General features: G+C 64.9%; 43 protein-coding genes (2 of these 43 cut by a window edge). 24 read left to right on the top strand and 19 right to left on the bottom strand.

All coding sequences use genetic code 11. The features are described 5' to 3' along the window. From AC1RWL_RS01310 to AC1RWL_RS01300, 3 genes are all read right to left on the bottom strand, one after another. Positions 1 to 939, bottom strand: partial view of an amidohydrolase gene (locus AC1RWL_RS01310; protein WP_493093594.1) — the 5' portion only. 210 nt of this gene lie to the left of the window's left edge; the window shows 939 of its 1,149 coding nt (coding positions 1–939); it begins with the start codon at positions 937 to 939; the stop codon falls past the left edge of the window. A 51-nt stretch (positions 940 to 990) separates the two neighbouring features. Next, on the bottom strand, positions 991 to 2,031 hold the full coding sequence (locus AC1RWL_RS01305; protein ID WP_493093595.1) for an alpha/beta hydrolase fold domain-containing protein: 1,041 nt from the start codon (positions 2,029 to 2,031) through the stop codon (positions 991 to 993). 89 nt (positions 2,032 to 2,120) lie between these two features. Beyond that, positions 2,121 to 2,909, bottom strand: coding sequence for an AraC family ligand binding domain-containing protein (locus AC1RWL_RS01300; RefSeq protein WP_493093596.1), 789 nt, complete (start codon positions 2,907 to 2,909; stop codon positions 2,121 to 2,123). Positions 2,910 to 3,142: 233 nt separating this feature from the next. On the opposite strand from AC1RWL_RS01300, the gene AC1RWL_RS01295 reads away from it, so the two are divergent. From AC1RWL_RS01295 to AC1RWL_RS01215, 17 genes are all read left to right on the top strand, one after another. Next, positions 3,143 to 3,988 carry an ABC transporter substrate-binding protein gene (locus AC1RWL_RS01295; RefSeq protein ID WP_493093597.1) on the top strand — a complete coding sequence of 282 codons (846 nt, stop codon included), beginning with the start codon at positions 3,143 to 3,145 and terminating at the stop codon, positions 3,986 to 3,988. A gap of 23 nt (positions 3,989 to 4,011) precedes the next feature. Continuing rightward, positions 4,012 to 5,142 carry an amino acid ABC transporter permease gene (locus tag AC1RWL_RS01290; protein WP_493093598.1) on the top strand — a complete coding sequence of 377 codons (1,131 nt, stop codon included), beginning with the start codon at positions 4,012 to 4,014 and terminating at the stop codon, positions 5,140 to 5,142. A gap of 11 nt (positions 5,143 to 5,153) precedes the next feature. Next, a complete protein-coding gene (locus tag AC1RWL_RS01285; RefSeq protein ID WP_493093599.1) occupies positions 5,154 to 5,897 on the top strand; it encodes an amino acid ABC transporter ATP-binding protein in 744 nt (247 codons plus the stop codon). A gap of 98 nt (positions 5,898 to 5,995) precedes the next feature. Further along, on the top strand, positions 5,996 to 6,889 hold the full coding sequence (locus AC1RWL_RS01280) for a helix-turn-helix domain-containing protein (RefSeq protein ID WP_493093600.1): 894 nt from the start codon (positions 5,996 to 5,998) through the stop codon (positions 6,887 to 6,889). Positions 6,890 to 6,999: 110 nt separating this feature from the next. Beyond that, entirely contained in the window at positions 7,000 to 9,147 is a 2,148-nt protein-coding gene (locus tag AC1RWL_RS01275) for a TonB-dependent siderophore receptor (RefSeq protein WP_493093601.1), read from the top strand. After that, positions 9,134 to 9,958: an ABC transporter ATP-binding protein gene (locus AC1RWL_RS01270; RefSeq protein ID WP_493093602.1), complete on the top strand. Its 825-nt coding sequence runs from the start codon at positions 9,134 to 9,136 to the stop codon at positions 9,956 to 9,958. Before AC1RWL_RS01275 ends, AC1RWL_RS01270 begins: the two co-directional genes overlap by 14 nt. Continuing rightward, the gene (locus tag AC1RWL_RS01265; protein ID WP_493093603.1) at positions 9,955 to 10,827 is read left to right on the top strand and encodes an ABC transporter substrate-binding protein; all 873 of its coding nucleotides are present in this window, start codon (positions 9,955 to 9,957) and stop codon (positions 10,825 to 10,827) included. The genes AC1RWL_RS01270 and AC1RWL_RS01265 overlap by 4 nt, the downstream gene beginning before the upstream one ends. Then, on the top strand, positions 10,820 to 12,799 hold the full coding sequence (gene fhuB / locus AC1RWL_RS01260) for a Fe(3+)-hydroxamate ABC transporter permease FhuB (protein ID WP_493093604.1): 1,980 nt from the start codon (positions 10,820 to 10,822) through the stop codon (positions 12,797 to 12,799). The genes AC1RWL_RS01265 and fhuB overlap by 8 nt, the downstream gene beginning before the upstream one ends. Positions 12,800 to 12,943: 144 nt before the next feature. Then, positions 12,944 to 14,134: an MHYT domain-containing protein gene (locus tag AC1RWL_RS01255; protein ID WP_493093861.1), complete on the top strand. Its 1,191-nt coding sequence runs from the start codon at positions 12,944 to 12,946 to the stop codon at positions 14,132 to 14,134. Positions 14,135 to 14,262: 128 nt separating this feature from the next. Then, on the top strand, positions 14,263 to 15,126 hold the full coding sequence (locus AC1RWL_RS01250) for an FAD binding domain-containing protein (protein ID WP_493093605.1): 864 nt from the start codon (positions 14,263 to 14,265) through the stop codon (positions 15,124 to 15,126). Positions 15,127 to 15,135: 9 nt separating this feature from the next. Continuing rightward, a complete protein-coding gene (locus AC1RWL_RS01245) occupies positions 15,136 to 15,636 on the top strand; it encodes a (2Fe-2S)-binding protein (RefSeq protein WP_439623700.1) in 501 nt (166 codons plus the stop codon). Next, on the top strand, positions 15,633 to 18,053 hold the full coding sequence (locus tag AC1RWL_RS01240; RefSeq protein ID WP_493093606.1) for an aerobic carbon-monoxide dehydrogenase large subunit: 2,421 nt from the start codon (positions 15,633 to 15,635) through the stop codon (positions 18,051 to 18,053). The genes AC1RWL_RS01245 and AC1RWL_RS01240 overlap by 4 nt, the downstream gene beginning before the upstream one ends. A 13-nt stretch (positions 18,054 to 18,066) precedes the next feature. Further along, positions 18,067 to 18,957, top strand: a complete 891-nt coding sequence (locus AC1RWL_RS01235; protein ID WP_493093607.1) for an AAA family ATPase — start codon at positions 18,067 to 18,069, stop codon at positions 18,955 to 18,957. After that, positions 18,954 to 20,138: a vWA domain-containing protein gene (locus tag AC1RWL_RS01230; protein ID WP_493093608.1), complete on the top strand. Its 1,185-nt coding sequence runs from the start codon at positions 18,954 to 18,956 to the stop codon at positions 20,136 to 20,138. Before AC1RWL_RS01235 ends, AC1RWL_RS01230 begins: the two co-directional genes overlap by 4 nt. A gap of 11 nt (positions 20,139 to 20,149) precedes the next feature. Then, the gene (locus AC1RWL_RS01225) at positions 20,150 to 20,980 is read left to right on the top strand and encodes an XdhC family protein (protein WP_493093609.1); all 831 of its coding nucleotides are present in this window, start codon (positions 20,150 to 20,152) and stop codon (positions 20,978 to 20,980) included. A gap of 12 nt (positions 20,981 to 20,992) precedes the next feature. Then, the gene (locus AC1RWL_RS01220; protein ID WP_493093610.1) at positions 20,993 to 21,457 is read left to right on the top strand and encodes an SRPBCC family protein; all 465 of its coding nucleotides are present in this window, start codon (positions 20,993 to 20,995) and stop codon (positions 21,455 to 21,457) included. A 136-nt stretch (positions 21,458 to 21,593) separates the two neighbouring features. After that, a complete protein-coding gene (locus tag AC1RWL_RS01215; RefSeq protein WP_493093611.1) occupies positions 21,594 to 23,501 on the top strand; it encodes a diguanylate cyclase in 1,908 nt (635 codons plus the stop codon). Positions 23,502 to 23,534: 33 nt separating this feature from the next. Here AC1RWL_RS01215 and AC1RWL_RS01210 read toward each other — a convergent pair whose 3' ends face one another. Further along, positions 23,535 to 24,248: a TetR/AcrR family transcriptional regulator gene (locus AC1RWL_RS01210; protein WP_493093612.1), complete on the bottom strand. Its 714-nt coding sequence runs from the start codon at positions 24,246 to 24,248 to the stop codon at positions 23,535 to 23,537. A 105-nt stretch (positions 24,249 to 24,353) separates the two neighbouring features. Here AC1RWL_RS01210 and AC1RWL_RS01205 point away from each other — a divergent pair, with 105 nt between their 5' ends. Then, positions 24,354 to 25,208 carry an SDR family oxidoreductase gene (locus AC1RWL_RS01205; protein ID WP_493093613.1) on the top strand — a complete coding sequence of 285 codons (855 nt, stop codon included), beginning with the start codon at positions 24,354 to 24,356 and terminating at the stop codon, positions 25,206 to 25,208. A gap of 138 nt (positions 25,209 to 25,346) precedes the next feature. On the opposite strand, the gene AC1RWL_RS01200 is transcribed toward AC1RWL_RS01205, so the two are convergent. Together AC1RWL_RS01200 and AC1RWL_RS01195 are read right to left on the bottom strand one after the other, a co-directional pair. Continuing rightward, positions 25,347 to 26,252, bottom strand: a complete 906-nt coding sequence (locus AC1RWL_RS01200) for an SDR family oxidoreductase (protein ID WP_493093614.1) — start codon at positions 26,250 to 26,252, stop codon at positions 25,347 to 25,349. A 46-nt stretch (positions 26,253 to 26,298) separates the two neighbouring features. Next, positions 26,299 to 27,039, bottom strand: coding sequence for an SDR family oxidoreductase (locus AC1RWL_RS01195; protein WP_493093615.1), 741 nt, complete (start codon positions 27,037 to 27,039; stop codon positions 26,299 to 26,301). Positions 27,040 to 27,155: 116 nt separating this feature from the next. Here AC1RWL_RS01195 and AC1RWL_RS01190 point away from each other — a divergent pair, with 116 nt between their 5' ends. After that, positions 27,156 to 28,052 carry a LysR family transcriptional regulator gene (locus AC1RWL_RS01190; protein WP_493093616.1) on the top strand — a complete coding sequence of 299 codons (897 nt, stop codon included), beginning with the start codon at positions 27,156 to 27,158 and terminating at the stop codon, positions 28,050 to 28,052. Between the two features lie 83 nt (positions 28,053 to 28,135). On the opposite strand, the gene AC1RWL_RS01185 is transcribed toward AC1RWL_RS01190, so the two are convergent. Genes AC1RWL_RS01185 through AC1RWL_RS01175 form a run of 3 tightly spaced genes read right to left on the bottom strand, consistent with a single transcriptional unit; the run spans position 28,136 to position 31,981 of the window. Further along, entirely contained in the window at positions 28,136 to 30,100 is a 1,965-nt protein-coding gene (locus AC1RWL_RS01185; protein ID WP_493093617.1) for a tripartite tricarboxylate transporter permease, read from the bottom strand. Then, the gene (locus AC1RWL_RS01180; protein ID WP_493093618.1) at positions 30,093 to 31,010 is read right to left on the bottom strand and encodes a BMP family protein; all 918 of its coding nucleotides are present in this window, start codon (positions 31,008 to 31,010) and stop codon (positions 30,093 to 30,095) included. The genes AC1RWL_RS01185 and AC1RWL_RS01180 overlap by 8 nt, the downstream gene beginning before the upstream one ends. Beyond that, complete coding sequence (locus AC1RWL_RS01175; RefSeq protein ID WP_493093619.1) at positions 31,007 to 31,981, bottom strand: Bug family tripartite tricarboxylate transporter substrate binding protein; 975 nt, start codon at positions 31,979 to 31,981, stop codon at positions 31,007 to 31,009. The genes AC1RWL_RS01180 and AC1RWL_RS01175 overlap by 4 nt, the downstream gene beginning before the upstream one ends. A 240-nt stretch (positions 31,982 to 32,221) precedes the next feature. Here AC1RWL_RS01175 and AC1RWL_RS01170 point away from each other — a divergent pair, with 240 nt between their 5' ends. The 3 genes from AC1RWL_RS01170 to AC1RWL_RS01160 all read left to right on the top strand — a co-directional run bounded on the left by AC1RWL_RS01170 (position 32,222) and on the right by AC1RWL_RS01160 (position 35,092). Next, complete coding sequence (locus tag AC1RWL_RS01170; protein ID WP_493093620.1) at positions 32,222 to 33,058, top strand: MurR/RpiR family transcriptional regulator; 837 nt, start codon at positions 32,222 to 32,224, stop codon at positions 33,056 to 33,058. 107 nt (positions 33,059 to 33,165) lie between these two features. Then, entirely contained in the window at positions 33,166 to 34,335 is a 1,170-nt protein-coding gene (locus tag AC1RWL_RS01165) for an ATP-grasp domain-containing protein (protein WP_493093621.1), read from the top strand. Continuing rightward, positions 34,322 to 35,092, top strand: coding sequence for an esterase family protein (locus AC1RWL_RS01160; protein ID WP_493158191.1), 771 nt, complete (start codon positions 34,322 to 34,324; stop codon positions 35,090 to 35,092). Before AC1RWL_RS01165 ends, AC1RWL_RS01160 begins: the two co-directional genes overlap by 14 nt. Before the next feature lie 168 nt (positions 35,093 to 35,260). Here the strand turns inward: AC1RWL_RS01160 and AC1RWL_RS01155 are convergent, their stop codons facing one another. The 10 genes from AC1RWL_RS01155 to AC1RWL_RS01110 form a co-directional block, all read right to left on the bottom strand. Beyond that, positions 35,261 to 37,207, bottom strand: a complete 1,947-nt coding sequence (locus tag AC1RWL_RS01155; protein ID WP_493093623.1) for a hypothetical protein — start codon at positions 37,205 to 37,207, stop codon at positions 35,261 to 35,263. Between the two features lie 52 nt (positions 37,208 to 37,259). Then, positions 37,260 to 41,009: a hypothetical protein gene (locus AC1RWL_RS01150; RefSeq protein WP_493093624.1), complete on the bottom strand. Its 3,750-nt coding sequence runs from the start codon at positions 41,007 to 41,009 to the stop codon at positions 37,260 to 37,262. After that, a complete protein-coding gene (locus AC1RWL_RS01145; RefSeq protein WP_493093625.1) occupies positions 40,996 to 43,035 on the bottom strand; it encodes a hypothetical protein in 2,040 nt (679 codons plus the stop codon). Before AC1RWL_RS01145 ends, AC1RWL_RS01150 begins: the two co-directional genes overlap by 14 nt. Beyond that, positions 43,032 to 47,591, bottom strand: coding sequence for a DUF6603 domain-containing protein (locus tag AC1RWL_RS01140; RefSeq protein ID WP_493093626.1), 4,560 nt, complete (start codon positions 47,589 to 47,591; stop codon positions 43,032 to 43,034). Before AC1RWL_RS01140 ends, AC1RWL_RS01145 begins: the two co-directional genes overlap by 4 nt. Positions 47,592 to 47,645: 54 nt before the next feature. Next, positions 47,646 to 50,519 carry a hypothetical protein gene (locus tag AC1RWL_RS01135; RefSeq protein WP_493093627.1) on the bottom strand — a complete coding sequence of 958 codons (2,874 nt, stop codon included), beginning with the start codon at positions 50,517 to 50,519 and terminating at the stop codon, positions 47,646 to 47,648. A 438-nt stretch (positions 50,520 to 50,957) separates the two neighbouring features. Next, positions 50,958 to 51,614 (bottom strand): SGNH/GDSL hydrolase family protein, encoded by a 657-nt coding sequence (locus AC1RWL_RS01130; RefSeq protein WP_493093628.1) that lies wholly within the window; start codon positions 51,612 to 51,614, stop codon positions 50,958 to 50,960. A gap of 29 nt (positions 51,615 to 51,643) precedes the next feature. After that, positions 51,644 to 52,594, bottom strand: coding sequence for an ABC transporter permease (locus AC1RWL_RS01125; protein WP_493093629.1), 951 nt, complete (start codon positions 52,592 to 52,594; stop codon positions 51,644 to 51,646). 3 nt (positions 52,595 to 52,597) lie between these two features. Further along, the gene (locus tag AC1RWL_RS01120; RefSeq protein WP_493093630.1) at positions 52,598 to 53,566 is read right to left on the bottom strand and encodes an ABC transporter permease; all 969 of its coding nucleotides are present in this window, start codon (positions 53,564 to 53,566) and stop codon (positions 52,598 to 52,600) included. Positions 53,567 to 53,577: 11 nt separating this feature from the next. After that, on the bottom strand, positions 53,578 to 55,071 hold the full coding sequence (locus AC1RWL_RS01115) for a sugar ABC transporter ATP-binding protein (RefSeq protein ID WP_493093631.1): 1,494 nt from the start codon (positions 55,069 to 55,071) through the stop codon (positions 53,578 to 53,580). A gap of 61 nt (positions 55,072 to 55,132) precedes the next feature. Continuing rightward, a complete protein-coding gene (locus AC1RWL_RS01110; RefSeq protein WP_493093632.1) occupies positions 55,133 to 56,209 on the bottom strand; it encodes an ABC transporter substrate-binding protein in 1,077 nt (358 codons plus the stop codon). 262 nt (positions 56,210 to 56,471) lie between these two features. Between AC1RWL_RS01110 and AC1RWL_RS01105 the strand changes: the two genes are divergently transcribed. After that, positions 56,472 to 57,122 (top strand): SGNH/GDSL hydrolase family protein, encoded by a 651-nt coding sequence (locus AC1RWL_RS01105; protein WP_493093633.1) that lies wholly within the window; start codon positions 56,472 to 56,474, stop codon positions 57,120 to 57,122. 53 nt (positions 57,123 to 57,175) lie between these two features. Beyond that, positions 57,176 to 57,671: the 5' end (the start) of an ROK family protein gene (locus AC1RWL_RS01100; protein ID WP_493093862.1), read on the top strand. It continues 578 nt past the right edge of the window; only the first 496 of its 1,074 coding nucleotides appear in the window; it begins with the start codon at positions 57,176 to 57,178; its stop codon lies beyond the right edge, outside the window.

The following is a 57,671-nucleotide window of genomic DNA, read 5'->3' as shown; positions in this document are numbered from 1 at the left end:
GCCCGCCAGCGCCCGGGAAAGGTAAGCCACCGCTTCCGGACTGTTCTCGCAATGGGGGAAGATATCGTCGTAGCCGATGGCAAGCTCCAGGCCCTCCGCCGCGGCAATGCGCTCCGCCAGCGCCTCCGCGTCTGCGCGCAGCCGCTCCATGCCGTCGTCCGTCAGGGTACGCAGCGTCGCCCAGACCTCGGCGGAACCGGGCGCGACCCCGAATGTCGGCTCGCCGAGTGCCGCATGAGTGACCGTCACCATGGCAAAGTCCGGCCCCATCGTTCCGTCCGAGGTCAGCGCGGCAAGCGCCGGCATGAGCGCGGCGACGGCGGCCATCGGGGAACGACCCGACCGCGGCGTCGAGGCATGCGCCGTCCGGCCGGAGAGGCGGATGCGCATCCCGCGCGAGGCGCAGTTCACCGGTCCTTCGGTAAGCGCGACGTAACCGAGTTCCATGCCGGGAATATTGTGCAGGGAGAAGGAGAGGTCGGGCCGGATATGCTCGAAGGCCGGATCCTCCAGCACAGCGAGCGCGCCCGCGCCAGTTTCCTCCGCCGGCTGGAACAGGAGCACGACGCGGCCCCTTGCCGGCCTCTGGCGGGCGAGGCCTCGCGCAAGGCCGGACAGCACCGTCATATGGCCATCATGGCCGCACATATGCCCCTTTCCGGGCACAAGCGAGCGGTGGGCAATGTCACTGGTTTCGGCGATCGGCAGGGCATCCAGCTCGCAGCGGAACAGCAACGTCGGCCCCGGCTGACCGGAATCGAAGACCACGGCAACGCCGGTCTTCCCAAGTGCCGTGACGATCCGATCCGGCTTCAGCGGCGCTAGGAAGGACACGACGCGCTGTGCCGTCTCCCGTTCTTCGCCGGAAATTTCCGGGTGACGGTGCAGTTCGTGGCGAAACTGCACAAGCTCCAAAAGGTCCTGCTCCGTCAGAAACATGGCAATCACAATCCCGTTTTTTTTGGAGCTCCGGCGTCGCCGGTCTCTGCTCTACCGTTGCGCACTCTTGCCGGAATGGCCCGACGAGGCAACCGGGTTGGCCGGCTGTGCGCCAGTCTCCAGCACATCGGCAACGAATTGCGCGCCGTCGGCGATTGCCTCGCGCGCGAGTGCCGACATCGACATCGCCTCCAGGAAGGAATGCGTGGCGCCCCGGTATATCCGGCTTTCGGCGCTGTTGCCCGCCCCGCGCAGCTTCTCGCCCATCGCCAGGCTGTTTTCCGAAATGATGTCCCGGTCGGGGATCACCAGGAATGCGGGCGGCAGGCCGGCGACATCGGCGTTCAACAGGTGAATCTCCGGGTTGCCCATGTCTTCGGGGACGCGCGTATAATTGCCGATGAAATAGCGGACTTCCGCGCGGTCCATCACGGAATCCGGCCCGCCATGCAGCGCCTCCGCCGCATCCGAGCAATCCGTGGCAAAGCCGCCATAGTTCAGCAGCAGGCCCCTGATCACGTCACCCCTGCCCTTGTCGCGCTGCCGTATGGCCGTTGCCAGCGAAAGGCTGCCGCCTGCGGAGTCCCCGCCGAGCGCCAGCTTTCCGATGTCGATGCCGAGCGGCGCGGACCGGAGCCATTCCAGCGTGTCCTCCACCTGATCGAGCGCCACCGGATATTTGTGCTCCGGTGACAGGTAATAATCGAGGCCGAGCACCTTCACCCGGGCGGCATCGGCATATTCCCGCATCAGCCGGTCATGCGTATCGATGCTGAAGAAGGTGAAGCCGCCGCCGTGCAGGTAAACGAGGACCGGAGCATTGGCGGAAAGCCCCGGATCGTAAAGCCGCGCCCGCATGTCGCCGTGCCGCGTGGGGATCGACAGCTCATGCGTTTGCGCCATGACCGGCCCGCCCTGGCGGAACGGCTCGCGGACGATCTCGGCGATGCGGCGCCCCTCTTCCGGCGAGACGCTCGGCAGCGGAGGATGCCGCCTCCACCCTTCCCGCATCTGCGCCAGGAACTGCACGATCTCGGGGTCGATCGGCGACAGGCCGCCGGGCTTCTGCTGCAGCAAATTGGATTCGTTCACGAAATTGCCCTCGAATGTCATAAGGTGGCGAAACCTTAACAATCGGGCGGACAGTGTCGCTCACTTCGGCGGGACGTTTACTGTCTGGTTCAGGCCTTTCTGATGGCGCCTTTGGCGGCCTGCGACGCGCGGTAGTAACTCGGCGGAAAGCCGAAGGAACGGTGGAAGACCGAGGTGAAGGCCGAGACGCTTTCATAGCCGATGCCATAGGCGACCGTCGTGATGGAATGGCCAGCATGCAGCAGCGAAAGCGCGTGCATGAGGCGGACCTGCAAGCGCCAGGTCGCCAGGCCCATGCCGGTCTGGTGCTTGAAGACGCGGGTGAAGGTGCGCCTCCCCATATTGGCGACGGCGGCCCAGTGGTCGATATCGCGCGGGTCGCCCGGATGGTCGATCAGCATGGTGCAGACGCGCAGGATCCGGCTGTCGGTCGGCATCGGGATATGGATGTCGACCGAGGGCATGCGCGGAATCTCGTCCAGCAGCAGCCGCACGATCTGCCCTTCGCGTCCCGCCTCGTCATAGGCAAAGTTGAAGGTCATGATCTCGCCGATCAGCGCACGCACGAGATCGGAAACCTCGAAGACACGGCACTCGCTCGGCAGGTTGTCCAGCGTCGGGTCGATATAGACCGCGTAGAACCGCACCTTCTCGCGGCAGTTCGTCTGGTGGCGCACGCCCGGCGGAATCCAGATCGCGCGGTTGGGCGGCAGGACGTAGCTCGCCGTGTCGGTCGTCACCGTCTGCACACCGGACAGCGAGAAACTCAGCTGCGCCCGCTCGTGTGAATGGAACGGATCGACATAGCCGGCCGGGTACTCGTCCGAAAGTGTCACGACCGGCCGTATCGTGAGCGGATAGTCCTGGCTGCGTTTCATCGTGGCCTCCCGCCCGAACCCTTTGTTCCAGACCTGCATCGTGCCGCGAGCCTATAGCCCAATTCAAGCAGGTTTGCCTGCCAGTCCATCAAATTGGCCAATTCGAAAAACTTTGCGTCCCGACCGAGACAAACTTTCGCGGATCTTGCTGCTAGTGTCCCCGAGCGGAAAAAAGCAGGCCGGCACATCAGCGTAAGAGCAGCGCCGAGCGAACACCAAAGGGAACCAAACCTATGACATTGAAGAGTTTTTCTGGCGTGGCCCTTGCCGCGCTTGCGGTGACGTTTTTGTCGTCGGCGGCCGCGCAGGCCAATGACATTTCCAAATGCGTGCTCTCCGGCGAGAAGGGATCGGTGGCGATTATCCCCGTCAACGAGGGTGCCATCACCGTCGAGACCGCGCTGCCCAATCCGGCATGGTGGAACGGTGACACGCCGGACCAGATTGCCGACGGCTACGAATATTGCCTTGCCGCAAACATCGCCCATCGCGCCGGCTTCGACAAAGTCAACCTCGTCGTGTCGTCCTTCCCGGCACTGATCGCCAATGCCAACCAGAACAAGGATCTGGCCATGGCGACCATCTCGATAACCGACGAGCGCAAGAAGGTTCTGTCCTTCTCCGCCCCCTATTTCTCCTCCGACATCGGCGTCATGGTGAAAGCCGGCACGAAGGTCGATGCCGAAACGGTCAAGACCTTCCGCATCGGCGTGCTGCAGGGCACCACGGGCGCGAAGTTCGTATCGGAGCGCATCAAGCCCGCCGAAGAAAAGGTCTATGCCGAAAACCCGGCAATGTTCGCCGCGCTGATGGCGGGCCAGATCGATGCCGCAATCACCGATACCGCCATCATCCTCGGGCAGGCCGCCAAGTCCAACGGCGCACTGACGGTGGCGGCGCAATACCAGACCGGCGAGTTCTACGGCGCGATCTACCCGAAGGAATCGCCGAACAAGGAGGCCATGGACAAGATCATCGACGACATGCGCGCCGACGGCACGCTCGCCAAGCTCGCCTCAACCTATCTGGCCGATAGCTGGGGCGCCGACCCGACCAAGGTTCCCTACCTGAAGCCGTAATCCCCGACTGCGAGGCGCGCCGAATGACGACAGGTTCACAAAGTGCAGAAGCGAGGCCATCGAGCCTCGGCGAAAAACGGTCCTTCGGCGCGGGTGCCGCGCCGAAGGATGCGGGAGGATGGGCGGCGACGGCCGTCGTCTGCTTCCTCTTCGTCGTCATTTCGACCTGGCTCACCTTCAAGCAGGCCTATCTCCATGCCGTATCGCTCGGCGTCGGAGAGCTCGCTTCGGGATCGGTGCTCGTCTTCGCCGTCGCCTGCGCGGCGCTGCTCGCCTGGCCTGCGTTCAACAGCATGACCCGCGCCCGCAGGGCGCGGGAAGCGGTTTCCGCCGGGAACCTGATGACCGCGCGGATCGAGACGTCGAAAGCGCTCGACTACGCGCATTACACCGTGGGCTTCGCGGCCCTCTTCGCGGTCGCGCTTGCCCTCGTGCAGTTCCTGATGGCGAACGATATGGCGGTGAGCCGCACCTTCCTGTCGCTTCCGCTTATCGGCACGTCCTTCCCGCTCGTCCTCAAGGCGTTCTGGATCAACATCTACATCTTCGTCGTCGCCGAAATCTGCGTGCTGGTCTGGGGGCTGATCGTTGCGGTCGCGCGGCTGATCCCCGGCAAGACCGCCTATCCGATCCGCGCCATCGCCACGCTCTATACGGATGTCTTCCGCGGCATGCCGGCGATCATCACGATCTACCTCATCGGCTTCGGCCTGCCGCTTTCCGGCCTGCCGATCCTGAAGGACCTCTCCGTCGAAACCTACGCCATCATCGCGCTGACGCTGACCTTCGGCGCCTATGTCGCCGAAGTCTACCGCGCCGGCATCGAGAGCATCCACTGGAGCCAGGTCGCCGCCGCGCGCTCGCTCGGCCTCACCTATATGCAGACGATGCGCTACGTCATCGTTCCCCAGGCGGTGCGCCGCATCATCCCACCGCTGCTGAACGATTTCATCGGCCTGCAGAAGGACACCGCGCTCGTCAACGTCATCGGCTCCATCGATGCCTTCAACCAGGCGAAGATCCTGTCCAGCAACTATTTCAACCTCTCCCCCGTGACGGTGGTGGCCTTCATCTTCGTGGTGATCACCATCCCCCAGGCCCGGCTCGTCGACAGGATCCTGGAGCGGGAACAACGGCGCACGCGAGCAGGGTGAGGGAGCAAACAATGCCCATGATCGAAATCCGGAACATCTCCAAGACCTATGGCAGCTTCCAGGTCTTTGACGGACTCAGCCTCGACGTCGAGGAGCACCAGGTCGTGTGCCTCATCGGGGCGTCGGGCTGTGGGAAATCCACGCTGCTGCGCTGCCTGAACGGCCTGGAGACCATCGATGCCGGCGAGATCCGCATCCACGGCGACCGCGTGACCGGCCCGGGCGTCGACGTCAACGCGCTGCGCCGGGACGTCGGCATCGTCTTCCAGAGCTACAACCTGTTCCCGCACATGACGGTGCTGGAAAACGTCATCCTCGCGCCCTGCAAGGTGCTGGGCCAGCCGAAGGCCGATGCCGAGGCGCAGGCCATGCCACTGCTGGAGCGCATCGGCCTCGCCCACAAGGCCAAGGAATATCCGGACCGGCTTTCCGGCGGCCAGCAGCAACGCGTGGCGATCGTCCGTGCGCTTGCCATGAGCCCGATGGTCATGCTGCTCGACGAAATCACCTCCGCGCTCGATCCCGAACTGGTCTCGGAGGTGCTCAACATCGTGCGCGATCTCGCCGCCGACGGCATGACGATGGTGCTTGCCACCCACGAAATGGGCTTTGCGCGGGAGGTTTCCAGCAAGGTCTGCTTCCTCGCTGGCGGCAAGGTCCACGAGGAAGGCCCGCCCGAGCAGATTTTTGGCGCGCCTGTGCAAGAACGCACCGCGGCGTTCCTCCAGCGCATCGTCGAGGCGGGGCGTCTTTGAAGGGATCAGGCAAAAGCGTCCAGCGGCGCCGCATAAACTTGACTAATTTGCGCAAGATTATGTATTTTCGGGAGACGTAAAACTCTCCGGATGCGGCAATGACATTCCAACCCGACATGACGAACAGGATCGAAGGCGTCCGCAAGCTTGACACGCTTCGATGGCGCGCATGGAACGGGGTCATCGCCGATGTCTGGACGGTTGGTTGCGACGGGGACGCCAACGGAGATTATTACGCGGACCATCCCCGCCTGTTTTTCATGCTGGAGGGCACGCCGGGTGGCAGGCTCCTGATCGACGCCGACGCGGCCTCGGATCGGCAATATGTGCTCGATGCCGACAGGCCCATGAGCTATATCCCGGCAGGCCTTCCGCTTTCGACGCGTGTCGATGGCCTGACAAAACTCAAGCATCTCGACCTTCATCTCGACATGAGCACCGTCGAGGAACGGCTGGGCGTCCGCATCGACAGTGCGGCAATCGAACGGCCGCGCCTGGCAGTGCAGGACGAGCGTCTGATGGCGCTGGCACATCTCATGGCCGCCGAATGCGAAAGCCCCGACAGCGGCAGCGATCTCTACGGCGACAGCCTGACGACCGCCCTCATCGTGGCGCTGTTCAACATCGGAAAGCCGCCGGCGCCGCAGCGCTATCGCCTGCCCCCTTGGCAATTGCGCCGCGTGACCGATTTCATCGAGGAAAACTGCCTGCGCACGATCAAATTGCAGGAACTGGCGAACCTTGCCGGATTGTCCGAGCCCTATTTCTGCCAGGCCTTCAAGGCCTCCACCGGCGCGCGCCCGCACGAATGGCAGATGAAATCCCGCATTGCCCGGGTGAAGGTGCTGCTGAAGGAAAGGCAGGCCCCGCTAGCCGCGATCGCCGCAAGCGCCGGCTTCGCCGACCAGGCGCATTTCACGCGGGTCTTCCGCCGCATGGTAGGCACCACGCCTGCCGCCTGGCAGCGGGAGCACTGCCCCTACGCCTCTTAACTGCGTTCAAAACACCGAAACAACGTTCAATCCAACGCCGAATACTTGATCTACTAGCTCATCTTTAGCAGGCCCCGAAAGGGCATCGGTGGAATCGAAGAGGGGTTGGCATGACAAGCATCGTTCGCAGCAGGCTGAAACTGTCGGGAGCCACGGCGCTCGCCCTTTTCCTGCCGTCGATGGCGTTTGCACAGGACGCCGGCAGCACGACCCAGTTGACCGAGATCGTCGTCGAAGGCGGCGAGGAAACCGCCACCGGCCCGGTCGACGGCTACGTCGCCAGGAAAACCAATACCGGCTCGAAGACCGGCTCGCCGCTGAAGGACATCCCACAGTCCGTTTCCGTCGTCGGCCGCCAGCAGATGGACGACCAGGGCGCGGAAAAGGTCGACGAAGCACTGCGCTATACGGCGGGCGTGCTCGCCCAGCCCTTCGGCACCGACAGCGATACGAACTGGCTCTTCATCCGCGGCTTCCAGGCGACCCAGACCGGCACCTATCAGGACGGCCTGCAAAACTATTCGGAAGGTTTCGGCGGCTTCTTCATCGACAGTTTCAACCTCGAACGCATCGAGGTGCTGCGCGGCGCGGCATCCGTTCTTTACGGCTCCAGCAATCCGGGCGGCCTCGTCAACTATGTCAGCAAGCGCCCGACGGGCACGACCCAGCGGCGGGTGGAGACCGGAATCAACGATGCCGGGACGGGCTATCTCGGCTTCGACGTCGAGGACGCGCTGAGCGACGCCCTCGACTACCGCATCTACGGCCGGCTCCAGGGCGGCGACGGATATACCGACTTCGCCGAGGGCATCCGCGGCACGATCTCGCCGACCTTCACATGGCAGCCGGACGACGCGACGAGCTTCACCGTGATCGGCAACTATACCGGCATCGACGAACATCATGTCGGCGGCGGCTTCCTGCCCTATGTCGGGACCGTCGTGGATGCACCGTTCGGCCGCATCGATCCCGACGCGAACTTCACCGAACCGGACATCGACCTCTACAAGCGCCAGCAGGCCTCCCTCGGCTACGAATTCGAACACACGTTCGACAATGACTGGACCGTGCGGCAGAACGTCCGCGCCGGCTATGCGGACATCCACGAGATCGCCGTCTATGCCTATGGCTACAATGGCTATTCGCCCGTTCCCACCGATCCGGACAACCTGCTGCAACGCCTCAACTTCGAGCACAAGACGCAGGTCGGCACCTTCCTCGTCGACAACCAGCTGCAGGGCAAGGTCGATACCGGCCCGCTTGAGCACACGCTGCTGTTCGGCCTCGACTACAAATATTTCAATATCGACAAGCTCGAACTCTCCGGCTCGGCAACGCTGATCAGCCCGACCGACCCGATCTATGGCCTGCCCCAGGGTGTCCGCACCCCCTATATCGACCAGGACCTCACCCAGCAGCAGATCGCCGTCTACATGCAGGACCAGATCCGCTTCGGCGACGGCTGGCTCGTCACCCTGAACGGCCGCTACGACTACGTCAGAACCGAGGCCTCCGATCGCATCGGAACGGCATCGTTCGACGGTTCCCAGGGCGAGTTCAGCGGCCGCGCGGGCATTGCCTACGAATTCGCGAACGGCGTGACGCCCTATGCCAGCGCGTCGAGCTTCTTCAACCCGCTGCTCGGCTCGTCCCCGGTCGCCGGCTTCTACAAGCCGGAAAGCGGCTACCAATACGAGGTCGGCGTGAAATACATGCCGACCTGGTTCGACGGCACGTTCACGGCGGCCTATTTCGACCTCACGAAGAAGAACGTCGTCACCGGCCCCTATCTTCAGGAAACCCAGATCGGCGAGGTCAATTCGCGGGGCTTCGAGCTGGAAGCCCAGGCGAACGTGACCGACAACCTGCGGCTGACCGGCGCCTTCACCACGCTCGACCTCGAAATCACCGAGGACGCCGACCCGAGCCTGATCGGCAATTCGCCCTATATCGTCCCCGAACAGCATGCATCGCTCTTCCTCGACTACACCTTCGACGACGACACGTTTGCCGGACTGTCGGTCGGCGGCGGCGTGCGCTATGTCGGATCGTCCTGGGTCGACAATGCGAACACGCTGAAGGTGCCTGCGGTCACGCTGGCCGACGCGAAAATCGGCTACAAGCGAGACAATTGGGGCGTCGATTTCAACATCACCAACCTTTTCGACAAGACCTATGTGGCGAGCTGCCAGACACAGCTGTCCTGCTTTTACGGCGAAGGCCGTACGTTCAAGCTGAAGGCCTATGCAACCTGGTAAGACCCACCCTCGTCCCGATCCGGCGGACGGGGGGTATCATCTGGAAGGCCTGACCTTCTCCGCAGGCGGACGCCTGATCGTGCGGCCGGCGGAGATGAGCCTTGCCGCAGGCCGGATATATGGCCTCGTCGGCCCCAACGGCTCCGGCAAGTCGACGCTGATGAAGATGATGGCGCGGCAGCTTTCGCCGACCGGCGGGACGGTCCGTCTTGCCGGCCGTCCGCTGCATGAGTTCGGCGATCGCGAATTTGCAAGGGACGTCGCCTTCATGCCGCAGTTCACGCCGCCGACCGAGGGCATGTCGGTCGGCGAGCTCGTGGCGCTCGGCCGTTTCCCCTGGCACGGCGCGCTCGGCCGCTTCGGGCCGGCGGACCGCGAGAAGGTCGCCCTCGCGCTGGAACAGGCGGAACTGACAGGCCTCACCGACCGGCTGGTCGACAGCCTTTCGGGCGGCGAGCGCCAGCGCGCCTGGTTTGCCATGATGCTGGCGCAGGATACGCGCTGGCTGCTTCTCGACGAGCCGACATCGGCCCTCGACATCGCCCATCAGGTCAGCATGCTCTCCCTCGTGCGCAGGCTGAGCCGCGAGCGCGGCGCGGGCGTCGTCGCGGTGCTTCACGACATCAACATGGCGGCGCGGGTCTGCGATGAAATCCTCGCGCTGAGCCACGGCGAACTGATCGCCCGCGGCACGCCCAATGCCATATTGCGGCCGAACGTGCTTGCCGGAATCTACGGCCTGGCGATGGACGTGCTGCCCAACCCGCAGGGCGGACCGCCCATCAGCTACGTCTCCGAGCCACAGACATGATGCTCACCCGAAGAAAGACGCTGGCGATCGGCGCGGGCGCGCTTCTGGCGCCGGGACTTGCCCGCGCCGTGCCGCCGCGCATCGCGACCATCGACTGGGCGATGCTGGAAACCATGCTGGCGCTGGGTGCGGCCCCCGTCGCCGCCACGGAACTTATCCAGTTCCGGCAGGTCGTCGTCGAGCCCGCCGTGCCGCAGGCGGTCGCAGACCTCGGGCTGCGCGGCGCGCCCAATCTGGAACTGCTGCGCATGGTCTCGCCGGACCTCATCCTGATTTCCGGCTTCTACGAATACCAGCGCGCGTATCTGGAGCGCATTGCGCCGGTGGAGGCGCTGCCGGCTTTCGAGATCGGCAAGCCGCCGTTTCCGCTGGCGCAGCAGGCCGCACTGGCCATCGGCGACCGGCTCGGCATTCCCGCAAGGGCGAGGCTCTACATCGAGGAGACCGCCGCCGACATCGCGGCCCGGCGTTTCGCCCTCTCCGGCCGGGCGTCGCGGCCGGTCTTCGTCATCAGCCTGGGCGATGCCCAGCACTTTCGCGCCTTCGGCCGCGATGCCATGTTCGGCGACGTGCTCGGGCGCCTCGGCTTCGCCAATGCCTGGACCACCGACACGAGCTATTCGGCTGCCGCACCAGTGCCGCTGGAGGCGCTCGCGGCGGTGCCGGAGGCCTATATCGCGCTGGTGGGACCGCCGCCGCCGGATGTGCGCTGGTCGCTGCCGGAAAATGCGATCTGGAACGCCTTGCCTGCCGTGCGCGCCGGGCGCGTCGCGATGATCGAGACGACCAACCACTTCGGCGGACTGGCCTCCGCCCGCCGTTTCGCGCGTCTCTTCCATGCGGCCATGGACCTGACCGACCATGGCTGAAAGATCCTTGCGGCCCCTTCTGTTCTGGGCGTTCCTCGTATTGCTCGCCGCAGCCCTTTCGGCCTGGAGGCTCTATGCGCAAGCGGCGATCGTGGCCGCCGATCCCGTGCTTGCCGCGCTCAATCGCGTCATCCTTTTCGACAGCCTCCTGCCGCGCATCGCGGTCGCGATCGTCGCGGGCGCGGCGCTGGGCCTTGCCGGCCTGCTTCTCCAGCGGGTGCTGCGCAATCCGCTGGCCGAGCCCTCGACGCTCGGGATTTCTGCCGGCGCGCAGCTTGCCATGGCCGCCGCCACCATCCATGCGCCACTGCTCATGGAACATGGCCGCGAGGGTGTAGCGCTCGCCGGTGGCCTTGCCGCCATCACCCTGGTCCTCGGCCTGACATGGCGGCGCGGGCTGGAGCCGGTTTCGGTGGCGCTGGCCGGCATGATGGTGGCGCTGACGGCGACCACCGCCAGCGCCGCGCTGATTCTCGCCAATGGCGAATACATGATGTCGCTCTTCATCTGGGGCGGCGGCTCGCTGACCCAGCAGAGCTGGACACCGGCCATCACCATCGCCCTGCATCTGGTGCTGGCCGCGGCGGGCTCCGTCCTCCTCCTCAGGCCCCTCACCATCCTCGGGCTGGAAGATGCCAGCGCCCGCAGCCTCGGCATGGCGCTGCACGGGATGCGGCTGCTCGTCGTGGGCATCGCCGTCTGGCTGGCGACGACCGTCACGGCCCAGGTGGGCGTCATCGGTTTCCTCGGGCTGGCCGCCCCGGCGCTGGCCGCGCTCAGCGGCGCGCGCACGCCGCGCCAGAAACTCGTGGCGGCACCCGTCATCGGCGCCATCCTGCTCTGGCTCACCGACAGTTGCGTGAACCTCCTGACCGGGGCGGGCGCCGAACGGATACCGACCGGGGCGGCGACGGCGCTGCTTGGCGGGCCGTTGCTGCTCTGGCTGCTGCCGCGCCTGCGCATGGGCGAATGGCCGTCGCTTGCGACCCGGTCCGCCACGCTTCGCAGGGCCGGCCGGCCGTGGTTGCTCATTGCCGTTGGGCTTGCGGCAACTGCAGCAATCGCGCTGGCGGCCCTTTCCGTCGGGCAAGGTCCCGAAGGCTGGACCGTCGCGACGGGCGGCGCCCTCTCCGAGCTTTCCCAATGGCGCGCGCCGCGCGTGGCCGTCGCGGCGGCGGCAGGCGTCATGCTGGCTGCCGCGGGGGCGGTCATCCAGCGCGTCACCGGCAATCCGCTGGCCAGTCCCGAGGTCCTCGGCGTCGGCACGGGCGCGGGTGTCGGCCTTGCGGCCGTGCTGCTGCTGGCGGCGACAGCCGGGACGGGCTTGCAGCTTGCTGGCTCGGCGGCGGGGGCGGTGGCGACGCTCGGCGTCATTCTCGCCTTTTCCGCCCGCGGCGGTTTCGGGCCGGAGCGGCTTCTCTTTGCCGGTCTCGCCATGGGCGCGCTTTGCAGCGCGATCCTCACGGCGATCGTCTCGACGGGCAACATGCAGGCCTTCACATTGCTGCGCTGGCTTAGCGGATCGACGAACGGCGCCGACCCGACGCAAGCCTGGCTGGCGGTCGCGCTCGCCGCGGCGCTCGTCCTGCCGTTGCCGTTCGCCTTCCGCTGGCTCGACATTCTTCCGCTGGGCACGATGTCCGCGGCAAGCCTCGGCGTTTCCACGAAGACCGTGCGCACCCTCCTCATCCTCAATTGCGGCCTGCTCACCGCCGCAGCCGCACTTCTGGTCGGCCCCTTGAGCTTTATCGGGCTGATCGCACCGCATCTCGCGCGCCTCATCGGCCTCGGCCGCGCGCTGCCGCATCTTGCGGGATCCATGGTGCTCGGCGCGGGGCTGATGATCCTGTCGGATTGGGGCTCGCGCATGGTGGCCTTTCCCTATGAGATGCCGCTCGGCCTCTTCGCCTCGCTTATCGGCGGCCCCTACCTGATCTGGCTTCTTGGCAAACGAGGCAGGCACGCGTCCTGACGATGTAGTTTTGGGGGCGACGTTCGACCAGGCATCCACGAGCCGTGGCCGACAATCGCTTGCCAAGCTCTCGAAGAGGGATGTACCCTCATGGACAAGAGGAGAAGGCTGGTCCGGGGAGGAACGGGCGCGGCCGGCACGACGATGTTCGCAGAACACGATCCGTATCTTGTCGCACTTTCGGTGCTGGTGGCGATACTTGGCGGCTATACGGGCTTCGGCCTTGCGGCGCGCATCCGCAGTTCGGTCCGTGCCAGCAGGCGCGTGCTGCTGGCCGGCGCGGCCGGCTTTCTGGCGGTCGGCATCTGGACGATGCATTTCATCGGCATGATGGCGGCACCCCTGCCGCAGGACGCGGCCTACCTCGTGCTGCCGACGCTCGTTTCCTTCCTCATCTGCGCCCTTGTCGTCGGCATTTCGCTCTATTTCGTCAGCATCGGCGGTCCTTCGCGCATGCGCGTCCTGTGGGCGGCGCTGCTGCTCGGCTTCGGCATCGCCTCCATGCATTATGTCGGCATTCACGGGCTGGCCGGTCCCTTCGCCATTCGCCACGATTATCCGATGGTGGCGCTGTCCCTGCTGATCGCCATCGGCGCGGCCTATGGGGGGCTGCGCATCTACATCGCGCGCCATGGCGGTTTCCGGCTGGCGCTCAGTGCCGTCGCCTTCGGCATCGCCGTTTCCGGCATGCACTATACGGCGATGTACGGCATGCATTTCGAGCCCCACTCCGCCGGCGGGCATATGATGGCCATGGACGGGCTCGTCGCCTCGCAGCAGGTCCTGTCGCTGGTGGTGGCGCTGCTCTGTTTCCTGGTCACCGGCGGGTTTCTGCTCCTCCTCGTTCCGGAAGCGCGCCTGCGCGCCGAGGCCGAGCGGCCCGATCCGGCTGTCTCCGCCGTCCGGGTGAACAGGGCGGCCCCCCTGGCCGGTCTCGGCCAACCCGCCCGTCCCGTGGTCACGAAGATCCCGGTTGAGGGCGCCGGCAGCACCCTTTTCATCGATGCGGCCGATATCCGCAGCATCCGTGCCGATGCGCATTATACGCTCGTCCATGACGGGCAGCGCGAGCGCATGTGCGCCTGGTCGATCTCGGAGATGGAAGCGCAGCTCTGTCCCGAGACGTTCCTGCGCGTCCACCGCAGCCATATCGTCGCCGTGCCGCATATCGTGCTGATGCGCAAGGAAGGGGATGGCGCGGTCGTCGAGCTGGGCGGCGTCGTCCCGCACCTCGTTCCGGTGAGCCGGACGAAGATCTCCGAACTGAAGGCCCGGCTGGGCCTCAGCCGGCGCGACGGCCCGCACCGGAACGATGCCATAGGTCAAAGTGCCTGACGCAATTCGTGCGGGCGAAGCCGCTTTTCGTGCAGAAATCCGGCGCTGGTGCCGGAAAGCCGGCCGTCTCCTTGCCTGTCCGCTCCCCAGGGAAAATGCTGATCCTCGGTATATACCGGAGGAGACCCATGATACCCGGCCCATTCCAGTTCCATCGGCCGCAATCGGTTGCCGATGCGGTGAAACTGCTCTCCAGCCTCGGGGATGAGGCGCGGCCGCTTGCCGGCGGCCACAGCCTCGTTCCCATGATGAAGCTCCGTCTCGCCACGCCCGAACATCTCGTCGACCTGCACGGCATCGGATCGCTGAAGGGCATCCGGCGCGAGGGCGGCATGCTCGTCATCGGCGCCATGACCACCCAGCATGAGCTGGTGGCCTCGCCGGAAATCGCAGCACTTGTGCCGATCGTGAAGGAAACCTCGCTGCAGATCGCCGATCCGCAGGTGCGCTATCGCGGCACGCTGGGCGGCAATGTCGCCAATGGCGATCCGGGCAACGACATGCCGGGGCTGATGATGGCGCTCGGCGCCCGCTACCGGCTGGAAGGGCCGGACGGCGCGCGTAGCGTCGATGCCGTCGACTTCTACCAGGGCGCCTATTTCACCGCGCTCGAACCCGGCGAACTCCTGACCGAAATCACCATCCCGGTCCCGCCCTCCGGCCACGGCTATGCCTATGAGAAGCTGAAGCGCAAGATCGGCGACTATGCGACGGCCGCCGCCGCGGTGGTGCTGACGCTCGCCGCCGGCAAGGTCGCGACCTGTCGCATCGGCCTCACCAACCTGTCCGAGACGCCGCTTCTCGCCGAGGACGCCGCCGCCTGCGTGATCGGCACCACGCTCGACGGAGCAACGCTGGCACGGGCCGCCGACCTTGCCCGCGCCGTCATGCAACCGGCCGCCGACGGGCGTGGCCCTGCCGAATACCGCACGCATGTCGGCGGCATCATGGTCATGCGGGCGCTGAAGCGCGCTGCTGCAAAAGCAGTATAGGAGGAAACGATGGCAAAGACCCATGTGACGATGCGGGTGAACGGCAGCGAGGTCGAGGGCCTTGTCGAGCCGCGCACGCTGCTCGTGCATTTCATCCGCGAAAATCTCAGCCTGACCGGTACCCATATCGGCTGCGAGACCACCCATTGCGGCGCCTGCACCGTCGATCTCGACGGCATGTCGGTGAAAAGCTGTACCGTCTTCGCCGTGCAGGCCGAAGGCTCCGAGATCACCACCATCGAAGGCATCGCCAACGCGGACGGCACGCTCTCGGCCCTCCAGGAGGGTTTCCGCCAGATGCACGGGCTGCAATGCGGCTTCTGTACGCCCGGCATGATCGTGCGCGCCCACCGCCTGCTGAAGGAAAACCCGACCCCGAGCGAAGAGGAGATCCGCTTCGGCATTGCCGGCAATCTCTGTCGCTGCACCGGCTACCAGAACATCGTCAAGGCGATCCAATACGCTGCCGCCAAGATCAACGGCACGGAGTTCAGGGAGGCTGCGGAATGAACGACATGACCATCACGCGCGCCGAGCGCGAGGCCAAACTCGAAGGCATGGGCTGCAAGCGCAAGCGCGTCGAGGATATCCGCTTCACCCAGGGCAAGGGCAACTATGTCGACGACGTGAAGCTGCACGGCATGCTGCACGGCGATTTCGTGCGCTCGCCGCATCCCCATGCCCGCATCAAGTCCATCGACAAGGAGAAGGCGCTGAAGGTGCCGGGCGTGCTCGCCGTGCTGACGGCGGAGGACCTGAAGGGCGTCAACCTCGCCTGGATGCCGACGCTGGCCGGCGACGTGCAGATGGTGCTGGCGGACGGCAAGGTGCTGTTCCAGAACCAGGAAGTCGCCTTCGTCGTCGCGACCGACCGTTATGCGGCCGATGACGGCATCAATGCCGTCGAGGTGGAGTACGAGGCCCTGCCGGTCCTCGTCGATCCCTTCCACGCCATGGACCCGGATGCGCCGGTGCTGCGCGAGGACCTGGACAGCAAGACGGAAGGCGCGCACGGGCCGCGAAAACACCACAACCATATCTTCGAATGGACCGTCGGCGACCGGGACCTGACGGATGCCGCCTTCCGCAAGGCGGAGGTGACGATCAAGGAGATGATCTCCTATCACCGCACCCATCCCTCGCCGTTGGAGACCTGCCAGTGCCTGTGTTCCTTCGACAAGGTGAAGGGGGAACTGACGATCTACGGCACCTTCCAGGCGCCGCATGTCATCCGCACCGTCGTGGCGCTGATCGCCAAGATTCCCGAGCACAAGATCCATGTGATCGCACCGGATATCGGCGGCGGCTTCGGCAACAAGGTCGGCGCCTATCCGGGCTATATCTGCGCCGCCGTCGCCTCGATCGTCACCGGGCGGCCGGTGAAATGGGTCGAGGACCGCATCGAAAACCTCTGCGCCACCTCGTTTGCCCGCGACTACCACATGACGACGGAGATTGCCGCGACGAAGGAAGGCAAGGTCACCGGCCTGCGCGTCCATGTGCTCGCCGACCACGGTGCCTTCGACGCCTGTGCCGACCCGTCGAAATGGCCGGCCGGCTTCTTCAACATCGTCACCGGCTCCTATGATTTTCCCACCGCCCATCTCGCGGTCGACGGCGTCTATACCAACAAGGCGCCGGGCGGCGTCGCCTATCGCTGCTCCTTCCGGGTGACGGAGGCGGCCTATTGCATCGAGCGGGCGATGGATATCCTTGCCCAGAAGCTCGGCATGGACCCGGCCGAGTTGCGGCTGAAGAATTTCATCCGCCAGGAGCAGTTCCCCTATCACTCGGCGCTCGGCTGGGAATACGATTCGGGCGACTACCACACCGCCATGAAGAAGATGATGGAGGTGGTGGACTATGCCGGCCTGCGCCGCGAGCAGGCGGACAAGCGCGCGGCCTTCCAGCGCGGCGAGACCCGCGAGATCATGGGCCTCGGCATTTCCTTCTTCACCGAGATCGTCGGCGCCGGCCCCTCGAAGAACTGCGACATCCTCGGCATCGCCATGTTCGACAGCTGCGAGATCCGGCTCCACCCGACCGGCGCCGGCATCGCCCGAATGGGCACGAAAAGCCAGGGCCAGGGCCACGAGACGACCTGGGCGCAGATCATCGCCACGGAGATCGGCATTCCCGCCGACGACATCATGGTGGAGGAAGGCAACACCGATACCGCGCCCTACGGGCTCGGCACCTACGGTTCCCGCTCCACGCCCGTCGCAGGCGCTGCGATCGCCATGGCGGCGCGCAAGGTGAAGGCCAAGGCGCAGATGATCGCCGCCTACCGGCTGGAGGTGCACGAGGACGATCTCGAATGGGATATCGACGGTTTTCGCGTAAAGGGCCTGCCGGAAAAATTCCTCGGCATGAAGGATATCTGCTGGATCGCCTACAATTCGCCGCCGCCCGGCATGGAGCCGGGCCTTGAGGCGGTGAGCTATTACGATCCGCCGAACATGACCTATCCCTTCGGCGCCTATCTCTGCGTCATGGAGATCGACGTCGATACCGGCGTCTACAAGGTGCGCCGCTTCTACGCGCTCGACGATTGCGGCACGCGCATCAACCCAATGATCATCGAGGGGCAGGTGCATGGCGGGCTGACGGAGGCCTTCGCCATCGCCATGGGCCAGGAGATCCGCTACGATGAGAACGGCAATGTGGTGACCGGCTCCTTCATGGATTTCTTCCTGCCGACGGCGGTGGAAACGCCCCATTGGGAGACGGATTTCACCGTCACGCCCTCGCCGCATCACCCGATCGGCGCCAAGGGTGTCGGCGAAAGCCCGAATGTCGGCGGCGTGCCGGCCTTCTCCAACGCGGTCAACGACGCCTTCTCGTTCCTGGGATCGACGCATATCCAGATGCCGCACGATTTCTGGCGCAACTGGCAGGCGGCGAAAAAACTCGGCGCGGTGGCGTGAGGGCGAGGCTGTCATGTCTCACGGTCCCCTGGCCCTTTCCCGCGCCGAGATCGGCGAGCGGCTGGCGAAAGCCGGTTATATCGCCGACCGGGAGCTGACGGTCGCGCTCTCGCTGATGCAGCGCCTCGGCCGGCCGCTGCTGCTCGAAGGCGAGGCCGGCGTCGGCAAGACGGCGGTCGCCTATGCAATCGCGTCGGTGCACGAGACGGAACTGATCCGCCTGCAATGCTACGAGGGGCTGGACCAGTCGGCGGCACTCTACGAGTGGAACTACCAGCGCCAGCTGCTGGCCATCCAGGCCCGGCAGGGCGAGGCGGCCGGCGGGCTGGAAGACGCGGTCTTTTCCGAAAAATACCTGATGGAGCGTCCGCTGCTGGCAGCCATCCGCCGGCAGAAGGCGCCGGTGCTGCTGATCGACGAGATCGACCGGGCCGACGAGGAGTTCGAAGCCTTCCTCTTGGAACTGCTCTCCGATTTCCAGGTCTCCATTCCCGAGCTCGGCACGATCACCGCGGTGACGATACCGCATGTCGTGCTGACCTCGAACGGCACGCGCGAGCTTTCCGACGCGCTCCGCCGACGCTGCCTCTATCACCATATAGACTATCCGGATGTCGAGCGCGAGGCGCGCATCATCCTCGCCCGCATCGATGGGGCCAGCGCTGCGCTCGCCCTGCAGATCGCCCGCATGGTCGAAAATATCCGCAAGGAGGACCTGCGCAAGGTGCCGGGCGTCGCCGAGACGCTGGACTGGGCGGCGGTGCTCGTCGGCCTCGATATCGCCGACCTGAAGGACGATCCCGAAACCGTGCACGAGACGCTGGCCTGCCTGCTGAAGACCCGCGAGGACAAGGCGCGCTTCCGCCGCGAGGTCACCGAACGCCTGTTGGGGAGGGTGGCATGAGCTGTTGCGGCGCCCCCCTGACCCCGGAGGAATCGAGCGCGGTCGCCCGCCTCGTCGCGGAAAAGCTGTCGGCCTTCCTGAAGACGCTGCGCGACAACGGCTTTTCCGTCGGACTCGGCGAGGGCCGGGACGCCGCCGCGCTGATGGTCGCCGGCTATGCGGAAAAGCCCGGCCTGCTGCGCTCCGCCCTGAAACATCTGTTTTCCGCCCGCCGCAGCGAATGGGAGCGGTTCGACGGCATTTTCGACGCCTTCTGGCTGGGAAAACGCGTGCGCAGCCGGAGCGCGGTTTCCGGAAATGCCGGCCCCGGCCTGAAAGCGCTGGAAGCCGGCGGGGCGAAGGGTGGCACGGTGTCGGATCAGGCTCCCGCCGACGGCGGAGAGGGCGCAGGCGGCGGCGAAGGCCGGATGGAGGGCGCCTCCACGGTCGAGGCACTTTCCGGCATCGACCTCCGAAAACTGTCCGATCCGGCGGATATGGCACGGGCGCATGACATCGCCGCCCATCTCGCCCGGGCGATGCGCACGCGGCTCACCCGCCGCGATCTTGCCCGCCGGCGCGGCTATCGCATCGACCTGCGCCGCACGATCCACGGCAATATCGGCCATGGCGGCGTGCCGCTGGATCTCGTCCGGCGCCGGCGCAAGGAAAAGCCGCTGCGCCTCGTCATGCTGCTCGATGCCTCAGGCTCGATGACGCCCTATACGGGCCTCTTCCTGCGCTTCATGCATGGCGTGCTCGATGCCTTTTGCGAATCGGAAGCCTTCCTCTTCCACACCCGGCTCGCCCATGTCTCCGACGCCATGAAGGAGCGCGACGCCCAGCGCGCCCTCGACCGGCTTTCGATGATGGCGGAGGGCACCGGCGGCGGCACGCGGATCGGCGAGTGCCTCGCCACCTTCAACCGCTGGCACGCCGCCCGCGTCATCCATTCGCGTACCTGCGTGATGATCGTCTCGGACGGCTACGAGACGGGCGATGCCGCGCTGCTGGCTCGGGAGATGGCGGCGCTGCGTCGCCGCTGCCGGCGCATCGCCTGGCTGAACCCGATGATGGGCTGGGACAGCTATGCGCCGGAGGCGGCCGGCATCCGCGCCGCCCTGCCGTTCGTCGATCTGCATGCGCCGGCCAATACGCTCGAAAGCCTCGCGGCGCTCGAACCCTATCTTGCGAAACTCTGAGGGAGGTCACGATGAACGCCCATGTCGATGTGATGGATCTCGCCAACCGCCTCAAGTCCGCCGAGGAGGCCTTCGTGCTCGCCACCGTCGTGCGCACCGTCTCGGTGACCGCGGCCAAGGCCGGCGCCAAGGCGGTGATCCGCCCGGACGGCACCATCGTCGCCGGCTGGATCGGCGGCGGCTGCGCCCGCGGCGCGGTGCTGCGCGCCGCCCGGCAGGCGCTGATGGACGGCAAGGCGCGGCTGATCTCGGTGCAGCCGAAGGAGCTTCTGGCCGAACATGGTGTGGCGGCCGGCGAATTGCGCGAGGGCATCCAGTTCTCCGCCAACATGTGCCCCAGCAAGGGCACGATGGACATCTTCATCGAGCCGGTATTGCCGCGCCCCGCGCTCGTCGTCTTCGGGGCGAGCCCCGTCGCCATGGCGGTGGTGGAGCAGGCCGCCCTGCTCGGCTTCCACATCACGCTCGCCGCACCCGCCGCCGACCACACAGAGCTGCCCGCGGCGGATGTGGTGGTGGACGGATTCGCTATCGCCGAGCCGCCGGCCGGCAAGATTTTCGCGCTGGTCGCGACGCAGGGCAGCGGCGACCTCACCGCACTCCAGGCAGCGCTTGCCCTAGAGGCCGAATATTACGGTTTCGTCGGAAGCGGACGAAAGATGGCCGCGCTCAAGGCCGATCTTTCCCGCGCGGGCATCCCGGCCGAGCGGCTCGACCGGATCAAGGGGCCGGCGGGGCTCGATCTCGGAGCCATCACGCCGGAGGAGATCGCGCTCTCCATCCTCGCCGAAATCCTCGCCATCCGCCGCCGCGACCAGCGCGGCGACGCCACCACACCCTGAAAGGACTATCTCATGGACATGAACGGCAGCGAACGGATCGAAGCCCCGGTGCAAACCGTCTGGCAGGCGCTGAACGACCCGGACATCCTGCGCCAATGCATTGCCGGCTGCGAGACGCTGGAAAAGACCTCCGACACGGAGATGACGGCGACCGTCGCGCTGAAGGTCGGGCCGGTAAAAGCCCGCTTCCAGGGCACGGTCCAGCTCCTCAACCTCGACCCGCCGCATTCCTACACGATCAGCGGCGAAGGCAAGGGCGGCATGGTCGGCTTCGCCAAGGGCGGCGCGGATGTGGCGCTCACCGAAGACGGACCGGACGCGACCCTGCTCACCTATGTCGTCAAGGCGGAGGTCGGCGGCAAGATCGCCCAGCTCGGCAGCCGGCTGATCGACTCCACGGCGAAAAAACTGGCCGCGCAGTTCTTTGCCGATTTCACGCAGAAGGTCGCAGGCGTGCAGGAAGAGGCCGCGGTTTGAGGGCTGAATGCTGCCGATCGCCCAATGCACGAGGGTCACTCAACTTTAACCCCGCGTTAACCTGACGTTTTACCTAACCGCCTATCCTGTTTGACATCGGCGCAACCGGCTAGCACGTTGTCCGCGGAGGCGAAGCGTGGGTACAGTATGGCATGATCTGCTCGCCAACATGGCGATCCTGGCACTCCTGGTTTCGATCTGGAGCAATACACAACTTCCGCGGCTCTTCCGTCACGCCGTCGTGCGGCAGCTCAGTTTCGGCCTGCTTCTGGGAACCGGCGCGATCTTGGTGATGCTGCTGCCGTTCCAGATCAGCGACGGCATCTTCATCGACCTGCGGACCACGGTGATTGCGGTTTCGGGCCTTTTCGGCGGACCGATCGCCCTGACGGTGACGACCGTTCTCGTTGCGGCCTTCAGGCTCTCTTCCGGCGGCGCGGGAACCGTGGCCGGGCTGACGGGCATCGCGATTGCCGCTGCTGTCGGCATGGCCGCCTACCACCTGAAGAAGGACCAGCGTCCTTCCTTTCCTGCCATTCTGGTTTTCTCGGCGACCGTCGCCGTCAGCGGTCTTCTGGGCTTTCTCGCGCTGCCGCGCGACACGTTGATCGCCATCGCGCCCACAGTCCTGCTGCCGACGACGATCATCGTCTTTGCCTCCACCCTGATGATCTCGCTTGCAATCGCCAGCGAGCTTCGCCGGCGGGAAATGACGCAGAAAAACCATATCTACAAAGTCGTCATCGACAGCCTTCCCGACTGCCTGAACGTGAAAGACGTCGAAGGACGGTTCATCGTCGCCAATCCGGCGACGGCTTCGCTCATGAAAGCAACGGATTCGAACGCCCTTATCGGAAAATCCGATTTTGACTTCTATCCGGCCGACATCGCCCTCAAGTTCAAAGCCGACGAGGAGAAGGCGGCACAGGGTGAAACGTCCTACGTCATCGAGCAGCAGGTGACCCACCGGGACGGAACGATCGCCTGGCTTTCGACGCTCAAGTCACCGCTGCTGGACGAGAACGGGCACGTCACGGGCGTCATCACCCACAATCGCGACGTGACCGCCAAAAAGGAGCTTGAGACGGCGCTCGCCGAAAGCGAGCGCAAGGCGACGGCCGCGCTGACGAACATGGCCGACGGCCTCGTCATGTTCGACGAGAACCTCAACGTCGTTTTCTGCAACGAGCAATATCGGACGATGTTTCCCCTGACGGCGGACCTGCGCGTGCCGGGCACGCCGGCGGCATCCATCCTCTATGCCTCAATCGCGCGCGGCGAACTCATCAACATCCCCACGGACAACGTGACCGAATGGGTCAATACCGCCGTATCCCGCCTGCGCAGCCCCGGCACGGTGCAGTTCCCGCTCTTCGACGGACGCTGGATCGAGTCCAGGACGAATCCCGCGCCGGACGGCACATGTTTCGTGGTCTGTTCGGACATCACCGACGGCAAGCAAAGCGAACAGAGGCTGCGCGATCTCAACATGCGGCTGGCGGAACTTGCCGAAACGGACGGGCTGACGGGTCTGCTGAACCGACGCGCCTTCGACACCATACTGGCGCAGGAAATAGCGGCCGCGGAGCGCGGAGAAGGACCGCTGAGCCTCCTGCTCCTCGACGTGGACCGCTTCAAGGCATTCAACGACACCTATGGCCACACGGCCGGAGATGACTGCCTGCGTGCGATCGCCGAGTGCCTGCGCGCAGTCGCCCACCGCCCCACCGATCGCGTCGCCCGCTATGGCGGCGAGGAAATCGCGTTGATCCTGCCCGACACGCCGGAGGAAGGCGCGCTCACCCTTGCCCACAAACTGCGCAACCGCATCCGTGCGCTGGAGATTGCCCATACCGGCAGCGAGAAAGGCATCGTGACCGCCAGCATCGGCGTGGCGACGCTCACCAACCATACGATCGGGCCGGATGCCGGCCGGCTCGTCCTGCGCGCCGATGAAGCCCTCTATCTAGCCAAGGCGTCCGGTCGCGACTTGGTGCGCGCATGGGAGCCCACCAAGCCGCACCTCGTGAAAACAAAGGGGTAGTCAGCCGCCTCCTTGGGCACCCGAAGGCCGCCACTATCCTCGGTCCGCAATCCTCTGCAACATCTCCTCCAGGAGAAGGCGCTCGCCCGGCGACAGAACGGCAACCTCGTCCAGCCTGGACCGCAAGGCGGTGGCGATGCTTGAAAGCTCGCTGCCATTCTTCAGGGGGCGCCCCTCGATAATCTGCGAGAACACCGCCTCGCGCGCGGCATCCGCCAAATCGCCTCGCTGATCCGGTGCCTTTGCCAAAAGGGAAAGAACGCAGCCGATTCCTGCCGCATGAACGAGATCGACCGCATGTTCTTCGCTCACCCGAAGACGCCCGAGGCGGGCAAGACGGCCGACCTTTTCCCGCAGCACCGCCAATCCGGCAAGGGTCACTTTTGATGGCGGATTCGGGTAGGTCGTCCGGATCAGGTTGAAGATCGCCGGATTGGCGAGACCGAACGCGATATAGTCGTCCCACCCCCTGCGCATGTCTTCAACGGGATCGGCCGCCGGTTCGCGCCGTACCTTCTCGGCGATGTAGTTTGCATAGGCCCCTTCCGCCACGGCATCGAGAAGACCTCGTTTGTCGCCAAACAGGCGGTAGATGGTGGGTGCCTGGACGGACGCAGCGTCCGCCACCGCCCGCGTGGTCGCCGCCTCCTCCCCGCCCGCCGCCACAAGGCGGGTAGCCGCGGCGAGAATGCGCGCTCGCGTATCGCTGGGTTCATCTGCGGGAGAGGGAAATTCATTCGTCGCCATGGGCCGATTTTAGCAGCGATTGTTAGCGGCGCTATCAGAAACTTGATTTCAACGATAATCACTGTTATCACCGTTGCGTTATCATCGCTAACAAGAGGTAGAATCATGATTGTCGTAACGGGCGCCACCGGAAAGCTGGGCCGTCTGGTGGTTCAACACCTGCTCGAACGGGTTCCCGCCGAGAGGATCGCGGTCAGTGTGCGCGATCCCGGCAAGGCAGCGGCGTTCTTGCAGCAGGGTGTGCGGGTGCGCCATGGCGATTTCGCACAGCCGGACAGCCTTGCCAGTGCATTCGAGGGTGCAACGCAGGTGCTTGTCGTCTCATCCAACGCCAGCGCCTATGGCGGGGACTCGAAAGCGCAGCATCGCGACGCCATAGCGGCGGCGAAGACCGCGGGCGTGCGGCGCATCCTGTATACGAGCCATATGGCCGTAAGCGCGACGTCGGCATTCCTGCCGATGCATGTGCATGCGGCGACGGAAACGATGTTGCAGGAGTCCGGCATGGCCTGGACGGCCCTGCGCAACGGCTTCTACGCCGAGAGCGCCCGGCAAATGACCGCCGATGCCGCAAGGACTGGAGAGGTCGTCGCACCCGAGGACGGAAAATTCTCCTGGACCGCCCACGAAGATCTGGCGGCGGCCGCTGCCACCATCCTCGCCGAGGAAGGCCGCTTCGACGGCCCGACACCGCCTCTGACAGCCCCGGCCGCGCTGGATTTCACGGACATAGCCAATATCCTGAGCGAGATTTCCGGGCAGACAATCACCCGCAGGACCCTGCCGGATGACGAATTCGAGCGGCTTCTTGCAGCCCGCGGCCTCCCCCCGGCCGTGATCGCCATCACGCTCAGCATGTATCGTGCAGCGCGTGCCGGAGAGTTCGCAAGGACGGATCCCACGCTCGGCAAGCTCCTGGGGCGCGAGCCGATCTCCGCAAGGCAAATCCTTGCAAGCTAAAAAGGCGCCGGTCGAGCGCCGGCGCGCCCGCCCCGGCAACCGACCGGCTTGAGGACGGTACAAGGGATTGCGGCGGTGCCGGAAAGCGTGCTCGCAGCCACTCCCCACATATCGTCCCGGCACCGCATCATCAGGGCATCAGCTCTTCCTTGCAGGCGTCAGAAGATCGCCGAGCCCGACGCGATGCAGCATTTCGGCGCGCAACCGGTCGAGAACGCCAAACCCGATATTCGCGCCGTCTTCGGTCGGGTCGTAGTGGATACGGAACGGCCGCTCTCCGAACGGTTTGTCGACCACCTCGACAATGAGGTCGGCAACCGGCGCCGGCTCGGCGTGCTCGGGAACGATATCGGCAAAAGCCCTCTGCACCGTCTCGCCGAAGCCGGCATAAGGGCCGTCCGCCTCATATTCGGCAAGCCGGGCCTGATCGGCCGGGCGGCCGGAACGGGCAAAGTGGTTGGTGCCCCTGGTGAAGGCGCCAGGGACGACGATCGTCGTCTCGATGCCCCACCGGCTGAGTTCGCGGGCATATTGCACGGCGAGTGAATCCATCGCCGCCTTGGCGGCGAAGTAGGGCGACAGGTACGGCGGGGTGCCGCCAGCCGAACTGGAACTCGATACCCACACCAGCAGGCCCTCGCGACGCTTGCGCATATGCGGCAGGGCGGCGCGGTTGACCCGCTGCGTGCCGAGCACGTTGACGTCGTATTGCTGGGCGAACTGTTCGGGCGTGAAGGCTTCGGCCGGGCCGAACATCATATGCCCGGCATTGTGCACGACAACGTCGATCCGGCCGCTCTCGGCGATGATCCTGTCGATGGCCGCATCCACCGAGGTTTCGGACTGCACATCGAGTTCGAGCGGTCGGAGGTCGATGCCGTCCCTACCGGACAGTTCGACCATATGGGCGGCATTGCCGGCATTGCGACCGGCGACATCGCGCATCGAGGCATAGACGGTGTAGCCGGCGCGGGCGAGGGCTTCGGCGGTCAGCCGGCCGAAACCGCTGGACGATCCGGTGACAAGGGCGATTTTCCTGCTCATGGGTTGATCCTTTCGTGTCTTGAAGTTGCGTGGGCGGGAGGCGGGATCAGATGATCCCACCATTGGCGCGCAGCACCTGGCCGTTGATCCAGGCACCATCCGGCCCGGCAAGGAACGCGACCGCGTTGGCGATGTCTTCCGGTTGGCCGAGACGCTCCAGCGGTGCGAGCTTTGCAAGTGTGTCGACGACGGCCTGCGGCTTGCCGTCGAGGAAGAGCGCCGTCGCCGTCGGTCCCGGTGCCACGGCGTTGACGGTGATGTTGCGGCCGCGCAGTTCCTTGGCCAGTACATGCGTCATTGCCTCGATGCCGGCCTTCGTGGCCGCATAGACGCCGTAGCTCGGCTGGTAGAGGCCGACGACGCTGGACGACAGGTTGATGATCCGGCCGCCGGCGCGCAGTCGCCGCGACGCCTCGCGCATCGTGTTGATGCTGCCCTTGAGGTTGATGGCGATCTGCCCATCGACGAAGGCTTCGTCGCTGTCCGCGATCGTGGAGAGCTTCATGATGCCGGCATTGTTGACCAGCACGTCCACCCCGCCAAGCGCTGCCGCCGTCGTGTCGAACATACGGGCGACCGCAGCCGCGTCGCTGACATCGGCCTGCGCCGCAAGCGCCCTTCCCCCGGCGTTCTCGATACGGTCGACAAGCTCTCCCGCAGCCTTCGCGCTACCGGCATAGTTGACCACGACGGTGAAGCCGTCCCGAGCGAGGCGCTCGGCGATCGTAGCGCCGATGCCGCGCGAGGCCCCGGTGACGATCGCGACCCTGTTGTCGATGTTTGCCATTTTCGTTCTCCTTCATGTGATGCGCCGCAGCGCGTTTTCGATGAGGAGAAGATGGACCCTTGCGCCCTGCAGATAATCGGGCATGATCCGCCATCACTTGACGGGAATAGCGAACAATGGACCGGTTCGAGTCGATGCGGATTTTCGCGCGCGTGGCCGAGAGGCGAAGCTTTACGCTGGCCGCCGGAGACCTCGGCATTCCGCGCTCGACCGCGACGGATGCGGTGAGATTGCTGGAGCGCAGACTCGGCGTCCGCCTTCTGGAGCGCACCACGCGCGTGGTCAGGCCGACGCTGGACGGCGAGGCCTATTACCAGCGCTGCATCAGGCTGCTCGCCGATCTGGAAGATGCGGAGGCCGGCTTCAACAGAGCCAGACCGTCCGGCCTTCTGCGCGTCGACCTGCACGGCACCCAGGCACGGTATTTCCTTCTGCCCGGCCTGCCGGATTTCCTGGAGCGCTATCCCGATATCCAGCTTCATATCAGCGAGACCCACCAGCCGATGGATATCGTGCGGGAGGGATATGACTGCATCGTGCGCGTCGGCGCGCTGTCGGATTCCACCTTGATCCAGCGCAAGCTCGCTGAACTCGAACGGGGCACGTTCGCCAGTCCGGGTTATCTTGTGAAGTTCGGAACGCCGCGCACGCTGGACGATCTGAAGGACGGCCACAGGATGGTGGGCCTGCTTGCCCCCGACATGCCGTCGGTTACCCACCTCGCGTTCGACATCAACGGCGAGATCCGCGAGATGCTTTTGCCAGCCGTCGTCACCGTCACCGGGGCGGAGACCAATGTTGCCTCGGCCTGCGCCGGGCTCGGCATCATCCAGGTGCCACGCTACCGGGTCGCTTCAGAGGTCGCGGATGGCGTGCTGATGGAAATCCTCGCGAACACGCCACCCCCGCCCATCCCGGTCCACGCCCTCTATTCCCACACACGCCAACTCTCCCCGCGCCTGCGCGTATTCCTCGACTGGCTGACGCAGCAGTATGGGCGGACGCGGGCTTGATGCGGAGTGATGGTCGACATTTAGACGCCGCGACGACGAGCGGCCGGCCATCAACCTACCGGGATGTAACCTGAAAAAACAGTTCAGGCCGTCCTCCCATGCGTTTGGCGGCGGATAAGCGCCCGCCAGCGGGCCGCCGGCATCAAAGCTGTGACAAACAACAGGAGCGCCGCAGCGAGCAGCAGCGCCGAGCCGGGCCGTTCCAGCAGCACCAAGGCATCGCCCCGCGACAACAGCATGGTGCGGCGAAAATATTCTTCCATCATTGGCCCGAGCACGAAGCCGGTGAGAAGCGGCGCGGACTCGAAGCGGTAGAGCCTGAGACCATAGCCGATGAGGCCGAAGACCAGCGCCGTCCAGACGTCGAACAGGCTCGTGTCGATGCCGTAGGCGCCGATGCAGATGATGACGACGGCGGCGGGATAGAGCACGGACGGCGGGATGCGCAGCAGCCGCACCCAGAGGCCGATCAGCGGAATGTTCAGCACCAGCAGGAAAACGTTGCCGATGAGGAAGCTGACCACCAGGCCCCAGAAGAGGTCCGGATGTTCCTCGATGATGCGCGGGCCGGGCGTGATGCCGTGGATCATCATGGCGCCCAGCATCAGCGCCATCGTCGGGCTGCCGGGAATGCCGAGGGTGAGCGTCGGGATGAAGGAGCTTTGCGCCGCCGCGTTGTTCGCCGCCTCCGGCACGACGACGCCCTCGATGGCGCCCTTGCCGAAGTTTTCGCGGTTGGGCGAGATCTTCTTTTCCAGCGCATAGGCCATGAAGGAAGAGACGACCTGACCGGTGCCCGGCAGGGTGCCGAGGATGGCGCCGACCAGCGAGCCGCGCAGCGCCGGGGCGGTCGAGCGTTTCGCCTCCGCGCGGGTGGGCAGCATGTCCTTGAGGTGGAAGCGGCCGGCAAGGCCTGCCGGCGCGGTTTCGCGGATTGCCGTCATCACCTCCGAGACGCCGAACAGGCCCATGGCGACGACGCCGAGATTGATGCCGTCGCGCAGTTCCAGAATGCCGGCGGTAAAGCGCGTCTCGCCAGAGGTCATGTCGAGCCCGACCGTGCCGAGCAGCACGCCAAGCAGCACCATCATCGCCCCGCGCACCGGCCCGCTGCCGGAAACCACGGCGGCCGAGACGAGGCCGAGCAGCATGATGGCAAAATATTCCGCAGGACCGAACAGCAGGGCGAAACCGGCCAGCGCCGGCGAGGCCAGCGCCATGATCGTGATGCCGACCAGCGCACCGCAGAAGGAGGCGATCGCCGTCATGAACAGCGCGACGCCCGCCCGGCCGGCCCGCGCCAGCGGATAGCCGTCGAGGCAGGTGATCGAGGACGAGGGCGAGCCTGGAATGTTGAGCAGGATCGAGGCGATCGAGCCGCCATATTCGTTGCCGTAATAGACGCCGGCGAGCATGACCAGGGCTGCCGCCGGCGGCAGGTGGAAGGTGATCGGCAGCAGCATGGCGATGGCGGCGAGCGGCCCGATGCCCGGCAGCACGCCGACTGCCGTGCCGAGGAACACGCCGGCAAGGCAGAGCACGAGGCTGAGCGGCGTCGCCGCCGTCGCAAAGCCGAGCGCGAGATTGTGCAGGAGATCCATGTCAGACCCCGCGCAGGGGGGGACGGGAAGGTTCAGCAACTGGATGAACAGCAGCCAGACGAGCGGCACGGCCGCCGCCGAAAAGATCAGGCGTCGGCGCCAGCCGAGGCCGCGCGCCGCCAGCGTCGTGGCGAAAGCGCCGACGAAGGTCGCCGGCAGCACGCCGGCGAGCGGCGTCAGCAGCGCGAAACTGGCAATGCCGAACGAGACGGCGGCGACGGCCGGCGCATCGGCCGCCTCCGGCATCACCGGGCGGACGAGATCGGCGAGAATGGAGCAGGCCGCGAAGAAGACAAGGCCGAGGCCGGCGAGCAGCGGAAAGGCGCCCGGCCCGAGCCGCCGCGCCGTGCCGAGATCGAGCCCCGCCAGCGCGGCGGAGACGAAGGCGGCGCCCGCCGCGAGCAGGACGAGGTTGCCCGCCTGTGCCTTAAGGCTGGCGCTAGGCATGGCTCAGCTCCAGCGTGAATTCCGGCCCGGCATAATCCGTCGCCACGAAAACCTCGCCCGCCGCGACGGCGTGCGCCAAATCCTCGATCTCTGCGGCAAGCGATGCCGGCACGTCGGCGGCAAGGCGCAGCCCCACATAGGCGCCGTCGGCAAGGCCGAAGCGGCGGATATCCGGCGGCTGGCGGCCGGCGAGCATGTTTTCTATGGCGTGGGTGACGCAGAGGTCGATGCGCGCTTCGGCGGAGGCGATAAAAACATCCGGGCGGAGGGCGCACCAGTCGAGCACATTGCCGATCTGCCGGGCGCCCGCGACGGCGCAGGCATCGATCGCCCCCTGCCGGCCGCCGTTCAGCATGGTAAACAGCACGTCGGCCCCTTCGGCGATCTCGGCGCGCGCCCAGCGGCGCGTCACGCCATTGTCGTCCTGGCTGCCGCAGAAGGCGGTAAGCACCCGGACATCCGGCGCGGCATGGCGCACACCGGCGACGAAGGCCGCGCGGCCCTTCAGCCCCGGCCGCACGCGATGGCCGGAAAGGTGCGCCACCGTGCCGGTCCGCGTCGTGCGTGCGGCAAGGTGCCCGGCGAGAAAGGCGGACTGTTCCTGCAGCACGTCGTAGCTGGCGACATTGCCGCGGGAGACATGGCCCTGCACGACCGCGAAACGCTTTTGCGGAAACTCTGCCGCGACCGGCGGCAGGGCGGCATCGCCCTGCCCGCCGACGAAGACCAGGCCATCGAGATCCGGCAGCACCCGCCGCATGGCGGCCTGCATGGCGGCCGGCTCATAGGGAATGCCGTCGAGGATCGTCACATCGAACCCGCTTTGGCGCGCCGCGCGCGCACCGACATGGCCCGAGGCGTTGAAGCCGGTATCCTCAAGCGTGCCGACGAAAAGAACACCGATCCTCATTGGCCGCGCACCGCCGCGACCGGGGCCTTCCAGGCGGCATATTGCGCGGTGACGAAATCGGCGAAGCGACCGTCCGCCTTCGCCGTCACGTCGATGCCCCAGGCCGAGAACTGGGCGGCGACCTCGGGCTTTTCGAGCGCACGCTTCACCGCCGCATCGAGCTTTTCCGCAATGGCCGGGGAAAGGCCGGCGGGCGCGCTGATGCCGAGCCAGTTCTCCGCATCGAGGTCGTAACCGAGTTCCCGGAAGGTCGGCACGTCGGGCAGCGTCTTCAGCCGCTCCTTCGCACTGACGGCGAGCGGTACGGCGACGCCCTCCTTGACCAGCGGCAGGTTCTGCGGCACCGCGTCGAAAATCGCGCCGATCACGTCGGCGCGGAAATCCAGCACCATCGGGCCGGAGCCCTGGTAGGGAATGTGCTCGATCGACACGCCGGCCAGCGTCTTGAAACGCTCGGCGACGACATGCCCCCAGGAGCCGACGCCGGAAGACCCGTAGTCGAGCACGCCGGGCTCGGCCTTGGCCGTCGCCACGAAGGCCGCGAGATCGGCGATGTTGCGATCCTGCCGCACGAAGAGGCCGAGATGCGTGCCGCCGATATAGCTAACATGGGTGAAATCGGCGACCGGATCATAGGGCGCATCAGCAAGCAGCGAGGGCGCGATGGAGAACGGCGTGAGGTTCGACAGCATCAGCGTGTGGCCATCGGCGGCGGCCGCCTTCAGCGCGCTTGCGGCGATGGTGCCCGCCGCGCCCGGCTTGTTTTCGACAACGAACTGCTGGCCGAGATCTTCGGAAAGGTGCTGCGCCAGGAGGCGCGCGACGAGGTCGCTCGACCCGCCCGGCGGGAAGGAGACAAGGATATGCACCGGCTGCGTTGGCCAGTCCGCGGCGACGGCGGGCAGCGCCGCCGGCAGGCCGGCCAGCAGCGAGAGCATCAGGGTTGACTGTAGAAAACGGCGGCGGCGCATGGCGATCTCCTTTGGGAACTGAAGAAATCGTAGCGCAGGTCCAGTAGGCTTGAAACCATAATTTCACATGTTTTCCATATTTTTTATAGACTTCTCAAATCGCGCCTATATTTTCCTCAAAAAACCGCCAGACGTGAAACCACAGTTTCAAAATCCGACGCCTTTCCCTCGGCGCACACGCCTTGACCGCCCCCGTTCCGCATAGTCTAACTCTCCTGAAACGCCTTTTTCGGACCCCTGATGACGCCTACCCCGGGTTTTCTCGAACGCATCACCGCGGCCCTGCCGGACCTCGCGCCTGCCGAGCGGCAGCTTGCGACCTTCCTCATCGATTTCCCCGGCGAACTGGCAAGCTACGATGCGCAGGAGTTGGCGCGGCTGGCCGAGGTCTCGAAGGCGACGGTCTCCCGTTTCGTGCGCCGCCTCGGTTATGACAGCTACGAACAGGCCCGCCGCGCCGCTCGCGAGGAAGGCCGCACCGGCTCGCGGCTCTACCTCGCCCGCAAGGAAGACCTCGACGCTGCCGACCCGGCAACGCAGATCGAGGAGGAGCGAGAAAACCTGGAATGGACCTTTCGGCGCTTTCCGCCGGAAAAATTCGAAGCGCTCGCCGCCCGGCTGCTCTCGTCGCGAAAGATCTGGCTGGTCGGGCAGCGGATCAGCCACAGTTTCGCGACCTATCTGGCCTGGCAGCTCGTCAAGCTCGCCGCCGATGTCGCGGTGGTGCCGCAGGGGGGCGAGACGCTCGGCGAGCACATCGTCGCCATGCAGCCGGAGGATTGCGTCATCGTCTTCGCCCTGCGCCGGCGGGCGGCCGGAACCGAGGCCGTGATCGAGCACATCAGGCAATCGGGTGCCGCGGTCGCGCTCGTCACCGACGAAAGCGTCGAACCGCGCGGCGATCTTGCCTGGCACATCGTCTGCGGCACGCAGACCCGCAGCCCGCAGTTCAACCACGCTGCCGTGCTGGCCGTCTGCCACCGGATCATGGTGCATGCGAGCCTTCGCGCCGGCGCCGAGGGGCGCGCCCGCCTGCGCCGGATCGAGGCCGTCAACGAGGCGATCGGTGGTCTCTAGACACGCCGGCCAAACCGGTTTTGCGCTGCGATTGTGGCGCCAAGCCCCACTTTTCTCTCATTTCGACCTCGACTAATATTCCCTTCCACCTCCCGGAGCAGTTCCTCGTGAAATTCGTGTTCTTCTCTCCGCACTTTCCCGCCAACAATGCCGACTTCTGCGATCGCCTCCGGCAGGCCGGCGCCACGATCCTGGGGATCGGCGATGCCCCCTTCGACCGGCTCGCCCCTAAGCTCAAGAACGCCCTCAGCGAATATTACCGCGTCGCCGACATGGAGAATGCCGACCAGGTGCTGCGCGCCATGGGCCATTTCATCCATCGCTGGGGCCGCATCGAGCGCTTCGAATCGCTGAACGAGCACTGGCTGGAGCACGACGCGGCCATCCGCACCGATTTCAACATTCCCGGCATCCGCAGCGATTTCATCGAGAACCTCAAGCACAAGTCGAAGATGAGCGCCTTCTTCAAGAAGGCCGGCGTCGAGACGATCCGCCAGCACGGCTATGTCGACCGGGCCGGCGTGGAGGCCTTCATCGCCGAGGTCGGCTATCCCATCGTGATCAAGCCGGACCAGGGCTCGGGCGCCAGCAACACGCTGAAGATCAGCGACAAGTCGGATCTCGATGCCTTCGAGGCGGCGAAAAAGCCTGGCGTGCGTTATGTCGCCGAACAGTTCATCGACGGCATCATCCTGACCTATGACGGGCTGGTGAACCGCGACGGCGAGATCGTCTTCGCCGCCAGCCACCGTTTCGAGCAGAGCATCATGGGCGTGGTCAACGCCGATTCGCACCTCAACTACTATTGCCTGCCCTTCGTCGATCCCGCAGTGGAAAAGGCCGGCCGCGCCGCCGTGAAAGCCTTCGGCATCCGCGAAAAGTTCTTCCATATCGAGTTCTTCCAGACCCGCTCGGACGGGCGCATCGTGGCGCTGGAGGTCAACATGCGCCCGCCCGGCGCCTGGATGACCGACGCCATCAACTATTCCTACGATATGGACGTCTATCGTGAATGGGCCGGCATGGTCGTCAACAACAAGGTCGCCGGCCCCTTCACGGGGCGCTACTATACCGGCTATGCCAGCCGCAAGAATCACATTCGCTACGTCAACGACCACGGGGCGATTCTGGCGGCCCATGGCAAGAAGATCGTGCATTGCGCGCCGATCGAGGATGTGTTCAGCCGGGCTATGGGCAATTTCGCCTATCAGTTCCGTTCGGAAGATTTTGAAGAGGTGAAAGCCATCGTGCGCTTCATCCAGGATGTGGAGCGTTAATACGGTGCAGGTCGACTATCACAAGCGCTTCAGCCATCACCTCGGGCGGGAGATGGAGTTCAAGACCTACGGCCATGCCGGCCGGCCGGTTCTGGTCTTCCCGACATCCAACGGACGCTTCTACCAGTACGAGGATTCCGGCGGCGTCAACGCGCTGGCCGATCGCATCGAGGCCGGCGAAATCAGGCTCTGGACCGCCGACGGCATCGACGGCGAGAGCTTCTTTTCCAACGGCCATGACCTTGCGGCCCGGATCGCCCGCCACGAATCCTATTTCCGCTATATCAACGACGAATTGCTGCCGGAAATCCTTGCCGCCGGCGGCGGCTTGCCGATCCTGTCGGGCTGTTCGATGGGCGCCTTCCACGCCAGCAACTTCCTGTTCCGCTTCCCCGACCGCGCCGCCGGCGTCATCGCGCTGAGTGGCGTCTACTCCACTCGGCATTTCTTTGGCGATGCCCTGGACGGCCAGATCTACTTCAACTCGCCGGTGAACTATCTCGCAGGAATGCCCGAAGGCGACCTCCTTAACCGGATTCGCTCCCGCCGCCTGTTCTTCTGCTGCGGCCAGGGCGCCTGGGAGGAGCAGATGATCGAGGACACCCATAATCTGGAGGCCGTGCTGCGCGAGAAAGGAATCCCCGCGTGGGTCGATTTCTGGGGACCGGACGCGAGCCACGACTGGCCATGGTGGCACAAGCAGATCGCGTATTTCTTCGGCAGGTGGCTGGAGGACGACCGTGGCAGGCCGCTGTAACGGTGCGAGTGGGGCACCGTTTCTAAATTTCAGCAATGCGGCGCACCATGCGATTGAGACACGAAACCAGCACTAATCTTGGTCTTGGTGGATTTTATCAATCGGCCCCTCTCTCGACAGATGTAGGCTGCTGGCAGACCTAGAGCGCATGAGAAAGCAGCCTTCTCCTCAAAGCTCTTGCCCTCGGGGTACTATCGTTGCCGGGGAGATGACGGGGACGGCGCTTGTTCCGTGCTGGTCGAAGGCCATCAGGTAGAAATCCCGTTGAGCGAGGCTTTTGTTGCACCAGTCAAGCGTCGGATCGCCCTCGTCGCCATACCAGCCAAGAATTGCGGCCATGGGCACGGTCACGCTGGTGCCCGTGTTCGACCAGTCGATTTCGATCATGGTGAAGACGTCGAATACGGTGGTGTCGTCGCCCACAAGGGTCCCGAGGCGATCGGTGCCGGGAAAACTGCCCGCTGCGCAATGGCCGATCATGTAGCTTTCGACATTGCGGCCCGACCAAGCAAACGAGATGTCGCCGAAAATCCGGTCGACCGTCCGATACATGCGGAAATAGTTGATACTTGCGACTGGTTCTACGACGCTCAGCGTCGCCTCTGCTTCCATCGGCAACGGGTCCGGCGTCGCCCACACGCCACTCAGGCGATAGAAGCGGTTCTGGCGCACCGTTTCAGGCATGTTTCCGCGAAGGGGCACATCAGTCGCGGGCTTGGAGATCTTCTGCAACACGGTGCGGCCTTCGGTGATCTTGCCCTCGAACCCCCAGCGCCCGGTCAGGGTCCAGGAGAGTATCGCCCGCTCGTCCATTGCTGCTGCTGGCGGCGTCATGCGGAAATCCATTTCAGGCATGACGACATCCACGGCGATCGTGGCTTCCCTAACCAACTGGTCCTCCTTATAGAGCGACAGCGTATAGACCGTGTCCTGATAGGGCGTCATGGTGAGATCGCCCTTCGGCACGCCGAGGCGCGGGTTGCCCCGGGCGCTGCTTTTCCGGACCGCGATGCCATATTCGACGTAGAACAGCTCGACGCGGTCACAGCCGAGAACCTCCCAGCTCAACCGGTTCTCCTCGCCGCAATAGAGCGAGGGTGGCTCCGCCAGGAAACTCTTGACCTGCGGCTCCGGGATTTGCCGGGAGAGCTCCAACGTCTCGTAGCCCGGATCATAGCCGTCAAAACCGCCGTAGAGCACATAGATCTGGGTGGCGAAGGGCGGAAGGTTCGATTGCAGTTTGGAAATGTGCAGTTCCAGCGCGCCGCTCTTGTCGATCAGTTCACGGTTGTCCTTGTGCGGCTTTACCTCGCAGACGAGACTGTCGCTATCGGGGCCTGCGGAAATCCAGCGGTGCTTTCCATCGCCAACGGGCTTCACTTCGATCGCCTGCGCCAGCCTGGCCGTCGTCAGCGCCGTGCTCCCGGTCAGCTCTTCCTCCTCGCCTTCCTCCACCACGGTCGAGGGGAAAACGAGCGTGAACGTCGGCCCGTCGCCACCCGAGCTGCCCGAATGCAGCGGCGTGTCCTTGTCCCGGTTGCGAATGGTCAGGACGAGATCGTTGGGGATGAGATAGTCGCGCCCGACGGACGTCAGGATGGAGCGCGACGAGATTTCGAAAGAAAGGGCATTCGTTAAGAGCCGCGCCGGATCGCTCTTCTCGGGCTTGTCGACCAGGACCATGAAGTCGTCGAAGGTTTTCGACGGGCAGGCCGGACCATCGGCGGCCGGCCAGATCTTCTTCACCATTACCTGCACATGCTTGTCGCCAAGCTTCGATCCGATGCCGAGCGTACCGAAACTCAGGGAAAACGTCAGCACCTCCTGCTTGTCCCAGCGAATATCGCTTGCGGGCGACAGCGTCGGCCCGTCATTGCCGCTCTCACTCTCCCAGCCCTCTGCCGACAGGCGAAGCTCGGCGAGTTCATCCTTGCCGCACAGTTCCCGGAGGTTCAGCGCGATTTTGGTGGCACCGGCCTTCAGGGTCAAAGCGTCGTTGCCCGCATTGGTGAGCACCAGAAATATGTCGTTGCGGCCGCGCGTGGCACTACGGAACAGGACGGGCTTGCGGCCTGGATACTGAAAGCTCATCTTGATCTTCGGATTGAATGTCATCGAAACGATCTCCATCAGCAGGGTTGTAGGCGATTAGGCAGGCGCCAGGGGACTACGGCGCGTTTGTTTCCCGTTCCCGGCCGGTCGGCGTCGGCCGCGGCACGAGCCGCAGCCAGCCATCGGCGATATGCAGGGGGCTATAGGACGTGGTCGGCCGCTCGCCGGTGCCCGGCAGGTCGTCGATCTGGTGCCAGCCGTCCTCCTCGGCTTCCACCCAGCTCCAACCGTAGCCAGCCAGCGCCGGCAGTGGCAGGCGCATCTCGCCGGATGCGAGCACCGGACCGCAGGGGAAGTTCGTCTCAAGCGAGGCGAGTGCGCCGGTGTAGTGCTGCATGGGTATATCGATGCCCTTGACTGGTAACAGGCCGCAATTGGCGTGCACGGTGCCGAACGGGTCCATCAGCAATGTCACGCGCACCGGCGTCTGCCAGTCTGCTGCTGCGATCATCACCGGATTGTCGACCGACGGCTCGACGCCGTGCTCTCCCCTCCCCGCAGCCGCATAGAACCGGCTGTAGTCCGTACCGCCGGCATTTTCGAGAAAATAGCCGACCAGCCCGTCCTCGATCTGGTTCAGATTGCCGAGCCGCACCGGGATCCTCACCGCCTCGAAGCCGAGCGTGTCGAGGTCCTGCACCGCGGCCTCGTCGTCCTCGCTGATGCGCGTCACGCGACGCGTCAGCATATCCCAGTCCGCCCTCCCCCGCGGCCCACCCTTGAGCTCGAGCGACAGGCTGGCGCGCACCAGCGCCAGCGGCCGGCCGAGGAGGAGGCTCAACGCCTCGTCGCTATTGGCCTTGTTCGGAATGATGGTTACCAGCGATCGATCGATGACATCGGCGAACTCCGCCAGAAATGCCGCGGGCTGCTCATGCTCCAGCACGCCGCGGACGAAGTCCGCGAGATGAGGATCGGCAATCGTCTGAACCGCGGAACCGGCCGTTGGCTCCCAGATCGCCTCGCTCTGGTCCTCGACGAGCCGCAACGTGCCGCAAGCAGCCCCCTCCGCCGTATGAACCACCAGGCCGAGATCGAGATTGTTGACCACCACCCAGCCGCAGACCGGGCTGCTCGACGGATGCTCGTGCGTATCGCTGCCATCGTCGCGCGCGTCCAGAAGGCGGAAATTCAAGCGCGCCGGCTGAAGAAACCGCGGCGGCAGCTGCGCCTGGCGGTTGGCCTTTCTGGAAGGATCGCCCGGCACGAGACCTCGTGCTCGCGCCAGTCGCGCGCGGTCGATATCCAGTGATCGCTCCTGCCCGAAGACATCGATCAGGGACAGACTGGCAATCCGGAGATAGCCGCCCCGGATCGGCAGGAAGGGCGAAAACGGACGCGCGCGTACATCGTCGCGATCCGGCGCCAGCGTCGCCACCGTCTGGGTGAGCTCGTCGTCCGGTCCGAAGGGATCGAGTACGCGCAACTGCATGGCGCGCTGGCGTGCCAGCAGCGACTGGTTAAAGCCGGTCAGCACGTGAGAAAGCGCCGGAACCTTTACAGCGGCCGCAATCGCCTCGTGTAGCTGCTGATCGGGCACATGGGCGGCAAGCGTATCGAGCGAGGCGGCAAGACTGCGGAAGGCAGATTGCGTCAGGAGCCCCGTCCCGCGCAGCGGAACCGGCGCCAGCGTCCGGCTTGCCACGGCGTCGCGCGGAATGAGGTCGATCGTCTCCGCATCGAAGTCGTAGCGCGCCATCAGCGCATCTGGAGAAAATGGCCTCGAACCGTCCCGAGACGGCCGGTCGGGAACCAGCAGCGGGGCATATTCCGCCTCCCAGTCAAGGAAAAGCGGGAGCCAGGGATTACCCTGCCAGGTGCGGTTGCCGATCTTTGCGACCGGCACACCGGCAAACTGGACGCCGGCCCCGTCCTGCCCCGCCGCATCGGCCTGAAGTGCGGCGCGGATATCCGCTGCAACCGCTTGCGCTTTCCCATCGGCAGCGCCCAAGATCCTGCACGCGACGTGGACTGCAAGGTCAGGATCGGTCAGCAGCGCTTCGGCAACGAGCGCGCGCGCATCGCCCGCGATCGGCAAACCGGCAAGCGGCAGCTGCGCGAGCCATTCGGACGCATCGAACACGTCCTTCCGACCGCCCCGATCAAGGGTCAATGTCGCCTGCAGTTCGCTCGTGCGCCGGCACGGCAGAAGCCCATCGGCGCTCTGCTTGCTGTCTCCGCCATAGCGCACGGGCGGGCGTGCGTCTTCGCCCGCAAGCAGGATGACGGGATCGACGGGCTCCCAGAACCGCGCTCCCGGCACCGCTTTGAGGGCCATCGCATCGCCGCACTCCGCCTGGACCGCCCCGGCAAGCCCGGCAAGCGCCTTTGCAAGCCGCCCGGCGAGGGAATCGGCTGGAGATCCCGTCGGCAGCGATCCGTCGACGGGTCGCGTAAGCGTACCGATGCGTGTCGTGTCGTCGACCAGTGCCGCACACTCTGCTTCAAGCAGGGACCGCAGATTCCGCGCGAATTCCGCACGGTTGCCGATATCGGCGAGATCCGGCACCAATTGCAGGATGGTTTCGTCATGGGTGGCATGAAGGACCTGCATGAAGCGACGCCAGTCGAAGACCAGCGTCTCGCGACGGGCTGCCAGATCGGCCGTCGCGCGCGCCAAATCGCATTCCAATGCATTGACTGCCACAAGCCTTTCAGCGAGCGGTTCGCTGATCGCCACGCCCGTCCGCGGCGGCGCATCGCGCGGTTCAAGCGCCCGCTCCGCCGACGCCGCGATCTGCCAGGCGGTTTCCCCGGCCACCGTGGCAAAGCTCGCTGCGTGAAGGAGATGATCCAGCTTGACCTGGAAATCGGGCCCGACATGGTCGGTCAGCATGCCGGACTGCACGGCGTCCAGAAGGAAGATGGCTTGCTCGTCGCCAAGCAGGTTCGGGCGGTTGGCGAGGAGCGCCGAAACGCAGTCAGCCTGGCTGTTGCCGATCGCGATTTCCAGGGCGGGAACGTCCTGTCTTGCCGGCATTTCATCCGGGTTCCAGGCGATCGCGCGGACAAGGCCGGATGCAAGGCAACGCGCGGGGGGACCTGCGGGCGACGGCGAAGCGCGCCAGGCGAAGCCATGAGCGATCGGCGTCGGATCCAGTCGGGGTTCCAGCGCAGCCGCGCTGAACCATCCGGCGACCAGATAGGTCAGGCGGTCGCCCGAAGCGGCGTCAAAGTCGCCAAGATCGGCAAGCGCATCGTGAAAGCCGAAGATGTTCCGGCAATTGGGATAATAGGCCGCAAAGCTCGTGTCGCCATAGCCGATGGCCGTCAACGGCCTGCCGTCGCCAAAACGTTCCCCCGGATCGGCGCCTTCGCGCCAATCCTCCAGTGCGACGAAGCGTCCGAGATAACGGTGGAACTGGCCGCCATCCTCCGGCTGATGCGGCACCGAGACGGTGGCCGCGGCCGGATCGGCATGCTGGAAATCGCTTTCCACCACCCAGCCGCGCAACAGGGGCCGCGGGTGCCGTTCGGCATCCACCCGGATGACGATGCGCACCACCAGCCAGCGGTTCGGCACCGCTGGAAACGTGAGCCCGCGCTCCTCGTCGAGGATCGCCTTGGTCAGCGCATCCGGCAAGGCCCAGTGCAGGTGGATGCCGGGATCGGGCATCGTCTCGGACAGGGCATCGATGCTTTCGCCGATATAGGGTTTGCCGCTCCACTCCACCTCAGAATCCTGGCCCGGCAGGGAGGAGAAATCCGCAGTCGCGCCGCGAAACCGCAGACCGGCATCGGACATTTGCCCGCCGACGCACAGCGCCTCGACATCGATCGGAACGATCAGGCTATCGTCGCTCAAGGCGCGCCTCCGACTGTTTGAAGACGACGCAGCCGACCCCCTCGATCATCTCGCGCGCGAATTCGGCCTGCGTAAACGGCGCGCCGCCAAACGCCTGCCGCATGTTTTCTGCCAGCGCCGCGACCTCCAGCACGTGTCCTGCGGGGCGAAACGCGACTGCGACCGACGTCGAGTTCACCCGCAACTTCTTTGAGGCAACACCGGATTTGAGGTGCAGATCGACGCCGAAATGGATCGCCTCCGCCGGCTCGTGCAGGACGACCTCCTCCGCCACTCCGTCGAAAAGGGCCAGCATGAGGCTCGGCGACAGAGTTTCGAACCGGAGCAGCGGCAAGAGATCGCCAGCCTTGTTCTTCCCTTCGATCTCCATGCCCGGCCAGAACGAAACTGCCTTGGAGCGCAACAGGAAGCCTGTTGCTGAAGCAACCGTGCCGCCGGCGCTCGCGGAATCCGGGCGCAGGGACCACCGAACCGCCTTTTCGGCCGCCTCGTGCAGGCCCGCCGCATGGGTATCGTCATGGACAAGATCGCCAGCTGTGAAGCGGCCGAGGCTATAGGCGCCATCCACCAGGCAATCCAGCCAGTTCGGATCGACATGGAAGAAGCGGATGGATTCGGGCGGCAGCATCGCCTCGTCGGGAACGAGGTAGGAAAACGGCACGCCCTTCAGGAGACGCAGACGCGCGAGCCATTCGACGATCGCAGCAGGGGCAAGCGACGCAGGCTGCCGGTTTGCGAGCCATCCTGCCGCCCCGGCGCGACCCTCCGGTTGGCCGAGGCGCTGGCTGAGCAGGTCTCGCTCGACGGAAGCGACCGCATCCCGCCGCGTTGCGATCTTCCAGCGATAGAGCGCCGTCGAAAAGGCCCGATCCTGCAACGCGAGCAACTGGCCGATCTGCCAGGCGGCGGCATAGGACACATCAAGGAGCTGCGTGCGGGGATCCTCGATCAGCGCCGCGTCGGCACCGTCGAGCGGCAGCACCACCGTCCGCGGCACGGCAAGCGGCGTGAAGGGGCCGCGATACCAGGACACGGCAAGCCCGCCATCGCGTTCGCGATGCGGCATCGCCGCATACCCCATCTCGTTCGCGGCAGCGACGTAGTCTTCGCCCGGGCCCGCTGCCGGCGCATCGCCAGACGGGCGCAAGGGGCCGCGATCGAGCGCCGAAAGGCATTCGCCGAACGACAGCGGCTCTTCCAGCGTATGGAAACTCCAAGTCGCAAGGCAGGCGAGCCGGATGCGCCCGGCCTGTCCGGCCAGTGGCGACGCTCCGCCCGGCAGCCATACGCCCAGCCCTTCGAGCGACACGAGGCAGGCGACGCTGCGCCCGCCCATGCGCGGCAGCCGGTTGGCGACGATAACCGCATAGTCCTGCACGGTCGTGATGTCTGCCATGGTCGCTCGCGTGGCCTTCCGGTTCGTGGTGGAGGTGCGCCCGTGAGCGAGCCAGGCGATATCCTGCAAGCTCGGCGCGATCCGGCGAAACGTGTCGAGATCAAGGTCGATCACGAGGCAGGGATCGTTATGGCTTTCGCCCGCATCGAGCCGACCGAGGCCGGGATAGGAGACCGTTCCGGACGGCAACCGACCGCCCGGATGCACGTTCGCCGCCACGAGATCGCCGATCGCCATCGGCGTCGGATCGGCAATGCCGTCCGCCTGGTCGAGCACCAGGACGGCAAGCCAAGGCAGCGGCCCGGCCTGGACGGCCCCGTCGTGCATCAGGTTGCGTTCCCACGGCAGGGTGCGGCGGGTGATGACGGCATGGGGCAGGACGTTGAAGAACTCGCCCTGCGCGCCCTGCGGCGGGAACACTGAAGCGACCTCGGCTGGATCGAGCGAGAACCGTTCTCCGGCAATGGCGAACCTCGCCTTGTGCACGAAGGTGTTGTGCTCGCCCGCAGCCTCGATGGACTGCATAAGGTCGAGCGTGTATTCGCCGGGCGGCAAGGCCGACGGGAAGGATGCGACAAATCGGATGCTGGCGCCGTCGGCGTCGGAACCGGGTGCGAGGGGTAGATTCATGCCGGTGAGGCTCCGAGCACTGCGCGCTGGGGCTTGTGTCCGAAGCGACGGCGATCGCGGCCCGCGATGGCCGGCCGTGTCTTCAGCTCCCTCCTGGAAAGCGCAGCAAGGACGTCCGTCGCCGTACACGCTCCAACCCTCCGCGGATCGCTCCATTCGAAACCGAGTGGTGCCGGATGGGCAAGCTTGAGATCCGAGACCGGTACGGTCTCGGTGCTGTGCGTTTCGACCAGTGCCGGCTTGAGATTGAAGCCGACCAGTGCGCCCTCCACCATGCGTTCTCCGCCCAGCGATGGCGGCGGAACCTGTTGTGCGCCGTCTTCGCCAATGTCGGAAGACCACAACGCGGCCGGCACGCTGCGCACGACCGGCTCGATGCGAACACCCTCGACATTGCGGCGTGCGGCGGTGTCCGCATCGAGGCAGGTCAGCGTAATGTCGAGATCGGATTGAAGACGGTGGGCGGCAATCATCGCAGGTGCAACGCCAACCTGCTGCGACCAGCCGCCAGCCGACGGCCCGTCCTGTACCCTGCCGTTGTAGCGCGCCTGCTTCACAGGGATGGCGCAGACGATCTCCAGCGCAAGTCGTTCACCGTTCAGCACCCATTGCAGGTCGTCCCGCTCCTTCGAAAGGTCGCGCATCAGGCCGCCGCTCGCACGGGCGAGGCATATCGTATTGGTCGCGTCCGCTCCGCCCCAGGCAAGCCTGCGTCCGGGCGGCAGGGCAGGCTGCGCCGGCAGGAAGGACTGCTTGAACTGCGCCCAGGTGAGCGCGGTGCGATCGGGATTGCTGGAGCCGAACGGAATGGTGAACGACACGACGTCGAGATCGATATGCGCCTCGCCACCGAACGGGGGTCCATGCAACCGGAGCTCGACGCCAAGGTCGAACGGGAGCGTAACGGAGGTGAAAAGCAGGTTGATATCGACTTCGACATGGATCTGCACGGTGATCGAGATGTCGTAGGCAAAGGGTTTCCACTGGATGAGGAAATCATAGCCGCATTGAAACGAGGCGGTGACCGGCCCGCCACTCCAGGCCGCCTCCATCGAACCGCCCGCCATCACGGCGTTCGGCACGAGCGCGAAATAGGACGTGCCCTTGATCTGAAGCGCATTCGACAGCTGCCACCGCATGGCGAGGCGCGCGGGTGTCGGATAGTGCGCCGGCGCGTCGAAGCGGGGGTGATAGCCGCCAAGCGTCAGAACGAAATCACCCTCGTGCTCTCCGGCAAACCAGGCGCAGAAGGCGAAACCGCCCGTCGGGTGGCAATCGTGCGATAGCAGGAAGGAATTGCGGGTCAGCTGCCCCTGCACGCAAAGTTCGCCGGATGCGGGCCGCACCGTTGCCTTGAGCCCGATCTCGATCACCGCGATGGGATTGGGCGCTTCCGGCGGCATGCTCATCCGCGACAGGCCGAGCAGCGCCATGTTGCCGGGATTGTCGAGCGGCACGGTCAGAAGGGCGACCGACTGGATCAGCTCGAACGAGCTGAAGCGCAGGCCGGCTGCCAGCCATTCGCGCCCGGCTTCGGGATGGATGTCGCGGTCCATGGCGCGCAGCACGTCGTTCAGCGCCAGCCCGCCGAAGCCGGCGCCAGGCATTGCCGCCTGCACCAGCGAAAAGTCCTCGATGCCGCTGATGTCCGGTGTCTCGAGCCGGCTGTTGAGGCCGAGGCCAGCTGCGACGCCGCGCACGTAGCAGCAGGGTGGCCCGCCGAGCGGTGCTTCCAGCACGCCGAAGACGAACATCGACGTCCGGTCGCCAAGATCTGCATATTGCCCGATGGCGCCGATCACATAGCCCGCCGTCTCCAGGCGTACCGATCCGGCGTAAACGCCCGCGTCGCGGCGCAACAGGCCGCCGCTGACGCTGACCGGACCGGCGGCGAAACCGAGCCCGACACCATCGAGCCGGAACTCGGGATCGAACCTGTCGAGGCGCGACCCGAGGCCGAGGCCCGCAAGGCTGAGCGTCAATCCCTGGAAGCTGAGATGACTGTCGAAGACGAGCGTCATCCGGTCGTTCTCGAAGCGCAAGCCGAGCCGCTCCAGCGTGAACGGACCAAAACCCTTGTTGATCGAGAACCACCGCATCTCATCGATGGCGGGCGCGGTGGCGGGCACCGGTAGGCCGCCTTGCGGCGCGTTTTCCTCCGAGGGCGCGGGGCCAGCAAAGGAGAGGCCGATCGGCAGATGGCTGAGGCCGCTTGCGAGCAACGCCACATCCAGCCCGGCGATGGCCGGCAAAGGCAGGGTGATGCCCTTCGCCACGTCGGCGAAGCGCGCACCGTCGGCAAGGCTGACGGCCTGTGACGCCCGCGTCACGCGCAGCGTCTCCAGTGTCACGCCGGACTGCCGCAGCATCGGGCCTGCCAACGGCAATCGCGCCGGATCGAGGCGATCGAGCGAGACGTCGACATTGACGAGATTGCTCCAGGCCGCCTCCCCGCGCTTTTCCGCAACGAGCCGGAACGTCGCCATCGTGTCACCCCCGCTCAGTATGGTGCAGACGACGGCAAGCCGGCGATCCGGGCCGCCAAGCGTGAAGCTCAGCGCGAGATCGGCGATGGCGAGATCGCCGGCCTCCAACGGATAGGACAGGCCGACCATGCGCTCCAACGCCTCGACGAGGCCGGAAAGCGACAGCTCCGCCTCGCCCTGTCGCAGCGTGAACAGCCATTCGCTTTCCGGCGTTGCGCCGGTTTCGGCATGGCGGTACTCTGCCGCCGCCACAAGCGGAATCCCGTCGATCGTGAACAGCAGTTCCAGCGCAGCTTCCACCGTCCGCGCGCCCACCTCGCCGCTCCGCTCGGCAGAAAAGCGTGTGATGCGGCCCTTGAAACCCTCAAACGGCTCGACGATTGTCGCCGACGCCCCCGAGACGCTAAACAGGCCGCTCGACGGGCCGATAGTGATTGTCATGTCGCTGAGAACGAAATCCGGGATTTCAGCCGGCAGATGAACAAGCGTGAGGAAGGTGTCGGCGAGGTGCCCGACATTCAACTCGGGGATCAGCACCTCGAAGCGGCACACGTCATCGAGGATCAGATTGACCTGTAGGCTCCAGCCGGCAATTGTGATGTCGCCGGCCAGGTGGCCGGAAAGAGCACCAGCGCCATAGTCAGCGGTGATCTCGATGTTCTCGATTACGATTTCCGCGCCGCCGACATCGAAATGCCAACCGCCTTCCGTCTCGATGCGCAGGCCGAACCGTCCGTTATCGAGGTTGCCATCGATATCGAGGTCAAGCAGGGCGCAGTCGGGCGGGGTGATGCCCGGCAGCAGCTGCGCCAGCATCGCGCCGACATCGAGCGTCTCGCCAACCGCCATGCCAGCCGTGAAATCGCCGGTCGTCGCATCGAGTTCGACCACGAAGCGCGCCGAGCCGAGCCACCAATCCCCGCCGACGCGGATGTCGGTTACCGTCTCGCCGCCATCGGCGTGCCGCGAGAGGTAGAAATACGGCTGGACGGCGATGACGCCGTCGATCAGCGACCAGGGATGTTCCGTGGTGATCTCGAAACCGAAGCTGTCGAGCGTCAGCGTCTCCAGATCCAGCCCGGCCTCGAAGCCGACAAGAGCGACGTCGCCCAGATGTTCGAGCGGTCCGGGCAATAGCGCCCGAATGCCGTCGAGGCCGAAAGCGTGCTCGATATCGGCAATCGAAAGCGGCTTGTCGCCATCGAAAAGGCCGGTAAGGGCGGCATGCGAACCGGAGAGGCTGACATCGAGGCCGAGCACGTGCTTGCCGAGCGTAATCTCGGCGACGGCGGTAATGGCATCGAAGCTGCGGGCGTCGGACCCAACCGGACCGCGGCAACCGAGTTCGATCACCTTGACCTTGAGCGATGCCAGGCCGGAGACGGAGAGCGACGCGAGGCCATCACCGTTGCCTTGCGCCGTATAGGACAGCCACAGTTGCAGCCCATCGCCGTCTTCCTCCTCGCAAATGAGCCCGCAAGCCGGATGCTCCGCAAAAATTCCGAGTGGCTGGACCGGACCGAGAACGGCGTCGTAGCCGGCGATCGCGGCCCGGAAATTGAGCCCGGCGCCAAGCGGCGCCCGGACGGCGGTTTCGGGCGCGTCGATCGAGTAGACGAGGCCGTCGGGTTCCTCGAAGTCGCAGGACGACACCGCCAGCGCCGCGTTGCGAAGGCCGAATTCCGCCGGGAAGGCGGCAGTGCTCCACGGATAGGGCGGCGGCGCGAACCAATCCGCAAGCCGCCAGGCCGGTACGGCATCGTCAAAGGTCAGCACATATTCGATCGAATCCTCATAGCGGCCGAAGCGGTCGCTGGCCTCGAACAGGATCAGCGTCGCCGGCAGCCGACCACGGCCGAGCAGTTCCGTTTTGCCGTGCACGGTGATCCGACCACCGTCGTCATAGTCCACCACCATCACATCATGCAGGATAAGACTTTCAGCGCCGAACAGCGCCAGCCACTGGTCGGCCAGATGATCCGCGCCGAGGAGGCCACCCGTCAGGATCAGGCGGCCGGCCGCCGCTTCGACGGCCAGCGAAGCATAGAGTTGCGCAAGGCGGCGGCTCATGAGCGATCTCCGGCGCGGGAGCGCCAGCCGGCTGCCGATGTCGTGACGAGCGGATCAGCCATCCGCGCTCCCTGCCGCGGCCGCAGCGGCCGCCGCCGGCAGCTGGATCCCCATCCGCTCGACTTTCCGTTTTATGGCCGCGCGATAGAGGTGCTCACGTTCGGCCGCGACGGCAATAACGCGCCGAACGGTACTTTCGATGATTTTGTATTCGAAGAAATCCAGGCTCTCCTTCTGCGCGTCAAACGTGTGGTCGAAAATTTTCCGATACATTCCCTCCTCATTCTTGAAGAAGATCTTGTACCGAACGAAATTTCCCATAGGCAATTGCGGAAGATACAGGATGGCGCGCAATTCTTCCATGATCTGCTCGGACATCTTGTTGTACTTCAGGAAGGCATTGAGCTGATTTGGAGATCTCGAAAGCAAAAAGCTCTCTCTCATTTCCTCCTCGAATTCCTGCCATTGCGTCAGCGTCGGCTTGCTGATGTCGGATAGCAGGGCTTTCACGGGATCGACCGCCGCCAGGCCCTGAGCGCCGTTCAGCGCCTGCTTGTAAGCATCATAGGCTTGCAGTACCTGCACGATCGCGCTCAACGTCGCCGCCGGCGTGGGATTCTTCTCATCGGGTTTCAGAAGCTTGAGCGGCTTCAATTGCTCTACAGGAAGTTTGATCGACTTCACGTTCTTCAGCTTCGGATCGCTGGGGAAAAGGTAGCCCGTTACTTTTACGGCGAGCTCGATCGACTTTTTCTCGCCGCTCCTCTCATCCACGCCGCTGTATGACGCCCGCCCAGTGCGTTGCCCGGTTTCGATTGCCAGCTGCTCCGTGTTGCAATGCTGGCTTCCGCTGATGAAATTTTCGAAGGTTTCGTTACCACCATCGCCATGGCCGATCAGATGGCACCACTCCTGATCCGTACGAATCGCGGAGCGTAAAGCGGCCGTCTTCTCGTCCGGCTTGCCGTCGTCCGACATGGCGACCGCGCTCTTCCAAGGCTGCACACCCGCGGAAAGATTTTCCCAGCCTTGCTTCGCCTTGCCGGTCTGCACCATCTCGACAGCGAAATCGGTGGCGCTTTCCAGAGACTTCGTCGGAAAGATACCAAGTTCGCGGAAAGCCTGCTGCATGACGTCGCCGGCTCCTTCGCGATCGCCGAGCGAACCCTTGATCGGGACCGGCGGCCGGCGAGCGCCACTCCACCCGCCCTTGCGCTTTTTGGTGTAGAGCGCTGCGGCGTCGGCGCGTGCTAGAGTACGCCCGAGCAGCGGTCTGGACTCCTTCGGCCTGTTCTTCTTGCCCTGCACGGGGCTATCGCCGAACTTCTTCCAGTAACGGATCTCGCTGTTCATCCCGGCGGTGACGGCCGTTCTCATGCTTTCCCTGGCTTTCGGTAACCGGACCTCGAAATCCTTCCAATCAGCCGGCGGGGCAATCCGACATTTTTCCTCAAGACCAAGAGATAGGCCCAATGATCGCCCCGCGGCCCCTTCCGCCGTCCATCGATAGTCGGCCTCGCAGGGATTGTCTGAGCGCATACCGCCACCGCCGCCCGGCGAAGGCGCCACGCTGGCACAATACTCGCGGCCGAAGAGTTCGTTGCGGAGGACACGATAAACACAGCAATCTGGCTTCTTGTCCCCGGTCGGAAAATCTTCCCGCCAAAATTCGCCGCTCTTCTGCACGACGCGCGTACCGTCATGTGGCTCTTCGTAGAAATAGTCGTCCAGCTCGTTGGGTATCCACAAGACCTGTAACTTTTCCATCGGGAAAACGTCCTGTTTCTGGTTTTGCTGGGAGAAGAACTGTTTTATATTGGCAGGTATATTTTTCGCTTGTGCCGCATTGCCGAATACAACACCTGAATCCAGAGTGAAGCATCTGAAAATTCCCGGCCAACCTTTCGACATGGTGCGGAGAAACGTGTCCTTTGCGGCCTTTTTTATCGAATCGTCATAAGCATAGTCAGCGGAATCATTGCTTATGGGTATGCGTTTCAAGCTGCTCAAGACGGTAATATCGACGGCGGCCGCAGGCGCAGCAGCCGGTGCGGGGACCGCCGCAGGGCCTGCCGCAGCAGACGCCGCGGCCTTCTTTCGCATCTTGCCCTTGACAGGCACCTTGCCATCGGGGTCCGTCGTGATCTTGTAAGATATTTCGCCAAGAAACTCGTCGAGATGCGCCAACAGATCCCAGGTCACAGCTTTTCTCTGCTCGCTACCGAGATCGACCGCCAGGCCGGCATATGCTGCCCGCTGAAGCTTGTTAATTCCAAACTTCCCCGCACCGGGCAGTTTCCGGGGCTTGCCGTTTCTATGGATGAGGCAAATCTCACCATTTTCAAAGGGGATGAACGACGCTGCCAGATCTTGTGGAGCGGGTTCCATTTCCCGATATCGGCGTTGGATTTCTGCCTCGATGTCCTCCGACTGTATGCTTCGGATCTCCGCGCTGATCAGGCTGATGTCGACGCTTGCCGAATTGGAGCCGTCAAGTTTTTGCTTCTTCCTCGCCGGCCCCCTCGCCTTGCCTGTCGTGCTGCGCTTTCTCTTCTTTCCGTCCGGCGTACCGGTAGCGCCCGCAGCCGCCGCTGCTGCAGCGGCGCCACCGCCGGCAGCAGCGCTCCTCGCTTCAAGATAGGCTGCCCATAGCCGCAGGCTCTTGATCTCGCTGTTGAGCCTTTTCTTTTCTTTGGGTTCCGGAAGCAGCGGAAATTGCTTCAGTGCACGGTCTATCTCCACCTTGACCGCTGCCCGAGACAGCGCACCCGGATTGACAGCCGCTGCCGCTGCCGCCGCAGGTTTCCTTGCAGAACCTGCTTCAGGCGGCGGGTCGTAGCGAAAACCTACGCGTGGATCGTCCAGCTTAACGGGTTTTTCGACGCCGGTTACGGGTTCTTTGATATAGGCATGTAGATAAAACGGCATGCTAACGCATCTCCCTTTCCACCACGCATCGATGGCAGTAAGGGAAGCTCCGGCACGCCGCCGCGCCCCGTCCGCGACGCTTGACCGCGTCGATCTGATCCATAGTCGCCACGCTCATGAAGCCCCCATTTTTGCCTATCGGCAAACTTCAAAAGACGATACCCTCTAAAATAGATCACAGTTGCAGTTCGCCAGCAAGACGTGTTGCTGCGCTATCGACGAAATGGCCATCTGCGGCGGTGCGAGCGTCGTCAAGTAAAATCCAGCACCCGCAATTCTTCGAAATGCGTCATGTTATCGAGCGCGCAGAACGCCGGTGTTTTGAGCTCTTGCACGTTCGGCAAGGTCGCGCACGACCTCGTCCAGCATGTGCTGCAAGCACGGCAACGGCGGAACCTGTGAGCCACTCCGGCAGGGGAGATGCCGGAGTGGCTTTGCTCAGAACAACGTCGCGACCTTGTCGGCGATCGCCTGTCCGAGCGTGATGTTCGTCTCGGCGGAGAAGTGGATGCCGTCCACGCCGTCGGTCGAGATATGGTCTCCAGCCGACAGGAACTCGACCTTCATGAAATCAGCGAGCGCCTTGTAGAGCTTTGCGAGTTCCTTCGACTTCTCATAGCCGCCGTCGAACATGCCCTCGAACCACAGGTCGGGCATGGGGGCGAGCGGCGGCGGGGCGACGACCAGCACGCGGGGTGCCGGATAGGGCGTGCCCACACCGCCGGCCGACGTCAGCACCTGGCCGACGAGCTTGCCCATGCCGTTGGCGATCTCGTAGGGCGTGCGGTGGAAATAGGATTTCGTATCGTTCGTGCCGAGCATGATGATGACGAGATCGAGCGGCAGGTGGCTTGCGATCGCCGAGGGCAGGTAGGCGCTGCCGTTCAGCCGCGTGTCGTTCGGGTCGTCGAGGCTGGTGGTGCGGGCGCTGAGCCCTTCCTCGATGATATGGTAGCCGTCGCCGAGTTTTGCGGCCATGGCACCGGTCCACCGCTTTTCGAACGGGTAGCGCAGCGTGGGTGCGGATTCCTTCACCGGAATCCAGCCCCATGTCAGCGAGTCTCCAAAGCACAAGATTGAGCGCTTGTCCGCCATTTCCGACCTCCTTGAATGGCTGTTGATGGTTATTTTCCGGCGCGCAGGCCGTAGAAGACGGCCGCGAGCAGAATGATCAGGCCCTGGGCCACGAGCTTGCCCGCATCCCCCACGCCGAACATCGTCATGACGACGAAGAGGAAGGCGAAGCAGAGCACGCCGAAGAACGGCCCCCAGACACCGCCCTCGCCCCGCCCGAAGACCACGCCGCCGAGAATGGTGGCCGCCACCGACAGGATCGGCAGGTCGAGCCCGACGCGCACGCTGCCGACGGCAATGGAGGCCGTCTGGACGAGCGCGGCGATGGCGGCCATGAGGCCTGCGAGCGTGTGGGCGAGGATCACGGTGCGCTCCACTGGCACGCCGGAGAAGTGGGCGGCGGGCATGCTCTCGCCGACGGCGGTGACGAAGCGGCCGAAGACGGTTTGGGACAGCAGCAGCGCCATCAGCGCTGTGAGCGCGATCCAGAAGATGACGGGGCTCGGCAGGCCGGCAAAGCGGGTGTTGAACAGCTCGCCGAAGATTTTCGGCACATCGCCCGGCGGCTTGCCGCTCGACAGATATTGCACGAGGCCGACGAGCACGATGCTGAGCGCCAGCGTGACGATGACCGCCGAAACGCGGCGCTTGGCCACCATCAGGCCGTTGAAGAAGCCGATGGCAAGGCCGAGTGCGACAGCAAGCAGGGCGAAGAAGCCGAGCGAGGCGCCGGGGAACATGGCGGAAGAAATGCAATAGTTGATCAGCAGGATGATGCCGCCGCCGGACAGGTCGATCGATTTCACCCGCATGACCAGCAACTGCCCGAGCACGAGAATGCCGAGCGGCACGACCTGGCGCACGAAGACGCCGAGCACGTTGGCATTGAGCATCTGCGGGCGCGCGACGAAGAGGATCACGAGCAGGATGACCAGCAGGTAGTAGGACGGTGGGACCTTGGAAATCCGACGGAGAACGGACGAGTTGACGAGAGCCGACATGGTTCAGAGTCCGATCTTCTTGCGCGACTGCAACGCCACGACCGCCATGAGCAGGATTCCCTTGATCGCCGTCTGGACGAAGGGCGTGACGTTGAGCAGGTTCATGCCGTTGGAGAGGAGCGCCAGTACCGCAACGCCGATGACGGTGCCGTGCAGGCTGCCGACGCCGCCGGACAATTGCGTGCCGCCGATCGCGACCGCCGTGATGGCATCGAGCTCCATGAGCAGGCCGACATTCGGATCGCCCGAGACGATGCGCCCCGCGAGGAAGACGCCCGCGAGGGCCGCGAAGAGCGAGCAGACGACATAGGCGAGCAAGATGTTGCGGTTTGCCGGGATGCCGAAATTGCGCGCCGCATCGGTGGAGTCCGAGGCGATACCGCCGCCGATCGCGAAGAGATGCAGGCCATAACGCGAGCCGTAGAGTAGCTTCCAGGCGATGAGGATGGTGACGATGCCCCAGAAGACCGGCAGCGGAATGCCGGCGATCGAGCCCTCCACCATCCAGCGCACCGCATCCGGCACCGAGCCGCTGGAGACCGGGCGCAGGACGCGCGTGATGCCGAGCACGACATATTGCGTGGAGAGCGTGGCGACGATCGGGTGCACGTTGAGCCGCGTGATGCAGTAGCCGTTGGTGGCGCCGATGAGGGCGGCAAGCACGAAGACGCCGGGGATGGTTACAGTGCCCGGCAGGTCGAGCGCGAGGATCGCCGTGGTGAAGCTGACCACCGAGCCCATGGAGAGATCCAGCCCGCCGACGAGCACGACGAACATCTGCCCGACCGCGGTGATCAGCAGTGGCATGCCCTGGGCGACGAGGTTGGCGAGGTTGCTCCACTGGCCGAACTGGCTGGTGGTCGTCGCAAGCCACAGGGCCATCGCGATGGCGATGACGAGCGGGAAAAGCCACAGACCCTGCCGGTTGCCGCGGCCGGTGAGGAGTTTTGCGAGAGAAGAGGAATGGGGCATCGGTCGTTCCGTCATGCGCTGAGGGCCGCGTCGAGAATGCCGTGCTCGGTCGCCTCGGCGGCCCGCATTTCCGACACGGCGGTATTGCCGTGGATCACGTAGAGGCGATCGCAGAGGCCGATGAGTTCGAGCGTCTCGCGCGACAGCACGAGCACTGCGCCGCCCGCTTTCGCGAAATCGCGCAGGATCTTGTAGATTTCCGCCTTGGCGCCGACATCGACGCCGCGCGTCGGCTCTTCGATGAGGAGCAGGTCGGCATCGGTCGCGAGATAACGTCCGAGCAGCACCTTCTGCTGGTTGCCGCCGGAGAGCGAGCCGACGGCGGCTGCCGGCCCCGCCGCCTTGACGTTCAGCCGGCGCATGGTCGCGGCGATCACCTCGCCGTAGCGCTTCGCGGCCTTCAGCGCGGGCTGGCCGGCATGCAGCGCCATGGCGATGTTCTGGCCGACGCCGAGACCGAGAAACAGGCCCTCGTCCTTGCGGTCCTCCGGCACGAAAGCGCCGCCGAGCGCCTGCCAGCGCCGCACGCCGCTTTCCTTCGGCAGCGGCAGACGGATATCCTGGCCGCGGCGCGACAGCGTGCCCTCGACCGGCGCGAATTGCCCGATGAGTGCGCGAAAGGCCTTCTGCTGCCCCTGCCCTTCGAGCCCGGCCAGCCCGACGATCTCGCCCTTGCGCACGGAAAGCGAAAACGGCGTGGCATCCGGCTCCAGCCGAAGGCCGGAGATCGAGAGCGCCACCTCCCCCGCCGCACCATCACGCTCAGGAAAAAGGTCCTCCAGTTCGCGGCCGACCATCATCGCGATCAGTGAACCCGGCGTCATTTCGGAAAGCGGGCGCGTGCCGACCAGTTGGCCGTCCTTCAGCACTGTCACGACGTCGCAGATCGCGAAAATCTCGTCCATGCGGTGCGAGATGTAGACGATGGCCTTGCCCTGATCGCGCAGTGCGCGAATGTGCCGGTTGAGAATTTCGACGTCGGCGGCATTCAGCGCAGCGGTCGGTTCGTCGAGGATGAAGATGTTGGCATCAGCATCGATGCCGTGCGCGATCTCGACGAACTGCCGCTCGGCGATGGAGAGTTCGGAGACCAGCGTGTCCGGGTCGAGATCGAGGCCGAGGCGGGCGAGCGCGACCGTCGTCTCCTCCCGCATGCGCCGCCGGTCGATCCCACCGAAGCGGCCGAGGGGTTCGCGCCCTAAAAACATGTTTTCCGCGATCGTCATGTTGGGCAGAAGCGACAGTTCCTGGAACACCGTCGAGATGCCGGCTTCGAGCGCCGCGCGCGGATTGGCAAAGCTGACCGTGCGGCCATCGCGCCGGATTTCGCCGCCGTCTGGCTGGTGCACGCCGGCAAGGATCTTCATCAGCGTCGACTTGCCGGCACCGTTTTCGCCCATCAGGGCATGCACGGTGCCGGGCGCGAGCGCCAGCGACACGTCCCTCAGCGCAACGCTTCCGCCGAACGCCTTGGATATCTTCGACATTTCAATGAGATGCGACATGGGTTCCCTCCGTGTCCGCGACAGGAGGCAGGCGATCGGCCTGCCTCCCTGCGGGCCACGCTTATTGCTTGGCGTAGAACTGCTTCAGCTGCTCTTCGGAGAGTTCCGACGGCCACCAGACATTGGCGGACAGGTCGTCGCGGTAGTATTTCTTGACCTTTTCGAGGTCCCAGCCCGGCGGGTTGTAATCGTAGTGTTTCTTGAGTTCCTTGCCTTCCAAGAGGGCAACGGCCGCGCGGATACCCGCAGCACCCTGGGCAGGGCTGTATTCGGAGGAGACCGACTTGAAATTGTCGGCGATCCACTGGCCGAAGAAGCCGTTGTTGCCCTCGCCGGAAATCGGCGGGATGGCCGCGCCGAACTGCTTGAAAACGTCGACGCAGGCGCGCGTCATGTCGGCACCCGAAGACCAGATGCCGGCGACGTTCGGATCGTTGAGATAGAGCGTCTCGCAGACCTTCTTGGCCTTGTCATACTGCCAGTCACCATGCTCCTCAGCGGTGATCTTGATCTCCGTGCCTTCGAGCGACTGGACGAGGCCGTTATAGCGGTTGGTATCCTCCGGATGGCCGGCGAGGCCGCGCAGCACCCAGATATTGCCCTTGCCGCCGAGTTCCTTGACGAGGAAATCACCCATGACCTTGCCGAAATGCTCGGCACCGCCCTGGATTTCCGTCGTATAGGCGTCGGATTCGATGCGGCCGGTATGCAGCACGACGGGAATGCCCGCCGCGACAGCCTTCTCGATGCTGGCATTGGCCGAGGTCGAGGTGACCGGCTGGACGATGATCGCGTCCACCTTCTGGGCGATGAGGTCCTCGATGTCTGCCACCTGCTTCTTCTGGTCGAAGCCGGCATCGAGCAGCACGAATTTGGTGATCCGCTTGTCGCGGTCGGCGGCAGCCTGAGCTTCATGCGCCACCTGCACCGTCCAGGTATTGGCGTTGACGCCGAAGCTGCTCATGCCGATGACCCAGGGCGCGTCCTTCTTGTATTTGCCGGCCTCCACCGTCGGATTGTTTTCCGCGGGCGTCGTCACGCCGTCGAGCAGGGGCACGTCCTGCGCCAGGCTGCCATGCGCGAAGACCACGCCGGCCAGCAGAACCGACAGGCCGATATTTCTGATGATGCTCTTCATGCTTCTCCTCCAAAAGCAGGGTCCAACGGTGGAAGACCGGTCGGAAGGCATGCGGCATCGACAGCCCGTGACCGAAGTCCGGCACTCGCCTGCAGCCCTGAAACGACCTGAAACTCTCCTCCGGCCGACACAAAATCACTGGCGGTTTGCGCTGTCAATAGTTATTCATGTTGAATGAATAATAGGTCGTCCTTGCAAATCGACGGCCTCAATGCGAAGTCTGGCCCAGAGAAAGCGATCATCCGGCATGGTGGAGGAGACAGTGACGCGGACGGTTCTATGCTTCGGGGACTCGAACACCCACGGCCAGATTCCCGGCCGCGGGCCGCTCGAACGCTATCGCCGCGAACAGCGGTGGGCCGGTGTGCTGCAAGGCGTGCTAGGTGAAAACTGGGAGGTCATCGAGGAAGGCCTGAGTGGCCGCACGACGGTGCACGACGACCCGATCGAGGGGTCGCTGAAGAACGGCCGGACCTATCTGCGCCCCTGCCTGCAAAGCCATGCGCCGCTCGACCTGATCATCATCATGCTCGGCACCAATGACCTGAAGCGGCGCTTCAACATGCCGCCGTCGGAAGTGGCCATGGGCATCGGCTGCCTCGTCTACGACATCCGGGAGCTTTCGCCCGGCCCCGCTGGCCACGATCCGGAAATCATGATCGTCGCACCGCCGCCGATGCTGGAAGACCTGAAGGAGTGGGAATCAATCTTCTCCGGCGCGCAGGAAAAATCCCGCAAGCTGGCGCTGGAATTCGAGATCATGGCGGATTCGCTGGAGGTGCATTTCTTCGATGCCGGCACGGTCTGCCAGTGCTCGCCGGCGGATGGTTTCCATATCGACGAGGCGGCGCATCGCAGGCTCGGCGAAGCGCTGGCGCAGGAAGTTCTGGCGATCGGGTGGCCCGATGCGTGAGCCCGCCCGCGTGATCGCAGCCCATTGCAGGAAGGACCGCCCCCTTGCCTGACATGCGATTTGCACCCCCCAATCCACTTCGCATCGCCGACCGCGCCAGCGGCCTCAATTCGCTGAGCGTGCGCAGCTACAACGAGCGCCTCGTGCTCTCGCTGCTCTTGCAGAACGAGGCGACGACACGCCTTGAAATCGGTGAAAAGACGGGCCTGTCGGCCCAGACGATTTCGGTCATCGTGCGCTCGCTCGAACAGGAAGGCCTCGTCGTGCGCGGTGAGGCGCAAAAAGGCCGCGTCGGCCCGCCGACGACGCCCCTCATGCTGAATTCCGAAGGCGCCTATTCCGTCGGCGTCAGCGTCGGCTACCGCAACACGCATATCGTCGTCGTCGATTTCATAGGTAATGTGCAGCACCAGCATGTCATGCCGCACGGCACGGCCGGCGCCTTCGACACAACAGAAAGCCTCGCGCTCGAAATCCGCAATGCCGTGGCCAGCCTTTCCGAAAGCCGGCAAGGCCGCATCGCCGGTGTCGGTCTCGCATTGCCGACGC

This window comes from Shinella sp. GW821-FHT10F02, assembly GCF_058809275.1.
This window is presented reverse-complemented; position numbering and strand designations above follow the sequence as displayed.

What these genes read in the sequence shown, in the direction of transcription:
- AC1RWL_RS01245 (WP_439623700.1), top strand. Translation starts at nt 15,136, where the DNA reads ATGGCAAAGACCCATGTGACGATGCGGGTGAACGGCAGCGAGGTCGAG.
- AC1RWL_RS01160 (WP_493158191.1), top strand. Translation starts at nt 34,322, where the DNA reads ATGTGGAGCGTTAATACGGTGCAGGTCGACTATCACAAGCGCTTCAGC.
- AC1RWL_RS01195 (WP_493093615.1), bottom strand. Translation starts at nt 27,039, where the DNA reads ATGGCAAACATCGACAACAGGGTCGCGATCGTCACCGGGGCCTCGCGC.
- AC1RWL_RS01120 (WP_493093630.1), bottom strand. Translation starts at nt 53,566, where the DNA reads ATGCCCCATTCCTCTTCTCTCGCAAAACTCCTCACCGGCCGCGGCAAC.
- AC1RWL_RS01175 (WP_493093619.1), bottom strand. Translation starts at nt 31,981, where the DNA reads ATGCGCCGCCGCCGTTTTCTACAGTCAACCCTGATGCTCTCGCTGCTG.
- AC1RWL_RS01230 (WP_493093608.1), top strand. Translation starts at nt 18,954, where the DNA reads ATGAGCTGTTGCGGCGCCCCCCTGACCCCGGAGGAATCGAGCGCGGTC.
- AC1RWL_RS01110 (WP_493093632.1), bottom strand. Translation starts at nt 56,209, where the DNA reads ATGAAGAGCATCATCAGAAATATCGGCCTGTCGGTTCTGCTGGCCGGC.
- AC1RWL_RS01210 (WP_493093612.1), bottom strand. Translation starts at nt 24,248, where the DNA reads ATGGCGACGAATGAATTTCCCTCTCCCGCAGATGAACCCAGCGATACG.
- AC1RWL_RS01250 (WP_493093605.1), top strand. Translation starts at nt 14,263, where the DNA reads ATGATACCCGGCCCATTCCAGTTCCATCGGCCGCAATCGGTTGCCGAT.
- AC1RWL_RS01300 (WP_493093596.1), bottom strand. Translation starts at nt 2,909, where the DNA reads ATGAAACGCAGCCAGGACTATCCGCTCACGATACGGCCGGTCGTGACA.
- AC1RWL_RS01205 (WP_493093613.1), top strand. Translation starts at nt 24,354, where the DNA reads ATGATTGTCGTAACGGGCGCCACCGGAAAGCTGGGCCGTCTGGTGGTT.
- AC1RWL_RS01145 (WP_493093625.1), bottom strand. Translation starts at nt 43,035, where the DNA reads ATGAATCTACCCCTCGCACCCGGTTCCGACGCCGACGGCGCCAGCATC.
- AC1RWL_RS01185 (WP_493093617.1), bottom strand. Translation starts at nt 30,100, where the DNA reads ATGCCTAGCGCCAGCCTTAAGGCACAGGCGGGCAACCTCGTCCTGCTC.
- AC1RWL_RS01240 (WP_493093606.1), top strand. Translation starts at nt 15,633, where the DNA reads ATGAACGACATGACCATCACGCGCGCCGAGCGCGAGGCCAAACTCGAA.
- AC1RWL_RS01220 (WP_493093610.1), top strand. Translation starts at nt 20,993, where the DNA reads ATGGACATGAACGGCAGCGAACGGATCGAAGCCCCGGTGCAAACCGTC.
- AC1RWL_RS01190 (WP_493093616.1), top strand. Translation starts at nt 27,156, where the DNA reads ATGGACCGGTTCGAGTCGATGCGGATTTTCGCGCGCGTGGCCGAGAGG.
- AC1RWL_RS01275 (WP_493093601.1), top strand. Translation starts at nt 7,000, where the DNA reads ATGACAAGCATCGTTCGCAGCAGGCTGAAACTGTCGGGAGCCACGGCG.
- AC1RWL_RS01290 (WP_493093598.1), top strand. Translation starts at nt 4,012, where the DNA reads ATGACGACAGGTTCACAAAGTGCAGAAGCGAGGCCATCGAGCCTCGGC.
- AC1RWL_RS01180 (WP_493093618.1), bottom strand. Translation starts at nt 31,010, where the DNA reads ATGAGGATCGGTGTTCTTTTCGTCGGCACGCTTGAGGATACCGGCTTC.
- AC1RWL_RS01125 (WP_493093629.1), bottom strand. Translation starts at nt 52,594, where the DNA reads ATGTCGGCTCTCGTCAACTCGTCCGTTCTCCGTCGGATTTCCAAGGTC.
- AC1RWL_RS01285 (WP_493093599.1), top strand. Translation starts at nt 5,154, where the DNA reads ATGCCCATGATCGAAATCCGGAACATCTCCAAGACCTATGGCAGCTTC.
- fhuB (WP_493093604.1), top strand. Translation starts at nt 10,820, where the DNA reads ATGGCTGAAAGATCCTTGCGGCCCCTTCTGTTCTGGGCGTTCCTCGTA.
- AC1RWL_RS01255 (WP_493093861.1), top strand. Translation starts at nt 12,944, where the DNA reads ATGTTCGCAGAACACGATCCGTATCTTGTCGCACTTTCGGTGCTGGTG.
- AC1RWL_RS01225 (WP_493093609.1), top strand. Translation starts at nt 20,150, where the DNA reads ATGAACGCCCATGTCGATGTGATGGATCTCGCCAACCGCCTCAAGTCC.
- AC1RWL_RS01280 (WP_493093600.1), top strand. Translation starts at nt 5,996, where the DNA reads ATGACATTCCAACCCGACATGACGAACAGGATCGAAGGCGTCCGCAAG.
- AC1RWL_RS01115 (WP_493093631.1), bottom strand. Translation starts at nt 55,071, where the DNA reads ATGTCGCATCTCATTGAAATGTCGAAGATATCCAAGGCGTTCGGCGGA.
- AC1RWL_RS01140 (WP_493093626.1), bottom strand. Translation starts at nt 47,591, where the DNA reads ATGAGCCGCCGCCTTGCGCAACTCTATGCTTCGCTGGCCGTCGAAGCG.
- AC1RWL_RS01170 (WP_493093620.1), top strand. Translation starts at nt 32,222, where the DNA reads ATGACGCCTACCCCGGGTTTTCTCGAACGCATCACCGCGGCCCTGCCG.
- AC1RWL_RS01135 (WP_493093627.1), bottom strand. Translation starts at nt 50,519, where the DNA reads ATGCCGTTTTATCTACATGCCTATATCAAAGAACCCGTAACCGGCGTC.
- AC1RWL_RS01295 (WP_493093597.1), top strand. Translation starts at nt 3,143, where the DNA reads ATGACATTGAAGAGTTTTTCTGGCGTGGCCCTTGCCGCGCTTGCGGTG.
- AC1RWL_RS01235 (WP_493093607.1), top strand. Translation starts at nt 18,067, where the DNA reads ATGTCTCACGGTCCCCTGGCCCTTTCCCGCGCCGAGATCGGCGAGCGG.
- AC1RWL_RS01200 (WP_493093614.1), bottom strand. Translation starts at nt 26,252, where the DNA reads ATGAGCAGGAAAATCGCCCTTGTCACCGGATCGTCCAGCGGTTTCGGC.
- AC1RWL_RS01130 (WP_493093628.1), bottom strand. Translation starts at nt 51,614, where the DNA reads ATGGCGGACAAGCGCTCAATCTTGTGCTTTGGAGACTCGCTGACATGG.
- AC1RWL_RS01155 (WP_493093623.1), bottom strand. Translation starts at nt 37,207, where the DNA reads ATGACATTCAATCCGAAGATCAAGATGAGCTTTCAGTATCCAGGCCGC.
- AC1RWL_RS01265 (WP_493093603.1), top strand. Translation starts at nt 9,955, where the DNA reads ATGATGCTCACCCGAAGAAAGACGCTGGCGATCGGCGCGGGCGCGCTT.
- AC1RWL_RS01270 (WP_493093602.1), top strand. Translation starts at nt 9,134, where the DNA reads ATGCAACCTGGTAAGACCCACCCTCGTCCCGATCCGGCGGACGGGGGG.